The organism is Allocoprococcus comes (genome assembly GCF_013300725.1).
In the GTDB taxonomy this organism is placed as follows: domain Bacteria; phylum Bacillota; class Clostridia; order Lachnospirales; family Lachnospiraceae; genus Allocoprococcus; species Allocoprococcus comes_A.
Genome location: NZ_JAAIMM010000019.1, coordinates 1 through 57671 on the forward strand (window position 1 = coordinate 1; position 57671 = coordinate 57671).

Below are 57671 nucleotides of genomic sequence, written 5' to 3' on the forward strand. Positions count from 1 at the left end.
TTTTATATGTGCATTATAATTTGAAATTTAAAGCGGTAGGTTTTTCAGTGCCCTCTTTGAGAATCTGCTGGGTGATGGTCACCAGTTTGGTGTGAATCTGACCTATGCTGTTCAACCTTCTCCGGATGGACTGGCACAGGCCTTTATCATTGGTGCGGATTTTATCGGTAACGACTCTGTGGCTATGGTTCTGGGCGACAATATCTTTGCAGGTCATGGACTGAAAAAGCGTCTGCAAGCAGCTGTCCAGAATGCAGAAAACGGAAAGGGTGCAACGGTGTTTGGTTACTATGTGGACGATCCGGAGCGTTTCGGTATCGTGGAGTTCGATAAGAACGGTAAGGCCGTTTCTATCGAAGAAAAACCGGAGCATCCGAAGAGCAATTACTGTGTCACGGGTCTGTACTTTTATGATAACCGTGTAGTCGAGTTTGTTAAGAGCCTGAAACCGTCTGCTCGTGGTGAGCTGGAGATTACCGACCTGAATCGCATTTATCTGGAAGATGGTTCTCTGAATGTGGAACTGCTGGGTCAGGGCTTCACTTGGCTGGACACTGGTACACATGAGAGCTTGGCGGATGCCACCAACTTCGTAAAGACTGTGGAACAGCATCAGCATCGTAAGATTGCCTGCCTGGAGGAAATCGCATACCTGAATGGCTGGATCAGCAAAGATGACCTGATGGAAGTCTATGAGGTCATGAAGAAGAACCAGTACGGCCAGTATCTGAAGGATGTTATGGACGGCAAGTATCAGGAGCATCTGTATTAATTCGAGGATAAGTAAAAGTTAGAGGAGATTAAATCATGAATATTATTGTTACCGGCGGTGCTGGTTTTATTGGTAGTAACTTTGTGTTCCATATGCTGAAGAAGTATCCGGATTACCGGATCATCTGTCTGGACAAGCTGACTTACGCAGGCAACTTGTCCACGCTGGCACCTGTTATGGATAACCCGAATTTTCGCTTTGTGAAGGCCGATATCTGCGACCGCGAAGCTGTAGACAAGCTGTTTGAAGAAGAGCATCCGGACATCGTAGTCAACTTTGCGGCAGAATCCCATGTTGACCGTTCCATTGAAGATCCGGGCATCTTCCTCCAGACCAATATCATCGGTACCAGTGTTCTGATGGATGCTTGCCGTAAGTATGGCATCCAGCGTTACCATCAGGTTTCTACTGATGAGGTTTATGGCGACCTGCCGTTGGATCGTCCTGACCTGTTCTTCACCGAGGAAACTCCGATTCACACCAGCTCTCCGTACAGCAGTTCCAAGGCTGCTGCTGACCTGCTGGTTCTGGCTTACCACCGTACCTACGGCCTGCCTGTGACCATTTCCCGTTGTTCCAACAACTATGGTCCGTATCACTTCCCGGAGAAACTGATTCCGCTGATGATAGCAAATGCGCTGGCTGACAAGCCACTACCCGTTTACGGCGAAGGCCTGAATGTCCGTGACTGGCTGTATGTCGAAGACCACTGCAAGGCTATCGACCTGATTATCCATAAGGGTCATGTTGGTGAGGTCTACAATGTCGGTGGCCACAATGAGAAGCAGAACATCGAAATCGTGAAGATTATCTGCAAGGAGTTGGGTAAGCCGGAGAGTTTGATTACCCATGTTGGCGACCGTAAGGGCCATGATATGCGCTACGCCATCGACCCGACCAAGATCCACAATGAGCTGGGCTGGCTGCCAGAAACCAAGTTCGAGGACGGCATCAAGAAGACCATCCAGTGGTATCTCGATAACCGTGAGTGGTGGGAAACCATCATCAGCGGCGAGTATCAGAACTACTACGAGAAGATGTACAGCAATCGCTAACAGGAGGAAAGAACATGAAGTTTTTTGTAACCGGCGTTGGCGGTCAGCTGGGCCATGATGTGATGAATGAACTGCTGAAGCGCGGTCATGAGGGTGTCGGTTCTGATATTCAGGAAACCTATAGCGGTGTGGCAGATGGTTCTGCGGTAACAAAAGCACCGTATGTGGCTCTAGACATTACAGATAAAGACGCTGTTGAGAAAGTAATTACAGAAGTGAATCCGGATGCCGTGATCCACTGCGCGGCATGGACTGCTGTGGATATGGCGGAGGACGACGATAAAGTGGCGAAAGTGCGTGCCATCAATGTTGGCGGCACCCAGAATATTGTGGATGTCTGCAAGAAGCTGGACTGCAAGATGACCTACATCAGCACAGACTATGTGTTTGACGGTCAGGGCACAGAGCCTTGGCAGCCGGACTGCAAGGATTATAAGCCTTTGAATGTGTACGGTCAGACGAAGCTGGAAGGTGAGCTGGCAGTCAGCCAGACGCTGGAGAAATATTTCATTGTCCGCATTGCATGGGTGTTTGGTCTGAACGGTAAGAACTTCATCAAGACTATGCTGAATGTCGGCAAGACCCACGACACTGTCCGTGTGGTCAATGACTAGATTGGCACACCGACCTATACATACGACTTGGCTCGACTGCTCGTCGATATGAATGAAACTGAGAAATACGGCTATTATCATGCCACCAACGAGGGCGGCTATATTAGCTGGTACGATTTTACGAAAGAAATCTACCGTCAGGCTGGCTATAAGACGGAAGTCCTGCCAGTGACCACGGCGGAGTATGGTCTGAGCAAGGCTGCTCGTCCATTTAACAGCCGCCTGGATAAGAGCAAGCTGGTGGAAGCAGGCTTTACTCCGCTTCCGACTTGGCAGGATGCACTGAGCCGTTACCTGAAAGAAATCGAGCAGTAATAGAGGAGATAGAAGAACGATGGGACAGATTAAAGTTGAGAAAAATGTAGGTAGCATCGAGGGCCTTTGTGTTATTGAGCCTGCTGTTCATGGTGATGCCCGTGGCTATTTCATGGAAACCTACAACGAAAAAGATATGAAAGAAGTTGGCATTGATATCCACTTCGTACAGGATAACCAGTCCATGTCCACAAAAGGCGTGCTGCGTGGTCTGCACTTCCAGAAGCAGTATCCGCAGTGTAAGCTGGTGCGCGCTGTGCGCGGTACTGTGTTTGATGTTGCTGTTGATTTGAGAAGCAACTCTGAAACCTATGGTAAGTGGTATGGTGTGACCCTGTCTGCTGAGAACAAGAAGCAGTTCCTCATCCCGGAGGGCTTTGCACATGGCTTCTTGGTTCTGAGTGATGAGGCTGAGTTCTGCTACAAGGTCAATGACTTCTGGCATCCGAATGATGAGGGCGGTATGGCTTGGAATGACCCGGAGATCGGCATCGAGTGGCCAGAGTTGAAGGGTGAATACAAGGGCAGTGCCATTGCAGAGGGCTACACGCTGAAAGATGGTACGGCATTGAACCTGAGTGAAAAGGATCAGAAGTGGCTTGGACTGAAAGATACTTTTAAGTTTTAAGATGTCACGTAGTCATTTTCAATAAAGCGACTGCATCTGAAACAAAAAAGACAGCCACAATTTGAAAAATGTCTTTGATGGTGAGGAAAATAATGTCTGAATATCTGATAAAAATTATAAATCGAGTTATCGGGATTCTTAAAATTCTGTGCTGGAAAATTTTATATGGGAGTCGCTTTCATTTAGGCAAAATGACTTTCTTTTATCCGGGATGTCATTTGATGATTGAAAAAACAGGAAGCATTAATATTGGAGATAATTGTTTTTTTAACCGTAATTGTTCAATGACATCTCTAGGCGAAATTAATATAGGGAATGATTGTATATTTGGGGAAAATGTCAAGATATACGACCATAACCATAAAACTGATTCTATAAATGGACTCTTCAGAAAACAAGGTTATGTTGTAGGAAGAGTTGAAATTGGATCGAATGTCTGGATAGGAAGCGACGTCTTAATTCTTCCAAATGTTAGGATTGGAAATAATGTTGTTATTGCGGCCGGTGCAATAGTTACAAAGAATATTCCGGACAATGTGACTTACATACAAAAAAGAAACAGTGTGGAGGTGCAAAATGGATAAAAATCTCCGGTTTAGTATTGTTGTACCGATTTATAACGTTGAAAAATTTCTTGACCGGTGCATAGCAAGCGTTCTGAGTCAAAGCTATGATAATTATGAATTAATTCTTGTGGATGATGGAGCTACTGATAATAGCGGTAAAATTTGTGACGCTTATGCTTTGAAAAATGACCACATTCGAGTTATACATAAAGCAAATGGTGGGTTAGTTAGTGCTCGAAGAGCTGGTGTAATGGCTGCAAAGGGTGAGTATGTTGGCTATGTAGATGGAGATGATTGGGTTTCAGATAATTGGCTTGCTGAAGTTAATAAGGTGATTACGGAAGCTCATCCAGATATTGTGGAATATAATGCGTTTAAAAGCACAGATGGGAAAAATGTTGAGATGATAACATCGCATTTTAGAGGATTCTTTGGCGAACAAGATGTCAAAGAAAAGATTATTCCATGTATGCTTTGTGACAGAAATCAAAGATTTTACACGTTTGGTGTTTTACCGGCAGTATGGTCTAAAATTATTAAGACCGAAATTCTAAGAGACAATCTTTGCTCTGAAGACAAAATTACTTTTGGTGAAGATGTCGCATGTATATACAATAGCATATTAGAATGCAAGTCTTTTTATGGCATTGATATTCCATTATATTATTATCGGCAAAACAGTCAATCTATGACAAAAGCGTATGATGCGCGACGATTTGAAAGACTGAGAGTCTTATTTGCTTATCTGAATAAGGAACTATTACAGAACAATAAAAAGTTGAAAAGTCAATATGATAGCTATGTTTTGTTCTGTATTTTTTATGCGTCCCTGAATGAAGCTAAGAATAATGTTAGTTTCAAAGAAATGGGCAAGAAATTTGAAGACGGATTAAAAAGACTTGATTTAGAAAACTTCGTCAATGAAACGACTATAAAGATTGGCATACCTTGGAATGTGATGCTTTATCTCATAAAGAAGAAAAAGTATAAAATGCTGATGGTGTTATGCAGGGCGATTGTTAAGGTCAAGTATTCATATAGAGCATAAGGAAATGATTATGAAAAAAATTTGTTTTGTAACACGCCATGCAATTGTAAATTATGGCTCTTTTTTGCAAACGTATGCAACACAAAAACTATTTGAAGACTACGGATATAATGCAGAAGTTCTGGATTATGTTCGAGAAGATGAAGAATATCATAATGTGACAGAACTGCTGTTAAAAAAGTCTAAAAAATGGAACCGGAATATTTTTACTAGACTTATATATAGAATCGTTCAATGGCCAGATCACTATATTTGTGGAAGAGCATTTGAAAAGGAAAGAGCCAAGTATCTGAATTTGAGCGAGCGCATTACAAATCCAGTTGTAGATGCAAACAAAATACCGACAGCTGATATCTATTGTACAGGTAGTGATCAAGTTTGGGGAGAAATTGCTCAAGATGATGTAGATCCTATGTATTTCTTGAGTTTTGCTCCGCATGATGCGAAAAAGATAGCGTTCTCTGCAAGTTTTGGAAAAGAAAATTATCCGAAAGAGAGAATTGATAAGTTCAGAGAATTGTTGTCTGGATATAATTACATAACCGTTCGAGAAGATAGTGCGGTTAATATAGTAAATAAAGCTGGATATGAGGCAATACAGATTCTTGATCCAACAATGATTTTTGGAGGAGATCGATGGAGAAAACAATTGCTGCCGATACATGAAAAAGGGTATGTATTGCTTTATCAACTTAATGCCAATCGTGAAATGGATGAATATGCAAAGCAATTTGCGAATAAAGCGGGGTTAAAATTGCTTAGAGTTTCTGTTGAGGCGCATAACTGTATGCGGGTAGGAAAATTTAAGCTGTGTTTATCACCATTTAAATTTTTATCATATATTGCAAACGCAGAATATATGATTACTGATTCCTTTCACGGTACTGCTTTTGCAATAATGTTTAACAGGCAGTTTGTCGAAGTATTACCGAAAGAAAAAATTACGAGAAATTTGAGTGTTTTGAAGCAGTTTGGATTAGAGGATAGAATATTAAATAGCCTTGGTGACTTTTCATATATTAATCAAAAGATTGACTACAAGATTGTAAATGATATCTTAGAAAAATATCGGAGGCAATCGAATGAACAGTTAAAGAAAATGCTTATCTGATGGAGAAATGTAAGGATGATTGAAGTAAATATAGTGGGTCAATTGGGAAATCAACTTTTTGAGTATGCGTGTGCACGACAGCTGCAGGAAAAATATGGCGGCAAGATTTATCTTAACACATATGAAATGCGACAGAATACGCCCAATTTTCGGTTGGCTTTACTTGATTTTAATTTAAATGAAAATGTGGAGGTTGTTTCAGAAAGACCGTTAAAGGAAGCAAATGCAGATAACTATTCAGTCAAAATTTTAAGAAAATTTTTTCCGGATTTGTACTTTAACATGATGGCGAAAAAAGGTGTTTTTGTTTGGAAATCTGCACGGATTTATAAGCCTTTGCCGTTGTTGAATGAAGAATTGCAGAAACGAATTGTCCTTAATGGTTACTGGCAGAGCGAAAAGTATTTTTCTGACGTGGCAGAAATTCTTCGGACGGAACTCACTCCAAAAGAACCACTGCAACCACAAAATGAAGAACTATATAATAAAATCAGAAATACAAATTCAGTTTGCGTTACTATTCGGCGCGGAGATTTTATGAATGATAAGAACAAAGGTACTTTTTATATATGTGATAATACATATTTTAGAAATGCTCTTACCTATATAAAAAACCGTTTGCCAGATTGCACATTCTTTGGCTTCTCCGATGATATAGATTGGGTAAAAAATAATATGGAATTTCCAGGAGAAGTCTATTATGAGAGTGGAGTGGATCCGGTATGGGAAAAACTGCGTTTGATGTCAGCGTGTAAACATTTTGTACTGTCTAACAGTTCGTTTAGTTGGTGGGCTCAGTATCTGTCAAATGAAAAGAAAAAAATTGTGGTTGCACCGGATATCTGGTATAAGACGGGTAAACATGCTAAAGCAGATTTATATCAAGATAATTGGGAATTAATACACATAGGGTGAGAGTATGGAAGCTATTTTTGCGGGAATTGTTTTATTCAATCCGGAAATTAGTAGGTTGAAGGAAAACATTACACATATTTTAGGTCAAGTAGATCGACTAATATTGGTAGATAATGGATCTAGCAATAAAGAAGAAATTCAGGGTGAAATCCAAAATTTTAACACATCCAAAATACTATATATAGACTTACATGAAAATAAAGGAATTGCAGCGGCACTTAATGTCATTGCGGATTCAACGGAAAGTTGCGGCGTAAAGTGGGTTCTTACATTGGATCAAGATACCGTATGTAAGGATGATATAATTGACAAGTATAGACCATATTTGTCTATGAAAAATGTTGGACAGCTTACATGCCTTTATCAAGACAGAAATTTTTTAGAAGATGAATGTAAAAAAGAAGGCACTGAATTTGGTGAGTTAAAAGAAGTAGCTTGGTGTATTACTTCAGCGGCATTGCTTAATGTAGAAGCGTGGGAAAAAGCTGGGAAATTTGACGAGAGTCTTTTTATAGATCAGGTTGATTATGATATGTGCCTCACGATGAGAGAAAAAGGGTATTATATATATCAAGCTGACTTTGTGGGGTTTGTTCATGAGATAGGACAGGGACACATTGTAAAAGTCGGACCTTGGAAGATAAAAACATGGAATCACTCACCCTTTAGAAGATATTATGGAACGAGAAATGCGATGATTGTTTCAAAAAAGCATAAAGAAATTAGTGAGGTGAGAGCATTTCTTGGAGCAGTGAAGCATGTTATTATCATATTTATTTTTGAAGATCAAAAGTTAGAAAAACTAAGTGCCGGATTGAAAGGACTCAAGGATGGTATGAAGGAGAAAAGGTAAGATGGTTATAAATATTATAGTTCCAGGTATAGGATTATCAGGAGGCATGAGAGTCCTTTTTCAGTACGGTGAGTTGTTTAAAGCTAAAGGACATGATGTCGTCTTTTATACACCTTTAATGGCATATGATGTGCAAAATAGCAACTCGTTGATTTTAAATAAGGCGCATGTTGTAACGAACACAATAAAAAGAATTTATAGCTATAAAATAAAGAAAAAATATAAGAATCTTCAATTTGATGTGAAGGTACTTCCAGTTCCATTTGTTTCCGATCGATACATTAGAAATGCTGATGTTTGTATGGCGAGTGCTTGGCCGACGGCTTTTTCAGTAGCTAGATTGAGCCCCAATAAAGGTAAAAAGGTATATTTGATTCAAGACTATGAAATATGGAATAATGAAGAACTTGGAAGAAAATCATACACACAACCTCTGCGACATATTGTAATATCAACTTGGATAAAAAATAAATTAATAGAGCAACTTGGGGCAGAAGATGCGCCAATTGTTTTTGATGGGTTGGATTTAGAAGTATTTAATAATCCGAAAAAAAAATACGATTTTGGAGATCGAACAATTGAGGTTTTAATGCTGTATCACGATCTTCCCAAAAAGGGTGTAAAAGATGGACTAACAGCATATAAAAATGCGAAAGACAGATATCCTAATGTGAAATTGACAATGTTTGGGTTGGCAGATCGACCGGACATTTCTGATGAGATTGTATACTATAAGGATCCGTCAAGAGAAGAATTAAAAGGATTATATAAAAAGGCGGATATCTTTTTATACACATCGAGAGAAGAAGGATGGGGATTGACTCCGCTTGAAGCAATGGCAAGTAAGTGCGCTGTAGTAGGAACAAATACAGGTTGTATGTTAGATATCGGTTCGGATAGAGAAAATGCTTTGCTTTGTGAACCAGGTGATGTCAGAAAAATGACGGAAAATTTGTGTGAACTATTTGAAAATCATGAAATGATAATTGAGCTCGCTGAAAATGGCTACAAGACTGTTCAACAGTTTTCGTGGAACAATTCTGTAAACCAGCTAGAAAGGGAATTAAGGAATATATGCGATGAAGATAAAGACTGAAACAATAACGTTTTCAATTTGGTGCGTTATACTGTTTAGTAGAATATTAATAAGTCAGGACAGCAGTGTGATTTCAAGCCCTCTGAAAATGTACTATATTTCATCAGTACTTTTGATTGTATTTATATTTTTTCAATGGATACGCAACTCTAAAAAGTTGAGACCAAGCCCAATACTTTTTTGGGGAAGTGCATTCGGCGTGTATGTGATTTTGTTTGGAAAGATTCTTGTAAATAATAGTTTAAAGGGTTTGACAGAGTTTACATTTAATGCACTAGTGATATTTTATGTTCTTGTTTTTATAATGGCTTCTTATATAAAAGACAGTAAGTGTAGAAAGGTTACTTTTGTAAAAACAACATTTTGGACATTCACGATAGGAATGATTTTTAGCGCTGCGTTAAATTGGGATGGGAAACTCGCACTTGGCGAGTTAGTAAGTAATGTTTTTGGTGGATATACAAGAACTAGAGCTGCATTTGGGTTTTACCACCCGAATGCAGCAGCCAATATAGCACTTTGTGTTATTGTTTTATCTAGCTATTTAGTCTGTGAAAATAGGAAAAAGAACATATATTTCATAATAGATGTATTTATGATGTACATTATATTGGCAACAGCATCTAGAACTACGTTGAGTGCACTTATATTGTTCATTGTGTTGCTAATGTATAGTAGGCTTATAAATAAGATAAAAAGCAATAATGGAAAAAGAGGTTTAATAGTTGGACTTATCTTGATTGTAATGTTGCTTTTGCTATTTAGTGGTGAAAACGGAATAGCAGGATTGTTTACATTATCTAATAGATCTTATAACTTTATTTATAATGTCCCAGTGCTGGTGAAAAGCGGGCGGCTTTGGATTGGGTTGGGATTGATAGGTTCAGGAGAATTTTACCAATTACCGCAGTATAATACTTTTTTTGTAGATAACTATTTTCTCTATGTTTTAATGTCAACAGGAATTCTTGGCTTGATTTTTATGTCGTGTTTCATGATATATACTTTGAAAAAACTTATAAATCAATCGAACAATAACTTATTTGAAAGGTTGACATTAATTGTGTTTGGAATAAATATATTTTCATGTTTGGGAGAAACATGCTTTATGTATCCCTCTTTTGCATCCTGTTTTGCTTTTACAGTGTTGTATATAGCCTGTGCCAGTAGCAAAGAGCAAAATGAAATAGAAAAATGTGAGGGGAGTACAGTATGAAAACGGTTTGTAATGAAAATCAATGCACAGGCTGTATGGCTTGCGTGGATATATGTGCGAAGAACGCAATACACATTGTTGATGCTATTGATGCTTTTAATGCAGTTATTGATGAGGATAAATGTATTAATTGCGGTATGTGCGAGAAAGTATGTCAACAGAAAAACTTACCTCAATTACGCTCGCCAATTATTTGGAAGCAAGGTTGGACGTATGATGATAAAATCCGAATGATGTCTGCATCTGGTGGAATTGCGACGGAACTGGCAAGAACGTTTATAGAAAAGGGCGGAAAGGTTTGTAGCTGTCTTTTCCGTGAGGGAGATTTTGTTTTTGATATAGTAGACGATATGAACAGATTGAACTGTTTTGCGGGGTCAAAATATATTAAAAGCAATCCGACAGGCATTTACAAGACTATAAAAAGGGAACTGGCAAAGGAAACTGAAATTCTTTTTATAGGATTACCTTGTCAGGTTGCAGCTTTAAGAAATTATGTTGGAGATCCTCTGGGTGAAAAGCTTACTACCATTGATTTAATTTGTCATGGGACACCATCGCCTAAAATTTTAGATATGTTTTTAAAGCAGTATGGTGAAGATATACATAAGGTGGCGTCTATTGATTTTCGAGTTAAAGGAAACTTTCAAGTATTAGAGCGTTCGCATACCATAGTAACGCGCGGAGTATGTGATAGGTATATGATTTCGTTTTTATCTGCACTATCTTACACAGAAAATTGTTATAGCTGTAAGTATGCGCAAGAAAAACGACCGGGTGATATTACATTAGGTGATTCATGGGGGACAGAACTCTCAGAGGACGAATGGCATAAAGGTGTTTCACTTGTATTATGCCAGACGGAAAAAGGAAAAAGCCTTTTGGAATTTGCTAAAATCAAATTGGTTGATGTAAATGTTGAAAAGGCAAAAGAAAATAATCACCAGTTGGAGCATCCGTCAAAAGCACCGAAATCAAGAGAGAAATTTATCAAGCATATAAAACACGGTATGAAGTTTAATCGTGCGGTTTTGCTTGCGCTTCCGAAGAATTGTGGAAAACAAGTAGTAAAAGAAGTTTTGATTAAGTGCAAGTTATTGGCTCCTGGGGGGGGGGGTAACATATCAAATTAGCGTGAGTGATTAATGCCTAATAAAAGATGTTGGTATAGAAGATAATTCGGATTTGAAAATAAAATGGAAAGGAAGTGTATGAAGAAGAATGACGAAGATGCCATTGATATCGGTTATTGTGCCTGCATATAATGTGTCAAATTCTATTGCGATGACACTTGATCTGTTGCGAAGACAAACTTATGATAACTTGGAGATAATTTGTATTAATGACGGTTCTACTGATTCCACTCCCGATATTATTAATGCATTAAAACAAAAGGACTCAAGAATTGTACTAATAAATAAGAGAAATGGAGGCGTCTCTTCGGCAAGAAATATTGGCTTGAATACTGCGCACGGGGAATACGTGTGTTTTTTTGACCCTGGAGATGAAGCTGATTCTAATTTTGTTATGTATCTATACAAATTGTTATTGAGTGAAAAAGCAGATTTGGCAATTTGTTCATACAATTTCAAAATGGAAAATGGACAAATACTTGACAGAAAGCGGTTCTATGAAATTGTAGATACAAATACGATTTTTAATCAAGAAGAAGCGTTAACAGAGATTATAAAAGCGTATGGTAAATTTTGTGGTCATGTATGGGATAAGTTGTTTGTTAGAAATATAATTGGAAACATTCGCTTTGATGAAAACATCCACAATTGTGAGGATACATTGTTTAATGTGCAATATATCAAGAGATGCCGAAAAGTTATACTTGGGCCAGAAGTGCATTACAATTATATACAAAGTGACTCGAGTGTGACGCATGGTAAATATTCGTACAAGTTTCATTCAGGACTTTGTGCATGGCGTAGAATAATAGAAGAACTTGATAGTTATGTTGAGCGAGAACTATTAAATAAGAACATGAGTGCATTGGTGACGATGTACTCACGAATGGCATGGAAAAGTTTGAATAGAGAAGAACAAAGAAAGTATAAAAAGGATTTTATAAAGTTAATGAATCAGTATCATTCTTTTTCGTCAATAAAGCAACTGATAAAAAGGGTGATATGTAAAATATACTGGATAGCTGTTTGAAAGGACGATTACATGGCGTAGTATATTAATGCTGGTTTATGTGAAAATTGTGGAAGGAGTTGAGAAAGAATGAAAACCCAAAGATCTATTGGTGTCAATGCAGGACTCAACATGATTAGAACGGCATGTCAGGTGATTTTTCCATTGATTACGTTTCCGTATGTATCACGAGTCCTTCATGTTGAAAATATAGGAATTTACAAGTTTTGTCAGTCGGTCATTTCGTATTTTTCATTGCTGGCGGGTTTAGGAATTAGCACTTATGCTATCAGAGAGGGGGCAAGATATCGAGATGATGATGAAAAGATGTCATTGTTTGCTTCGGAGGTCTTTTCAATTAATTTTATTTCGACAGTTCTTTCGTATCTAATTTTAGGAGTATGTATCCTTTTAGTTCCAAGATTTAACCAATATAGTTCAATAATGGTAGCGTTAAGTATAAGTATAATGTTTACGCTGATTGGAAGTGAATGGATATTTCAAATTTATGAGGATTATAAATATATCACAATTCGAGGTATTCTGTTTCAGTTTATTTCGTTAATACTTATGTTTGTATTCGTTAAGAATAGCAGTGATTTGTTTGCTTATGTATGGATCACAGTTATATCATGCAGCGGCGCAAATATACTTAATGCTGTTTCTAGAAGAAAATATTGTAAGATAAAACTTACCATTAATAAAAAAATTCTAACGCATTTGGCCCCAATATTAGTTCTGTTTGCAACATCAGTAGCGACAACAATATATACGAATGCAGATACTACAATGCTTGGCTTCCTTTCAGGAAATAAATCAGTTGGATTGTATTCTGTTTCTACCAAAATTTATACTATTGTAAAACAAATGCTGGCCGCAATTATTATTGTTTCAATTCCGAGGTTATCTGCTTATCTGGGAGAGAAAAAAATAGACTATTTTAATAGAACGGCAAACCAGATTTTGAATGCACTTGTTGTTATTGTTGTTCCGGCAATGGTTGGAATGATTGCATTAAGCAAAAACATAGTTTTTATTGTCGCAGGACAAGAATATGTTGATGCAAATATATCGCTCAAAATTCTTTCTGTTGCATTGTTTTTTAGCATTTTTAGTTGGTTTTATACATCGTGCATTCTAATACCATATAGGTGCGAAAATAAGGTGTTGATGGCAACGATTGTTGCGGCACTTGTTAATATAGGATTGAATTTTATCCTTATTCCAACATTCCAGCAGAATGCTGCAGCATTTACTACTGTTATTGCGGAGTTACTGTCAATGGTTATAACATGGTGGTATGGAAGAAAATATTTTAAGGTCAGTTTTCTAAAAAAAGATATTGCCTCCGTTGCTATAGGCTGTCTAGCAATATGGACTATATGTTCTGTGTCAGAGAAATATATTAGTTCGGTACTGATTTCTACGGTTTTTTCAGTGACTGCTTCGGTTGCTGCTTATATGATTGTACTTTTAATAATGAAGAACCAGGCGGTAAAATTAGTTTTAGAGATACTTCATATCAAAAAATGATTTTGTTTTTTTTTAATTACACGAAAACACGGCCGGTGGAGTGCTAGGTGGATTGATGTACTACGGAATTGTGAAGGCTGAATTGTGAAGGCAAGAAAACGTCTGTAAAAAAAGGTAGAATTGTGATATACTGGGAGCGTAAGCTCCCTGCGCTGCTCGAATAAATCAAAAATCTTTTTGATAAATCACACACCTCTTCGTGGTGAGCAGCAGGCAACGATCTTATGATCGGCTGAGATGTGAAAAATAGAATTGTGGTGCATAAGAGAGCTACGCCAAAAAGGGGGCGTGCATAATATGGAACTTGGTTTGGTTGGAGACCATATTGCTGGTTTAGGTCTTGATGCGGCAAAACAGCATATGGAATCTAAAATAGACGAACATAAATTGAAATGTGCACTTAAAGAATACATTGAAAGTGAAAGAAAATATAACGATCTCTGCACGATGGCGGAAGAATGTGATTTTCAAGGGATTGTGGAGTATATTACTCAAGAATTATTAACTGATGTTGAAAATAGATTTTTCGCCGTGAGTGTAAACGATAGAAGAAAAGCACACGAAGAAATTATTTCAAAGGCAGTGGCATATTCTAAGGCATCCACGACAGAATCAAAAAAGCGTGTAAGTCGTTTAATTGCTATAAGCCTAGAAATTGTTCGGCAGTTTTTTAAGAAAAAAATTGCAGTTTCGGATTACTTACTTGCAGCGGAGATTGTAGATGCAGTTAATGAAAAAATAGTTCCGGCAGTTGAGTCTTCGACATCAGCTATACAGCACACTGTATTGGAAAGTAAAAATGAACTCGCCAATCAATTGGATATGGTGAAGCAGTCAATGGCGAATGGTCTTTTATATTCAGTAGAGAATATGTCGCAGATGGCAGCAACCGGTCAGTATTCGCAAGTTGAAAAAAATTTGAGAAAGTTGCTGGCTGGAATGTCGGTGGAACATCCGCTATATCCAGATTATGGATTTACATTCGACGGAGATATTTTAAAGAGCACGCCTCTTTCAGAGAAGGCACAGCAAAAATATCTTGCACGATTGAATTTTAAAGGAACGATACGTGTAGGCAGTCATTATTTCAATGACGCATCGGTTAATCCGATGGATTATGCTTATAGGCATCAGCTAAAATTGGTAATGTCTATAGATGAAGCGGTAAAACTATTAGGAAATAAACCAGATCCAATTCAGACTGAGGCAGAACAATATGTAGGGAAAGAAATTATAGCGATTCCACCTGAATTTCCAGAAGCCTTCCCTTGCTCAATTAAAGTGGGCGAGAAAACGTATTTTGATTATATCTTGCTTCGGACTGAGGAAATTTTGGATGATGGAACATATGTCATAGGAAACAGAGAACAAACAAATTCTACAATTTACTTTGAGATAAAAGTAAATCCACAAAATCCTCAAAAAGAAGATTTTACAGTTAATATTGCAAATGCTAATAATCACGAATTGCTAAATTATGCAAAATTCATGGATGAATTGGCGCAGGTTAAGGATTTACATATATATGCATTAAAGGTACAAAAGGATTTTATCGCGGGGATTATCAATAGTGTGAACTATGAAACAGGGTTTAATTCAATTGCTGATGAAATTGATTTTTTGAAGAGAATATGTGCAATTGAAGATTATTTCAATGTGAAATTGAATGTATCTGGAAATATTAGCGAGGAAGAATATCGCTGTGTATTCAGAGTTTCAGAATTAATTTTCAATGATGAGGTAGATTCAACATGGAAAGAGGCTTCTTTTACAGGAGTTCTAGGTGAAGAATTTCGTAAGCAGCTTGGAGATTTAGATACTCCTATATCTATGCTATCTTACGTTGGAATTTGTGATGTAAATTTGTTTGGAGCGGAATTTGAATTTAAGTATATGCGTACATATAGGTGTGCAGTAATGCAAGAATTGGATAGAATTAAGCAACTTGTTTCGTGTTTGGCGGACGGAGATCCAATTAGGATTAAATTTGCACCCGGTGAAGATAATAGCGCATTTGATACTTTGCATATTCCAGAAAAAATAGAGCTGGATGCTTAGGTGTTCATATTGCCCTCACCCCAACACAGTGCTGTACTTAAACCACTAAAAAGGAAAGAGGTTATCACGATGCCCAGAACGAAAGGCAGCAAAAACCGCCCCAAAACTAATAACGACTACGCAACCCAAATAACAGAAACGCAAGAAGAAATCACAACCCTCAACAGCGAAATTGCATCCGTCCAGAAAGCGATTGAGGAGCAGAAGAACGCTCTGAAAGAGAAGAAGAATGCTCTCAAGTCCACCCAGAAAGAACTGACAAAGCTGGAAGCAAAGAAAGCGGCAGCTGATCAGAAGGCCGCCGAAGAAGCAAAGAAGGCCGAGGCCGAAGAGGTGTTGAAGAAGTTACTGGCCAGTGGCATGAGCGCAGACGAGATTTTGGAAAAATTGAAATAACACACGACTGTGTATTACATCGGAAAGGAGATCCGTATCATGGAAGAAATCGTAAAGTTCTTAAAAGAGGCTGAAACATATTATTTGGCAACGGTCGAAGGCGACCAGCCGAGAGTGCGTCCGTTTGGCACGGCACATATTTTTGAAGGCAAGCTGTACATCCAGACTGGTAAGAAGAAGGATGTTTCCAAGCAGCTGCACGCCAACCCGAAAGCAGAACTGTGTGCATTCAAGGGCGGCGAGTGGATTCGCGTTGCCGGTGAGCTGGTAGAGGATGACCGTGTTGAGGCAAGACAGTCTATGCTGGATGCTTATCCGGGTCTGAAGAAGATGTATACTGCTGATGATGGTAACACCGAGGTGTTCTACTTCAAGAATGGTGTGGCTACCATTAGTTCCTTCACCCACGAGCCGAAAGTGATTAAGTTTTGATGATACTGCCGTGTGGACTGAACTCCAGGAGTTCACACGGTAATTTTTGAAGGTTGATGTATAGTTTGCAACGGAAATAAAAGAAATGGAGCGTAAGAAAAATGAATTTATCAAAAATACACCACATCGCAATCATCGTATCTGACTACGAAGCCGCAAAGAATTTTTATGTGAACAAGCTGGGCTTCTCTGTCATCAGAGAAAATTACCGCCCAGAGCGTAAAGACTGGAAGCTAGATCTGCGTGTCAATGAGCTTACAGAGTTGGAGATTTTCGCTGAGGAAAATCCACCGAAGCGTGTGAACCGCCCAGAGGCCTGTGGCCTGTGTCACCTTGCGTTCTGCGTTGATAGCGTGGAGCAGACGGTGAAAGAGCTGGGAGAATTAGGTATAGAATGTGAGTCAATCCGTGTGGATGACTATACCGGAAAGAAGATGACTTTCTTCCATGATCCGGACGGACTGCCGCTGGAGCTGCATGAGTAAAAGAGGTGGACAAAATGATATTTCGTAAGGCAGAAAAAGAAGATTTTTACAAAATAAGATCCCTGTACTGGAACTTGATTGATCAGGAGAAGGATGACCCGTCATTTCCACAATGGAAGAAAGGAATCCATCCATCGGATGAAATGATACAGGCCAGTATTGATAAGGGAGACCTGTATGTGCTGGCAGATGGTGATGAAATTGCGGCATGTGTGATAGCAAATGATGAAAAGGTCGATGGCTATGCAGATGCTCTGTGGCAGATTAATTCGGATGAGATAATTGTTCTTCATGTTCTGGCAGTGAATCCGGGGCAGAGAGGAAAAGGGCTGGCGCGGAGATTAGTGGAGAATGTGATTGAACTGGAGAGAAAAGCTGGCAGGAAAGCATTGAGGCTTGATGTAATCGAGAACAATATAACTGCCGAAAAGCTGTATCAGAAACTGGGCTTTCAATATGTTCAGACAAAAACGCTCTATTATGATGTAGTCGGGAAGATGACGTTCAAATTGTATGAGCTGGTGCTGTGAGCGATGGGAGAAAAAAGAGCGTATAAATCTCGGAAGCCAGGTGGCGGTCGAAAGAAGCTAAAGCCGGAGTATGATGCCGGGAAAAATCTGAAAGAGCAGATGGATTCGGTTGTGGCGCTTTATGAGGAGGAATGCTCCCTCCGATCCATTGCAGATGTGCTAACTCTGAATCCCATCAAAGTGAGGAAGCTCCTCATCACGGCTGGTGTGTATGAATCGGATGTGGCGGAGAAGGTACAGGATACCTTTGAGGAGTATCGAGAAACACAGAACTATAAAGAAGCCATCCTCTCAACCGCAAATACTCTTCAACTCTCCAAAGCCTCCGTTACCTCGTACCTGCCATATCAGAAAGGTGTATACTTCCCAAGTACTGCTGATAAAGAAAAAATTAGTGTTGGAGCGGAGCGGCGGCGGAGATACAGAGTAGTGAGAAAACTGAGATCAGAGCCAACAGAGGAGCACCTGTGGGAGACGATCTTGCTTTATTCTGGTGTGCGCTTTGAAACCTATTCCGGCTTACCCTTTACCTATGAAATACGAAAAGGCAGAAGCGGCGAATACACAAGGGAACTGTGGATCGATCGCCGAGAAAAGAGTAAAAGCTTGGCGTGGAGTTCGGTGTTGCTGGCACTGAACAATATAAAAAAGGTAGGAGAAGTGGTAAACCGCCCGAAAGCTCTGGGGGATATCCGAGGAGTGACTTATATTTACGGAATGTTCTATCGGTTCGGACTGATCGACATGCCAGATGAAGTGAAGCAGAAGATGGGCCATCCGAAAGGCCGCAAAAAATAGGTTGCTATGTACAAAAGTGTGCGGTAATATGTGCCGTAACTGAGGATGTGAATCTCAGTTGGGAAGGATGGTAGCATTATAGAAAAATTGAAAGAAGTGCTGGAGGATTGTATTAAGAAAACGGAGCCGGAGTATTATCCGCCAGTGGAGAATCTGCTGGATCTGATCTACGAGCATTACACGGAGAATAATCCAGTAGAGAAAAACACAGTTGCCGGGAAAGTAGCAAAGGAAAAAGAAAAGGAACTGGAAGAGTGGCTGCGTGGCTTGGAAGGTATGGATAGGCTGGTAGATGACTACATCGGCGATAAGATTCCTCTCTGGGAGAAGATCATGGACCGGCAGGGAACGGTGTGCTGTGCATGGGAGAAGACCGCTTTTGAGGAAGGCCTGAAAGTTGGAATTTGACTCATGATGGAAGTATACGGTATGTAACATTTAGTTTGTGATGGAAATAAAATGAACTCCTGGAGTTCAAAAAAGCCCTCGCTTGTTACGGCGAGGGTGTGTGTTCTTATTTTTCAGGCTTTTCATCTTTTTTCTTCTTCGGTGCAATTTTGTGGCCGGAGTAAATTGCCATACCCATGCAGACCAGAGAGCCACAAGCAAAATACTTGTGGGCCTGCATCAGCTTCTTGCAGCCTGTGTAGAAACACCCTGCCATGCAGGCAAGTGCGCCGAGTGACCAATATTTATGTGCTTTCATTTTGTGTGTCCTCCTTATCTTCTTTCCGTATTCTGAGCAGTTTCTCTTTTTCCATTTTACTCGCTAAGCGCACCGCTGGCTTCTCTTTATAGGTTTGTGCCCCGCAGTCAGGGCAACGATCCGGCAGCTTCTCAGCAGAGAAGCAGTAGCGGCAGGCGTCGCAAAAGTAGCAGTTCAAGTCATATTCACCCCAATCTCTAATATATCCTCAAATGCAATAATGGTCGGCAGCTCTTTGCCGGTATCATTTATAAATCCTGTGTAAACTCGTAGCTCTTTGTTTATTGCATCCACAGCATCCAGTACTCCGGCTATATCTTCATAGTAGCCGTCCGTGAAATATTTTATTGTGATCTCTTGTCCCTTCCGAAGCTGGCTGATCTTTTGATTCAGTGCTTGTTTGCCTTCTTCAGACAGTTCAATTCTATTTCCTTTGAGGTGATCTCTGCCCTCGGAAGCAATCTCATCCTCATAGCCTCGTAAGGCGGCAAAAGGAGAGAAGATTTTAGCGCGAGTTGACATCGGCATCCGGGGATGATTATGTGGTGGCTCTGGGCGGGGAGCATGGAGGATTTTGCCATACTTACTTTGGACGGCTCTGCCTTCCGGTGTGTTTTTGTAGTTCATGTTTTCCCTCCTTATGTGGCTTTATGACCGCCTATCTGCTGATTTCTTTCCCTCATCGTTGCACCATCCAGATAGTTGGTTCCCTTCAGAACAGCGTTCTTGCCGAACTTCTTCTTAAGTCCCAGCATTGCATTTTGCAGCTTTTTCTCTTTTTCCAGTCTGGTCGTGTCCGTGAACAGGTCAACTTGGAAGAATCCCTCATCCTTGACCACACGGTTGGCGGCTATTGTGATTCTTCGTACTGTTAGTTCTTTATTTATGATTTGGTCGAACAGCTCAGTTGTGGCAGAGATCAGGATGCTGCCAAGGTTGGTCGGATTATCCAGTTTTGCGCTGCCATGAGCACCCTTCGGAACAGTGCGGCCGTAGTGATCGATGTGTACCGGACCTTTATACTTACCGCTGTCACAGTTTTCCCGGTCATAGCCAACATCCAGTGTCAGGCTATCCGTTACCAGTCCTTTGTCCGTCAGCTGTAATACCAGGCTGTCAGCCATCTCCATGACAATGATTCTGGCTTTGTCGTATGGGTAAGGGCAGGAGAGAACCTGTCCCTCGGAGATGCTGCTGGTGCTGGGTTTGTAGGCTTTGATTTCTTTCATGCCGCAGGGTTCCTGACCCCAAGCATGGTCGATCAGCAGTTCGGCATCAACGCCGAATTCCTTATATAAGATATCCTGATTGACAGTGCTGAAATATGCCAGTTCACCCATTGTATGGATGCCGTGTTTTTCTAATCGTTTGACGGTGCCGGGACCAGTCATCCAGAAGTCTGTGAGCGGCTTGTGATCCCAGAGGAGATAGCGGAAGATCTCTTCATCCAGTTCAGCGATACGGACCCCATCCTTGTCCGGCGCAGTGTGCTTGGCGGTGATGTCCATTGCCAGCTTCGCCAGATACAGATTCGTACCGATCCCGGCAGTGGCTGTGATGCCAGTCGTATAAAGCACTTCCCGGATCATTGTCATGGCAAGGTCGTGTGCAGTCATATTGTAGTGGGATAGGTATGAGGTGGCATCGATGAACACCTCGTCGATACTGTAAACCACAATATCCTCCGGGGCAATGTATTTCAGATAGATGCCATAAATTTGCCGCGACACCTTTTCATAATATGCCATCCGGGGCGGTGCAACAAGGTAAGAGAGTTCAAGTGATGGGTCGGCGGCAAGGGATAAGGAATCATAGGAGGCCGAGGAGAAGGATGGCTTACCGTTCTTATACACAGCCTTTCTTAGTCGTACCGCTTCCCTTAACCGATTCGCATTGACCTCGTTGACCTTCTGCACGACTTCGAACAGTCTGGCGCGACCCGGAATACCATAGGCTTTCAGGGAAGGAGACACAGCAAGACAGATGGTTTTCTCTGTGCGGGAGGAATCCGCCACGACCAGATTTGTGGTAAGCGGGTCGAGGTGTCGAGCGGCGCATTCCGCACTCGCATAATAGCTTTTAAGATCTATCGCAAGATATGTGCGTTGCATCGTGTAATTTCCTCCTTTCCGACTGTGTTCTCATAATATTGCGGTTAATGTCCGGTTCTCTCGACAAACCACCGGCCTAACCGTCCGTTGAAGCGCGGGTCGAGGCGTTCAAAGAACAGGTGCTTTTCCTGCCCCTGTATGAGCACAGTAAAACAGTCACCGGAGTAACCGTTATCGGCAGTCCCGGCGGGACGGAAGTCGCGCACTGTTTCGATTGGGAAGATACGTCCATCCGACCAGGTGATCGATGTCGGCTGCATAAAACCGGTTGGGTCGAATGTAGAATCGACTTTTACATAGACTTTTTCTTTATTCATGATGGGCACCTCTTACAGCAATCCATACTTCTTCTTGAATTCCCGGACTTCCTGGGCTTTTACTTCTTCAAGTAGAGGAATGTCATCATCAGCAGGAAGTTCCAGCGGGCTTACCTTTCCGAGAACCTTACCGACGATTGTGACATGATCATCTTCAGACTTTTCACCGTAGGGGAGTGCCTTATTTAAAGAGTAGAGTTTGTGGTTCAGCATCTGCTTGATGACGGCACCATCTGCAGTAGAGCAGATAACAATATCACCATCTTCAATAGACTGAGTATACTTTACATATACCAGATCGCCATTATGATACTGTGGTTCCATACTTGCACCGGATACACGAATCAACGCATCAGCAGATTCGTTGTATCCGTTTTTCTTTATAAACATATACTCCGGTGGTGTGTCGATAAAAGCACAGCCGGAACCTGCGGCAGCAGGAGTAGACTGCAACTCGGATAGGAAATAATTCTCGTCCAGGTATCTGTCACGGGCATCCTGCTCTTCACCCATGACGGATTCGATCATCCGGTCTACGATGCGCTGGCCGACGGGACTCAGTTTTCGGTACTGTCCGAACACAACTTTTTCATGGGAAGACAGCTGGGAACCGTTTGGCAGAGCAAATAGCTCATAAAGAGGAATTCCGAGCATACTGCAAAGAACCCGGATGGTTTCCACTTCCGGGCGGGCACGGTCATTTTCCCAGTTTGTGATAGTGTTACGCGACACTCCCAGAAGCTCCGCCAACTTTGGCTGGCTCAGTTCGTTTTGCGTTCTGTACTTGCGGATCACTGCACCGAATGCAAATTCAGGCTGTTCGTTTTTATCTGTCTGTGAAAAGTGAACAACAGAGCTGGAAGTAGATGATCGTTTTACAGTAACAACGGCTTTTTTTGATTGTTTAGCCATAGTGTTTCCTCCTTGGTCAGACCGTTCTGCTCAATATCTGACAGCCTTATAATAGCACAACATTATTGTGCGCTCAAGAGGAGCTAAATGGAAAACAGATAAAAATATTGTGCGTTGCTATTGGAATCAGGTTTCAGGTTGTGTATAATTGAGATAAAACGAATGTTCTGAGGGGCGATAGGATTGCACTATGAGATATTGGATACTAATGTAGCGCAGGGGGCCGGAGCAGTTGGAGAATGGAAACTTTACGGAAAAAGGTTTCATGGTATCACTATTTGCAAATGATACTGTGAAAACTTTTTACATAAGAAACCAGACAAGGGAACAATCATCCAGATTAAAATGGACTTTCCAGTCCATTTTCACTAAGAAACAACCCAACTTCTGTCACGCTCTTACACTTTCGATTGATGCAAATGATAATTCCGGAATCAACAGGGATTTTAGGATAAAGTTGTGAGCATCCTGCAAGAGTAAGAGCTTTTTGCGTTTCTTTTAAGGTCATATGCGCACCAATGCAGAAAGCGACTAATTTGTATTTTGTTGGATGTTTTGTACCGTTGCAGATTGGATAGACGTAGTTTCTACTCAGATTAGAATCCTGGATAATAACAGAAGGGGTGATATCCGGGTGCTGAAAAAAGTAATCATCGATATAATCCTTAAGAGAAAGATAGTTCTGTTCATTTTTTTGGTGATTTAAAAAGGTTGTATAGGATTTTTGACCTTTAGAAATTTCGTCTAATTCCTGAAATAAAGCAGTCGTTCTGGTTTCATTTTTCGGGTTCATAGTAAAGCTCCTTATTGTAGATAAAAGTAAAAATAAATGTTATGATTATCATAAAGGATTTTTACAGAAATAACAAGAGGTGAGGGTGGTATGACATTAGAGGAACAATGCAGATTGTCTTATTATAAAAAGATAGCAGATATCAGTACACATAAAAATGTGATTCTGGTGCAGCATGTGGAGAACGGGCATATTTTTGTGATGAAGGAGCAGGAGGTTTACTGCAGGGAAGTCTATGAGTATCTGAAGGATTGTGGGAATCCGCATATTCCTAAAATTATCGAATGTGTGGAAGATAACGGAAAGCTGATAATTGTAGAGGAATATGTGCAAGGAGAGTCTCTGGCAGAGCATTTGGAAGAAAAAGGAGTCTATTCATTGGAGGAGGTCTGCCGTTTGATGCTGACAGTTTGCGATGTATTAGAGCATCTCCATAATCTTCCGCAGCCTGTTATACACAGGGATTTAAAGCCGGAGAATATTTTGATACAGGAAAATGGATATTTGAAAATTATTGATTTTAATACAGCAAAGCAATATGAGGATGGTAAAGATAATGATACTGTTATTATCGGAACCAGGAAATATGCCGCACCAGAGCAGTTTGGGTTTAGTCAGTCAGATGCCAGAACGGATATATATGCAATGGGTGTATTGATGAACTATTTGCTTACAAAAAGATATCCGGACGAGTATTTGTATATAGCTGAAAGTCCCAGAGAAAAAGTGATGTCTGGTATTATACGGAAATGTACAGAGTTTTCACCGGACAGCAGATATCAGACTGCGACAGCACTGAGAGAAGAACTTCAGAAAGTTTTATCATGGACAACCAATCGTTATTTTTATAATGCAGAAAAAACAGGGGTAGAAAAAGTTCCACGAAAGGGACGGTGGATGAAGCCGTTTTTACCGGTTGGTTTCCGGACAGGAACAATCTGGAAAATGGTATCTGCAATATTAGGATATTATTTTATTTTCTGGCTTGGTATATCATTGGAGGTCACGCAAAAGGATGGTAATGCTGTTACAGGATTTGCTTTGTGGAGTAATCGGCTGGCATTTCTTATCTGGGCATTATTGACGGTTGCATTTTACGGAAATTATCTTGGTTTACGGAATAAATTACCTTTTATGGAGCATAAATATCTTCGGTGGATCGGATATTTTTTGTGGCCGATGGTATTTCTGATAGTGGTTATTTTGATCATTATACCAATCAGTAATTAGAGAGGTATTGTGTGCTGACAGCACACCAAAGAAAATGGCATAAGTGATACACTTTCTTTAACAACAGAAAGGGGGTGTTACAGATGCCAAGTTATATTATTAACAGAGAAAAGACGGATGGTCGTTACAATGAAGTGCATACTACAACATGCGGACATAGACCGGCAGCATATAATCAGGTAAGCCTAGGGTGGCATGCTGATGAGATTGATGCGGTAGCTTATGCAAAAAGAAATGGTTATCCGGATGCGGATGGTTGTTATTATTGTTGCGAGAGAGCACACCGCGGATAAGAAAGGAAGTTCGGCAGCAGTTCTGGAAAGGATTGCTGCCGAATTTGTATAGTGAGTATGATATGAAGTCAATACGGACACAAAAATTTTTTTAACCATATATTTAGAAAGTCTGGTTTTCGTTGAATGAGTAGAATAGGACTTGGATTTTCTACCGGAAAGATTAACCCATTTAAAAAATAGCATTTTTTCAGTTGGTGCGGGGAAATCTGATCAAAACATGTGGTACTCCTTTCGATGAAAAAGTTAATCAGTTATTTATTTTATGATAACATGGAGAATTTTGTTTAAAAAGTGAGCACTTGTATAAAATAAATGTATATGATAAACTATAAGCGTAAAAAAATTACGATCAAAATTAAAAGAAAGGGAAAAAATATGTTAAAACGAGTGATTGCTAAGAATTTCAAGTGTTTTAAGAATGAAACTATTTTTGATTATACAAAAACGAATTATAAATTATTAGAGCAAAATACGGAAGGAAAGAACTTGAAAGGAGTGCTTTTTGTAGGAGATAATGCTTCAGGGAAAACAACAGCATTACAACCAATAAAGCTAATGCTGGATTTATTGTTTAAAGATAGAGATATATCATTGGTAATGTATAATTGTCTTTTTTCAACGGAGAAAATAACAAGTTTACAATTTGAATTTGATGTAGACAATCATGAAATTAAATATGAATTTTCTTTTGATAGAAATGTGTTTATAGAAGAGAGATTGACAGTTGATGATCAAATAGTGATAGAACGTGTAAAAAAGAATGTAAGATTACAATTAGAAGAGGAAAAGTCTTTTCACGAAGTAGATGATACTTTACTTTTCTTAAAACGAGTTTATTTTAGTACAAAATTTGCAGGAAACAAAATACTGATTCAGTGGTTTGATGAATTAAAAAAATCAGTGTATATCAATGCATATTCGAGAAGAATTGTATCGTATAACGGAAAAAGCCTTTCTGTAAATAAATATCTTGAGGAGAATGGAACAGATCATATAAATAAGTTTTTTGAAGACAATAATTTTCAATTTGCTATTCAATATGAAAAAGTTGTTGAAAAAGAAGGGCTACGTTTTGAATTAGATGAGAATGAAGGGAAAATGGTATTTTTTGAAAGACAGGGAATAGAAACACCACTCCCTATATTTATGGAGTCTACGGGAAACCAGACACTTATTAATATATTGCCAGCTATTCTTTCTGTTGTAGAAAACGGAGGAATGTTGTTAATTGATGAATTTAGTAGTGGATTGCACAATAAATTAGAGGAATTACTTATTAGATATATTATGAGAAATGGAAAGGGTATGCAGTTATTTTTTGTATCACATTCAACGAACTTATTGTCAAATTCCATTTTGAGACCTGATCAGATTTATGCAGTAGAAATGGAAGGAAAAGAGGGAAGTAAAATAAAACGTTTTTCAGATGAGCAGCCAAGAGCGGCACAAAATCTTGAAAAAATGTATCTGAGCGGAGTGTTTGGGGGAGTACCTGAGTATGGAATTGATAGAAAATAAACGTGTTGGTAAAGTGTTGCTGATTGTTGAAGGAAGTAAGCATGAATTTAGTTTGATGAAAAAAATATTTGTAGATGTGCTTGGATATACGCAAATTGAAAAAAGGCGTGAAAGAGAAGAATATTATGTTCGGGAAGGAGATAAACATAGTATAGTTGCTGTTGTTAATACAAAAACATCTAATATTTCGTCAATTAATAGTGAAGAATATTTGGATCAAATATATGAAGAGTTGATCGAAAAGTATGAGTTTGATATTGATAATACAGCTATTTATTATTTATTTGACCGTGATCGGATGCGAAAAAATATATTAATGAACATGCTAAGACTATTTCAATGAATAAAATATGTAAAGCAAATATTATACATGCAGGGGTGAAAATGCTGAAGTATCTAGAACAAAAGAAAATACCTCTTGATTTAGATGAATTTAACAATACGAATGGTATGGTTTTTGATGAACAGGAAAAAATTTTTCGGGAATCTGATACATTTAGAATATTGTCTATGATTTCCTGTGTGCTTATGGATTTAGGAGTACTAATACAAAGGGAATAATGAATTTGAAAAGGATAAACTGAGATGCTGTTTGTTAAATGATATGTGTGGATGGTTAATTTTTATCTGCTGGGAAGTCCTCCCCGCGCTAATCCTAGCGCAGGAAGCCTCTCAGCATTTTCTCTTTCCAGAACCGGTACTTCTGGTACCGTACTGGCAGATCCATCCAGGTCTTTTTATCTACAACACTTCTCTGATGGGTAAAACATGCAAATCCATCCTTTCCGTGATAGCATCCCATGCCGCTTTCTCCGACACCGCCAAATGGCATCTGGCTGGTAGCAAGATGGATAATGGTATCGTTGATACATCCACCACCAAAATGACATCTGGCAAGGACTTTCTTTTTCACAGCAGAATCTTCAGTGAAAAGATAGAGCGCAAGCGGGTGCGGATGAGCTTCAATCTGCCGGATCGCATCATCCAGGTTCGAATAAGTAAGCACCGGAAGAATCGGTCCAAAGATTTCTTCGCCCATAACCGGATCGTCCCAGGTGACATTTTTCAGGATCGTAGGTGCAATGCGCAGGGCAGATGGATCGGACTCACCGCCACAGACTAGCTTATCGGTGGCAATCAGGTTCTGCAGCCGGTGAAAATGTTTTTCGTTGATGATTTTCCCATAATCCGGATTTTGCAGAGGCTGTTTGCCGAATTGCCGGTGGATTTCTTTTTCCAGTGCCTGAAGCAGCTGGTCGCGAATGGAAGCATCGCAGAGGATATAATCCGGAGCAACGCAGGTCTGTCCGCAGTTGAGATATTTTCCGAATACAATCCGTCTTGCAGCGAGTGGGATTTTCGCGGTGGAATCTACGATACACGGACTTTTTCCGCCAAGCTCCAGAGTGACAGGAGTCAGGTATTCGGCAGCATGACGAAGGACTTCTTTTCCGACCGTTTTTCCGCCGGTGAAAAAGATCTTGTCAAAACGCTGGTTTAAGAGTGCCTGATTTTCTTCTCTGCCTCCGGTGATCATTGTTACATATTCTGGCGGATAACATTCGGTGAGAAGCTGGCTCAGAACCTGACTGGTGCGTGGAGCGTAGGCGCTTGGTTTCAGGATGACTGTATTTCCGGCGGCGAGCGCATCGATCAGTGGCTCTAAAGTGAGCAGTACCGGATAATTCCAGGGACTCATGATCAGCACCGTTCCGTATGGAGATGGCGCCTGAAAGCTTCTGGCGGCGAACTGCGCCAGTGGAGTCGGCACGGTTTTGCAGCGCATCAGCTTTGGTAAATGCTTTTGCATCCAGGTAAGTTCAGAAAGTGTCAGCCCGATTTCGCACATATAGCTTTCCATCCGGCTTTTTCCAAGATCCGCCTTTAGCGCTGTGTACAGATCTTGTTCATGGCGTTTGAGTGCAAGTTTTAGCTGTTCTAATTGTTTTAATCGAAAAGAAAGCGGAAGTGTTGCGCCGGTCGCGTAAAATTCGCGCTGCGCGGTGATCCGTTCTTTGATTGTCTGCTCGTCCATAGTTTTAACCTCCTCATATCTGAATATTTAAGTTTTATTTTTTGCTCAATAAATGATGCTTTTCTCTTTAAATAAGGTTTTCATGTAGAAAGTAATTTTACTATTGGAATGATAAAATTTTATCGGAGGGAAATAGTTGTTGAGACTGATTGAATGCATAGTAAATTCCCTTGATCATAGAAAATAACTTATATTTCCTTTATGATAACGAAATTACAGGAATTCTTCAACGGTGTGAGTGGCGAAAATGAAAAGAATGTGCTAAAATATCTTTGTTTGCAGAAACAGACAGACATTATCTTACCAAGACAGGAGTTTTAATATATATGGGATACGAGCGTTTGGAAAAAAGTTTAATCGATCTGGTGAAGGAAGAACAGGCAAAGCTCGGATATCGGAAAGAGATGATCCGGCTTTATTATCCGCTCAGTTCACTGAATCATTTTATGGAGGCGAATGCAGATGCGGAAGAGATGCAGGAACTCCTTGCAGATTTTCCGAAAGCAGCAGAAGATATTTTCGGGGAAGTCGGAATTACACATGTAAAGGACCGTTTTTGCTTTGCTTTATCGGACAAGGCATCCGAATATGTGCATGCAAATATGAAGCCGAATGAATTTATCAAAGAGCTGGTGGAGCTTGTCGCAAAGCATGGCTGCACGATGGAAGAGATCGAAGCACTGTTCTGTTCACATTCGGACAGGATTGTGACAGAACCGATGGACAATGGAGAATTTGACCGGATGATCCGTTTTGAAGAGGGCGAGGACAAGTATTATTACTGCTTCAAGGATGAAGGATGCCATATCATTTATCACCGTTTCCTTCCGGAAGATTATGCAGATTTTGATTTTTAAGTCGAGTAAGGATTTATACGGATTTTGACTTTTTAAATCAGATGATGATGTTGGGGTCAAAAGATATTTTGCCCCCTTTGATACCAGATTGCTACGTGCTTTGCACTCTCGCAATCCTCAAAAACATTCGTAATCCGCTCATTTTTCTTAAAAAAATGACTACTTACTCATGTTTTTGGCGGGTCAAGAGGTCAAAAAGCCTCTTGCAAGCAAGCTTGCATCGGCTTTCTGACCTTTTGACCTTGGTATCATCAGATAAGACAATAAGAAATCGAGGTAACACCAATGAAAATCGGAATATATGATTCAGGAATCGGCGGACTTTCAGTGCTTCACCGCGCACTGAAAAAAATGCCGGAAGCAGAATTTGTATATTATGCGGATACAAAGCATGTTCCATACGGAGAAAAGACAAGGGAACAGATCAAAGGATATGTAGAAGAGGTTCTGAACTTCCTGATTGCGCAGGATGTCGATGCAATTGTGATCGCCTGCAACACGGCAACCAGCGTGGCAACCAAAGAATTCAGAGGCGAATTTGCCATGCCGATCGTCGGCATGGAACCGGCAGTCAAGCGTGCGCTCAAACTCTATCAGGATATGCAGAAACGGATCCTGGTAACAGCAACTCCGGTTACGATCGCCGGAGAAAAACTGCACAACCTTCTGGAACAAGTAGACACCGAGCATGAAGTCGACCTTGCGCCCCTTCCAAAGCTGGTTCGCTTTGCAGAAGCCGGAAGATTCCAGGATCCGGAAATAGATGAATACCTAAAAAACAGCCTTCAGGACTATACCCTCAACCAGTACGCCGCAGTCGTACTCGGCTGTACCCATTTCAATTACTTCAAACAGTCCTTCCGCAAAATCTTCCCGGGAGAAATCCACTTCGTAGACGGCAACGAAGGCACCCTCCGCCAGCTAAAACGAGTTCTCCCGGAAGAAACCACCCCGGGAGAATCAGGCAAAGTCACTTTCTACTTCTCCGGAGCCCCAGCCGATGAGGACGGAATGCAAAAAATTCAGGCATGCATGGCACAGTTAGATAAAGTATACGAGATCAAGTAAATACTGATATCGAATTATTAAAAAAATACTAAAACCAGCCAAATAGTTCCAATGAAAAATATAAGAACTGGTTGGCTGGTCTTTATATAATCAAACTTCTAAAAATCCAAAAAATATTTTCATAAAACTTTCACCATCAAAGTACATCCCCGCCACAGCACCATGATTCACTTCTGGCATTCAGGAACACTCAAGTGTATTCAATAAATTCGAGCGCCGCCAGAGAAGAATAAAATCCGCCACATTCCTATCTTGTGCAATGGAGATGAGACTCAAGAATCGTGGAAGCCTTTGCTGAACACGATTCTCGCCCTAAGAGGCTCATCGGAATGGTTTGCACAACTTGGAATGTGTCGGATTTTATTCTTCTCTGGCGGTGTCACAACCCATATTTACAACACTTCCTGTATCCCGGAAATATCACTATCTATCATCATCGAGTAATTTGTATAGTACACCACAAACCCCGGCTTGCTTCCATTCGGTTTCTTAACCTGCTTTTTCTCCACATAGTCAACCTCCACCTTTTCAGCCCCGGAATTCTTCGAATAATGTGCCGCAAGTCTTGCCGCCTCTTCAAAAGTACGGTCCGGAAGTTCTTCCCCGTTAGTTTTGACGATGACATGGGAACCCGGTGCCTTTTTCGCATGGAACCACCAGTCCCCGCCATTTGCAAAATGGAAGGTCAGTTCTTCGTTCTGAAGATTATTTTTTCCAACATACATATGGAAACCGTCCGAAGAAATATAGTGGAACGGTTTGCTTGTGATCTTCACCTTTTTGGAAGACTGCTTTCTGCGGATAAATCCACTTTCAATCAGTTCTTCCTTGATCTGGATCAGGTCGTCCTCACTCCGCGCAATATCCAGTGACTTGCTGACAGATTCCAGATAATCAATCTCATCTTTGGTCTCTTTGATCAGCTCGGACAGTGCTTCAAAAGTACGTTTCTGCTTATTGTAGCGGTCAAAATATTTTTTTGCATTTTCCTGTGGCGTTTTCTGTGGATCCAGCGGAATTTTGATCATTTCGTTAGTATAATAATTGAGTGCTTCCAGTTCTTTTGCACCATCCTCCAGATTGTAGCCGTAGGTGTGGATCAGCTCGCCGTATACCTTGTATTTATCACGGTTTTCCGTATCGCGGAGCTGTTTTAACTGCAGGTCATATTTCTTACGGTTTCGTTCAAGTGCCGTCTGTACTACACGGCGGAGATCCGAAGATTTCTGACGGATCCGGGTGATCAGATCACGGGAAGAATAATAAGTTCGGATGACTTCAGAAATCGAGTCAAAGGATTTCACCTGATAGTTGGAAAAGTGGGTGAGTGGAAGAGAGGAGAACTCTTTTGGCTCATTTCCTTCATAATAAATAGCAGGAGAGAATTTTCTTTCTGTCACCTGCTCCATAAAATAGGTAAATTGCCGGTACAGGTGGGAAAGCAGATCGGCAGACATCTCAGATGCCGGAATGGAAGAATCAATCCCTGCGAGATGACAGATCTCTTCGGCGACAACCGGACTGATCCCGGTAAAACTGTTGTAGATCGCTTTGCCGACAGGCATCGGTTTGGAGAGTAATTCCTGTGTGAAATTCTCTTCCGGAATGTCAAGCGGATTCTCCTTTTTCATGGTGTCCGGGATAAAATATTCCCTGCCCGGAAGGACCTCACGCACAGAGCTCATCTGAGCAGAAACATGCTTGATACTGTCGATGATCATTCCCTTTTCATTGCAGAAAATAATATTGCTGTGTTTGCCCATGATCTCAACGATCAGGGATTTGCGGCACAGATCTCCAAGTTCATCCAGGTGCTCGATCTCGAAGCGGATGATCCGCTCCAGGGAAGGCTGGGAAATGCCTACGATGCGGCCATTTGCAATATGTTTTCTCAGAAGCATACAGAAATTCGGCGCAGTCATAGGACTTGGTTTGTTATCTCTGGACAGATAGATCAGCGGCAGGGATGCACTTGCGGAGATGACCAGTCGCACCTGCCCTTTCGCAGGTTTGATCGTGAGAAGCAGTTCGTCATTTTCCGGCTGTGCGATCTTGGCGATTCGTCCGTTCAGGATCGTATCATTTAATTCTTTTACGATATTTGAAATTGTAATTCCATCAAAAGCCATTTTAAAAATTCACCTCATATTTATCCGTGAATATGCCAGGGCACATTCTTTTTTCAATGGGCTCATTATAGCATAGAGAGGCATAGATAGACAAGTGAAAATGCCCCGTCACCCGGTTGACGAGTAAGTGTAAATGAACTATAATAATCGATAGTAAAACGGCCCTTAAAAGGTCAGTAAGAAGAGGGAAAATCAAATGATAAAAAGTATGACAGGCTTTGGACGGTGTGAGATCGCCGAAGCAGACCGCAAATTTACCGTAGAGATGAAAGGGGTTAATCACCGTTACCTGGATGTGAATATCCGTATGCCGAAAAAGCTCAATTTCTTTGAGTCGGCACTCCGCAATCTGCTCAAGCAGTACGTGCAGAGGGGAAAGATTGATATTTTCATCGGGTATGAAGATATGACAGAAAGCCAGATGACTTTAAAATATAACCAGAAGCTGGCAGAAGAATATATGGAAAGTTTTAAACAGATGGAAGAACACTTTGGCCTGGACAATGATATCCGGGTATCCACACTGGCACGTTGTCCGGAAGTGCTTACGATGGAAGAACAGTCCGCAGATGAAGAGGAACTCTGGAACGGACTTGAGAAGGCAATGAAGGGTGCCTGTGAGCAGTTCGTACAGACCAAGACAGCGGAAGGTGAGAACCTGAAAAAGGATATCATCGGCAAACTGGACGGTATGCTGGAGGTTGTCGGAAAAGTGGAAGAACGCTCGCCACAGATCGTTGCCGAGTACCGTGAGAAGCTGGAAACAAAGGTGAAAGAGCTTCTGGAAGATACCCAGATTGATGAGGGAAGGATCGCCGCTGAGGTTGTGATCTTCTCTGACAAGATCTGTACAGATGAAGAAGTGGTAAGACTGAAAAGCCATATCAAGCATATGAAGGAAACTTTGGAACAGACCGAAGGAATCGGCCGTAAGCTTGATTTTATCGCTCAGGAGATGAACCGGGAAGCGAACACGATCTTATCCAAGGCAAATGATCTGGAAGTATCGAATTACGCGATCGATCTGAAGACCGAGATTGAAAAAGTACGTGAACAGATTCAAAATATTGAATAAAGCTTTGAAAAATGTAAAAAGATGTGTTAAAATAACATTTCAATGTCTGAGTATGCAGGAGAACTGATTATGAGAGAAAAAAAGGGAATCCTTATCGTAGTATCCGGATTTTCCGGAGCCGGTAAGGGAACATTGATGAAAAAGCTGATGCAGGACTATGATAATTATGCATTATCAATCTCTGCAACCACGCGTCAGCCTCGTGTCGGGGAAGAAGACGGAAGAGAGTATTTTTTCAAAACCAAAGATGAATTTGAAAAAATGATTGCGCGTGATGAGCTTATAGAGTATGCTAGATATGTAGAAAATTACTATGGAACTCCGAAACAGTATGTTATGGAGCAGTTAGAAGCAGGCAAGGATGTGATCCTTGAGATTGAGATCCAGGGAGCACTGAAGGTGAAAGAAAAGTATCCGGATACCCTGCTGATGTTCGTGACTCCGCCGAGTGCGCAGGTACTGAAAGACAGACTGGTAGGACGGGGAACCGAGACCGCAGAAGTGATCGATTCGAGAATGAAGCGGGCAGTAGAAGAATCACAGGGCGTAGAGAAGTACGATTATCTTGTGATCAATGATGACCTGGAGCGCTGCGCAAAAGAGATGCACAGTATTATTCAGGGTGAGCATGACCGGGTGAGCCGGAATGCTGACTTTATAGATGATATCAGAAAAGAACTGAAGGAACTGTAAGAAAGGAGCAGAATTTATGTTACATCCATCATATACCGATTTGATGAAAGTAGTAAATCAGGACGTGGAAGAAGGCGCAACTAAGATTGTCAACAGCCGTTATTCTATCGTTCTTGCAACAGCAAAGAGAGCGAGACAGATCATTGACGGCGAGATGCCGCTTGTTCCTGTTAAGGACGGCGAAAAGCCGCTTTCTATTGCAATTGATGAGCTGAACAGTGGAAAGATCAAAATTATTGCAGAAGACGCTGATAAATAAAAGAAATTCCAATACCCTGCAGCTTTCTGCGGGGTATTTCTGGGATATGGGTATTTTTATAAAAGAATATGCGCGGATGTAAAAAGCGTGTCTGGCATATTCTTTATCTGAACTAGAAATTATGCTTGAGGAGAAAGTTATTTTATGAATATATTATTCATTTCGTTAGGCTGTGACAAGAACCTTGTGGATTCGGAGGTCATGCTTGGGATTCTTGCAAAGGACGGTCATCAGATGGTGGACGATGAGACAATGGCAGATGTCATTATCATTAACACCTGCTGCTTTATCCATGACGCAAAGGAAGAGAGTATCCAGAATATTCTTGAGATGGCAGAACTGAAGAAGACCGGCAGATTAAAAGCCCTGATCGTAACAGGATGTCTTGCACAGAGATACAAAGAAGAGATCATTCAGGAGATTCCGGAGGTTGATGCGGTTCTCGGAACGACTTCTTATGAAGAGATCGCACACGTGATCGATGGAATTTTAAGTGACAGTCCGATGGAGCGCGGAGATGTACGCATGACCATGAAGGATGTGGATTATCTCCCGGTGACAGACACACACCGTATGGTGACGACCGGCGGACATTTCGCTTATTTGAAGATCGCAGAAGGCTGTGACAAGCACTGTACTTACTGTATTATCCCGAAGGTGCGTGGAGATTTCCGAAGTGTACCGATGGAGCATCTTCTTAAGGAAGCGCAGGAACTGGCAGACGGAGGTGTCAAAGAACTGATCCTGGTAGCACAGGAGACGACTATGTATGGAACCGATCTGTACGGAGAGAAGAGACTTCCGCAGCTTTTAAGAGAGCTCTGTAAGATCAACGGACTTCGCTGGATCCGTATTTTATACTGCTATCCGGAAGAGATCACAGACGAACTGATCCAGGTGATCAAAGAAGAACCGAAGATCTGTCATTATCTGGATCTTCCGATCCAGCATGCAAGTGACGGTATCCTGAAGAGAATGGGAAGACGTACTTCTAAAGAACAGCTGATCGAGACAATCGAAAAGCTGCGCCGTGAGATTCCGGATATTGCACTTCGCACGACATTGATTACCGGATTCCCGGGAGAGACACAGGAACAGCATGAAGAGCTGATGGATTTTGTGGATCAGATGGAATTCGACAGACTTGGCGTATTTACTTACTCACCGGAAGAGGATACTCCGGCGGCATCTATGCCTGATCAGATCCCGGAAGAAGTCAAAGAGGACCGTCAGGCAGAGCTCATGGAACTTCAGCAGGATATCGTATTCGACCAGGCAGAAGACCGGATCGGGGAAGAACTGCTTGTGATGATCGAAGGCAAGGTAGCAGATGAGAATGCCTATGTGGGAAGAACCTACCGGGATGCGCCGAATGTAGACGGACTTATTTTTGTGAACACATCGGAAGAGCTGATGTCGGGAGATTTTGCAAGGGTAAAAGTGACCGGATCGGCAGATTATGATTTGATAGGAGAGTTATTATGAATTTACCAAATAAGTTAACGATTTTACGAGTGATTTTAATTCCGTTTTTTGTAGTGTTTATGTTATTTGATATTACCGGAGCAGCAGACAAATGGATCGCACTTGTGATTTTCTGCGTTGCCAGCCTGACGGATATGCTGGATGGAAAAATTGCAAGAAAATACAATCTGGTAACGAACTTCGGTAAATTTATGGATCCGCTCGCAGATAAGCTGTTGGTATGTACTGCGCTGATCTGCCTGACATCTATGGACAGACTGAATGTCATTGTTGTTCTGGTGATCATTGCCAGAGAATTTATCATCAGCGGATTCCGTCTGGTTGCTTCCGACAATGGAATCGTCATTGCGGCAAGCTACTGGGGCAAATTTAAAACCGTATCACAGATGGCACTGATTATTGTGTTGATCATGGATCTGGGTGGTGTGTGGAATATTGTAGGAACAGTCCTTACATGGGTGGCACTGATCCTGACAGTCGTTTCACTGATCGATTATATCGCAAAGAACAAACAGGTATTAACACAGGGAGGCATGTAAAATGGTTGTAGAGCTGATTTCTGTCGGCACTGAAATTTTACTTGGCAACATTGTGAATACAAACGCAGCATACCTAGCAGAGAAATGTGCTCTGCTAGGTTGTTCTTTATATCACCAGACTGTTGTCGGCGACAATGAAGAGCGTATGGAAGAAGCAATCCGCCAGGCAATAGAGCGCGCTGATATCGTAATTCTGACAGGGGGACTTGGACCTACCAAGGATGATCTGACAAAAGAAGTAACTGCAAAGGTATTTGGCAGAAAACTTTATATGGATGAACATTCCAAGGCACGAATCCGGGACTATTTTGAGAAGATTAAGAGCAAAAAGGTGACAGAAAATAATTGGAAGCAGGCGTTGGTTCCGGAAGGCGCGATCGTGATCGACAATCTGAACGGAACGGCACCTGGACTGATCCTGGAGGATAAAGAGCGCGGCAAAGCAGCGATCCTGATCCCTGGGCCTCCGAATGAGATGAAGCCGATGTTTGAACACGACATTGCACCGTACCTCAATAAAAAGCAGCCGGAGGGAATCTATTCCCATATGGTAAAAGTGTGCGGGATCGGGGAAAGCCGGGCAGAGACCATGGTTGCGGATCTGATGGATGCACAGACCAATCCGACGCTTGCGCCTTATGCAAAGACAGGAGAGGTACATTTCCGTGTGACGGCAAGAGCCTGCTCGGAAGAAGAGGCGGAGAAGCTGATGCAGCCGATAATCGAAGAGATGAAGAAGCGTTTTGGGGATGCCGTATATACGACAGAGGAAGAGGTGACTCTGGAAGAGTCGGTGATCCGTCTTCTGGAAGAGAAGAAGATGACTGTGACAACAGCAGAGTCATGCACCGGCGGGAAGCTTTCAGGAAGACTTCTGAATGTATCAGGAGCGTCAAATGTATATAACGAAGGCTACATCACCTATGCCAATGCATCGAAAGAAAAAATTCTTGGTGTGAAGCATGAGACACTGGAAACCTACGGGGCAGTCAGTGAACAGACTGCAGCAGAGATGGCGCTTGGAGCAGCAAAGGCGGCAGGTGCGGATGCGGCGCTTAGTGTAACCGGAATCGCAGGACCTGGCGGCGGTACAGCGGAAAAACCGGTCGGACTTGTGTATATCGGATGTGCGGTAAATGGAGAGGTAACGGTAAGAGAGTACCGTTTTACCGGCAATCGTGAGAAGAACCGGGACTATGCGGTTGCACGTGCGATCACACTTTTGAGAGAAGAGCTTTTAAAGAGGGCATAAAAAGACGAGGTAAAGACAAATGATCATAAAAAGACTAAACACCAGCCGGGAAGTTGTGGCAGGTCTGCATCTGGTATGGGATGTATTTATCAGAGAAAACGCCGGCTCCTGTACACAGCAGGGAATCGAAGAATTTGCCCGCTTCATCAAGATGGAGAATTTCATGCCGCTTGTGGAAAGAGGAGAGATGATCGTCTTTGGCGTGGTGGAAGGACAGGAGCTGGGCGGTATCGGAGCGGTACAAAGTGACGGGCATATTTCCCTTCTTTTTGTCCGTCCGGATCTGCGAAGAAGAGGGATTGCAAAGGCGCTTGTAAATGAAATGTGCAGATTCTGTACGATGCAGCTTGCCCTGATGCGCATAACCGTCAATGCATCGGTTGTGAGTACGGAGGCTTATCATCATATGGGATTCCGGGATCTGGCACCGGTTCAGGAAAAAGACGGGATCCGGTTTGTCCCGATGGAGCTTATGGTATCACCGGCAAACGTAAGACCTTCACATTATGGAAAGAAGCATACCGGACTCTTTATCGGAATTGCAGTAACGGCGGTTATTTTTCTGATTTTCCTAGGGCTTCTTTTCGGAAAGATCATCATCAATTTCTCAAATGCTGACAGAAACCGGCAGGATTCATCACAGATCTTTGAATATGATCCAAACGGGGACGGAAGCTTCGGGGATCTCTTTGGCGGGGATGAAAGCGGAGAAAATGGTGAAAGTGAAAGCTCTGAAGAGGCGCAGGGAATCGAAGCGATCGAGGGCTATGAAGCGGAGAATCTGCCGTATACGATCACGGAGGAAAATTATACGTATTTTTCCAATGGAAATAAAGGCGAATATCCGATGCAGTTTGATGTCAAATATCCGCAGATCACAGGTGTGGAAGGCGAAAATATTGACAAGATCAATGAAATGCTGAAAGACTGTGCGATGAGTACAGTAAATACTCTGTATCTGGATCCGAGTGATTCCATGAAAGAGAAAATGCTGGAAGAATCGGATCCATTTATGGCAAGCCTTGTGACCTATAGGGTTTCTTATGCAGGAGAAGATTTTATCAGTGTGGCATTCAATGATATTTATTATGCAGGAAATACTTCTTCCCAGTACTGTGACCTTCGTACCCGCAATATCCGTATTTCGGATGCAAAGCAGTTTGAGGTGTCGGATATTGTGGATCTAAGTGATGCATTTATGCAGGACTGGATGAAAAAGATGAAGGGCGAAGCACCATCTGCAGAGGTGTTAAGTAATGTGAAATTAAATGATTTCCGCCAGATTTTAAATGGTGAAATCCTGGAGAACCGGTATTTTGATGCGTTCTTTGTGGACAAAGACGGCATTGAAATTGGAATCACTTATCACTATCCGGGAGACGGAAAAGAATCATCTGCGGAGAGTGGATGGATCACAGCGCCGTTTAATATGAAAGAAATAATTGAATATAAAACGGACAGTGAGTTCTGGAATCTTGTACAAAGTAACAATTGACGAATGTCGAAAATTGTGCGAAAATAAATACATATGGTGTTAAAACAATCACAAACGCCTTATAAAAGAAAAACAGTTGTATTTGAAAGGAGTTTTAACATGATTTATTCACATGAAGTAGAAATGATGTGTCCGGTAGCTCAGGGTGCAAACCACGGACCAGCTCCAATTCCGGAAGAAGCAAAATGGGTAAAGGCTAAAGAAATCAAAGATATTTCCGGTCTTACACATGGTGTCGGCTGGTGTGCTCCACAGCAGGGTGCATGTAAGCTCACTTTGAACGTTAAAGATGGTATTATTCAGGAAGCACTTGTGGAGACAATCGGATGTTCAGGAATGACTCATTCCGCAGCTATGGCTTCAGAAATTCTTCCAGGAAAGACTATTTTGGAAGCACTTAACACAGACCTTGTCTGTGATGCAATCAATACAGCAATGAGAGAACTTTTCTTACAGATCGTATACGGAAGAACTCAGAGTGCATTCTCAGAAGAAGGACTTCCGATCGGTGCAGGACTTGAAGACCTTGGTAAAGGACTTCGTTCACAGGTTGGTACAATGTACGGAACTCTCGCAAAAGGACCACGTTACCTGGAAATGGCAGAAGGTTATGTAACAGGAATCGCTCTTGATGATAAAGATGAGATCATCGGATACCAGTTCGTAAGTCTTGGAAAATTCACAGACTTTGTCAAAGCAGGCGATACTCCGAACGAAGCTTGGGAAAAAGCTAAAGGACAGTACGGACGTGTAGCTGATGCCGCTAAGATCATTGACCCACGTAAAAACTAATTACATAGATAGTTGAACGGGTTATATAGGCAACAATATTTTCAGGAGGACAATTAAATGGCTTTATTTGAATCATATGAGAGAAGAATTGATAAAATCAATGAAGTTTTAAACAGCTATGGCATTGCTTCACTCGAAGAAGCTGAAAAGATCACAAAGGATGCCGGACTGGATGTATACAACCAGATCAAAGGCATTCAGCCAATCTGTTTTGAAAACGCATGCTGGGCTTATATTACAGGTGCAGCAATCGCAATCAAAAAAGGATGTACAAGAGCAGCAGACGCTGCAGCAGCAATCGGAGAAGGTCTTCAGGCTTTCTGTATTCCGGGATCTGTAGCAGATCAGAGAAAAGTAGGTCTGGGACATGGTAACCTTGGAAAGATGCTTCTTGAAGAAACAACAGACTGCTTCTGCTTCCTTGCAGGACATGAATCATTCGCAGCTGCTGAAGGTGCAATCGGTATCGCTGAAAAAGCAAACAAAGTTCGTCAGAAACCTCTTCGTGTTATCCTGAACGGTCTTGGAAAAGATGCTGCAAAGATCATTTCAAGAATTAACGGATTCACATATGTTCAGACAGACTATGACTATTATACAGGAGAACTGAAAGAAGTTCAGAGAATCGCTTACTCTGACGGACTCCGTTCTAAAGTAAACTGCTACGGTGCAAATGATGTACGTGAAGGAGTAGCTATCATGTGGAAAGAAGGCGTTGACGTTTCTATCACAGGTAACTCTACAAACCCGACACGTTTCCAGCATCCGGTTGCAGGTACATACAAGAAAGAATGCGTAGAAGCAGGAAAGAAATACTTCTCAGTTGCTTCAGGTGGTGGTACAGGACGTACACTTCACCCGGACAACATGGCAGCAGGACCGGCTTCTTACGGTATGACAGATACACTCGGACGTATGCACTCTGATGCACAGTTCGCAGGATCTTCATCTGTACCGGCTCACGTAGAAATGATGGGTCTTATCGGTGCAGGTAACAACCCGATGGTCGGAATGACAGTCGCTGTTGCTGTAAGTATCGAGGAAGCTCACAAAGCTGGTAAATTCTAAGAAATTTATTTACAGGGCGTGTGAAAAAACGAAAGTTTTTTCATGCGTCCTTTTGTTTTTGGATGCGACAGTTGTTATATTTTATAAAAAAGTGTATAACTCCCCTTACCCCATAAGAATGCTATTATGAAATCCTATGCGGCAGTTGCAACTTTTTTTCTGTTTGTTATGATATTTATAAAGATTACACTGATCCTCCAGTTCACGCAATGATATATAGCCATGCGTCATGAATCCAAACAAAACTGTTTTCAGCATGCTGACCGGGTCATATCTGAGTCTTCCTGTATAATGATGAGGAATATTTTTCAGATATTTCTCCAGTTCGATTCCTCCCATAAATCTGTCAAAAGTCAGCACCGGATCACAAATGTCCAGATAATCTTGAATTAGCATTGGCAAAACTGCCTGTTTGGGGTTAGAATAGATTATGTTATTAATTTTTTTCACAAGTTAATTATAACAGAAAGAAAGACCTTGAGTTCATTATAAACTCTTGGTCTTTCTTTTTTTCGGGACTTTTTTCACAGCCCCTTTTTTTTTTCTGCAAAAACATGAAGATATTTGTTCCTGTTATAATAAAAATCTTTGTTGTAAAGATTGGAGTCGCAAGTTAATATATGATACATATGGCGGAATGAAGAGATCTATTTTCTGTAAAAAAGTATAATGAGAATATGAGTATCCGTAAAACGAAAGGAGATAGAAGATGAAGATAAAATCAGTTGCAGTTTTAGGTGCAGGGGCGGTAGGCTCCTATGTGATCTGGGGACTTTCACAGAAACCGGAAGTCCGGCTTGGCGTGATTGCCGAGGGAGAAAGAGCGGATCGTCTAAGGAAAAATGGATGTGCGATTAATGGCAGGATTTACCATCCGGAGGTGTGGTCACCAGAAAAAGCACATAATGTGGATCTGCTGGTGGTTGCTTTGAAATACGGTTTACTGGAAGGCACATTGAAGAGTATACAAAAAACAACGGGTGGACATACAGTGGTCATGAGCCTGATGAATGGAGTCGACAGTGAAGAAATAATCGGAAGAACAGAGGGCACGGAGCATGTCTTACCGGCACTGATCAAAGCGCTGGAAGAGAAAAATGATGGTAAATTCAATTATACCGGGAATCAAAAACCAATCATCGAAATAACTGTAAATGAGAATGCTGTGATACACTTTGAACTCTGGCCGGAAATCGCACCGATTGCCTGCGGAAGTGTTATGCAGCTCGCAGAGAAGAAAATATTTGACGGAAGAGCCATTGAACGTCTGGAACCGGGATTTGTCCTCCAGCCACTGTTTTTTGATGGTGTTGATCCACAGATCGATATCATGGTCGAACCGGAATTTAAAACCAATCCTGAAAATGCCAAAATCGTTTTTGAACGGGGGATTGTTGCCATGGCAGGAGATCCAGAGAACAGTTCTGGCAGCCAGTACTATATCACCCTTGCTGCTTCTGAGAGATTGAATGGTAATTTCACTGTAATCGGAAAAGTGATCGATGGCTGGGATGAGATTGAACGACTGGAACATGTAGAAGTAGAAGAAGCCATTGAACCGCAGTCAGGATTTGTCTATCACAGACCGGTAAAAACCGAGATGATCACGAAAGTCAGATGCATAAAATAAATCCTTCAACAACGGAGATGTGTTATACTATAACCAGCATGTATTGAAAAATACAACATAATCCAAGGAGGATTTTTAAGTAATCGATAACATTGATATTAGTGATTAAATGTGTCAAAATGTGCTCATGGAGGTATTGCTATGAACACATCGAATATCACTAATTATAAACCAAAAGATTTTGCTGAATTATTAGGTGTCTCTGTGAAAACATTACAGCGTTGGGACAGGGAAGGAACGCTAAAAGCGAATCGAACTCCAACTGACAGGCGTTATTATACTTACAACCAATATCTTCAATTCAAAGGCATAGATACAGAGAATGATACTCGACAAGTTGTTATTTATGCAAGAGTTTCTACAAGAAATCAAAAGGATAATTTACAGAATCAAGTATCGTTTTTACGTCAATTCTGTAATGCCAGAGGAATGATTGTAGACCAATGTATTGAAGATTATGGCAGTGGTTTAAACTATAACCGCAAAAAGTGGAATCAGCTGTTAGATGAAGTAATGGAACAAAAAATTAAAACCATCATAGTTACACATAAAGACAGATTTATCAGATTTGGATATGACTGGTTTGAAAAATTCTGTATGAAGTTCAATACAACTATAGTGATAGTGAACAATGAAGAACTATCACCGCAAGAAGAACTTGTACAGGATATTGTATCTATACTTCATGTTTTTTCCTGTAGATTGTACGGACTTCGTAAGTATAAAAAACAAATAGAAAGGGATGAAGAGATTGCTAAAGAGCTTCAAGACGGAAATCAACCCAACTGAAGAACAGAAAGCCCGAATCCGCAAGACGATAGGCACTTGCCGATATGTTTATAACTTCTACCTTGGTCACAACAAAGCCCTGCATGATAATGGTGAAAAGTTTATGACTGGTAAGAGCTTTAGTCTATGGCTTAACAACGAATACATTCCAGATAATTCTGACAAAACATGGATCAGGGAAGTGTATTCAAAAGCCGTAAAAAAGTCTATCGAAGATGGATGTGCTGCTTTTACAAGATTTTTTAAACATCAGAGTGATTTTCCTAAATTTAAAAAGAAAGGTAAATCTGATGTGAAAATGTATTTCGTCAGAAATAACCCAAAGGATTGTCAATGCGAAAGGCACAGACTTAAGATCCCAACTCTGGGCTGGGTCCGTATCAAAGAAAAAGGATATATCCCAACAACAAAGGATGGATATATGATCAGAAGTGGTACAGTGTCTGTTAAGGCTGGCAGATTTTATGTTTCTGTTCTTGTAGAGATTCCCGATGTCAATATTAACAATAACTTAAACGATGGAATCGGTATAGACCTTGGGCTAAAAGATTTTGCTATTATTTCAAGTGGAAAGACATACAGGAACATCAACAAATCGGCAGGATTAAAGAAACTTGAAAAACAACTGATCCGGGAACAGAGAAGTCTTTCCCGAAAGTATGAAAATTTAAAGAAAGGAGAGTCCACTCAAAGAGCAAATATACAGAAACAAAAGCTTAAGGTACAAAAACTTCATCATAAAATGGATAATATCCGTACTGATTACATTAACAAGACAATCGCTGAGATAGTGAAAACCAAACCGTCTTACATAACGATTGAAGATTTAAATGTAAAAGGAATGATGAAAAACAGGTGTCTTTCAAAAGCTGTTGCATCTCAGAAGTTTTATGAATTTAGAAAAAGGCTTAAAGCCAAGTGTGATGAAAAAGGCATTGAATTAAGGGTAGCAGATAGATTTTATCCATCTTCAAAGACATGTCACCATTGTGGTTCTATCAGGAAAAATTTAAAGCTTTCAGATAGAATTTACAGATGTGAATGTGGCTATGTTGCAGACAGGGATCTCAATGCGGCACTTAATTTAAAAGATGCTAAAACTTACAAGATTGCATGATTAAAAGCAAATGTAAGTATGTACCGAAGGCTATTTCGGGAATTAACGACTGTGGAGTGTACAAGAACCTGTGAGTAGCGTATTGTCTGCAATCGTCAAAACATACACAATGAAGCAGTAAGAAGTATTCGTGAGGACTTCAATTTCTCGATGTGTTTGAGTATATTTAAACATATTTTGAGTGGCAGGAAACCAAAATGGGGAAAAAACGGATTCGGGACTTTGGGATTGTACCCGGAAGAGTAAAAACAGGAGAAAGGAATGCGATTACGGACGTGCCAGGTGTACGGGTAGGGCATTGTACGGTGAAGACAGAAGAAAATCATACCGGTGTAACCGTGATCGTTCCTGGACCGGACAATGCATTTGCCAAGCACTATACGGCAGCTGCATACATTCATAATGGATTTGGAAAAAGTGCTGGCGTGGTGCAGGTAGAGGAACTGGGGACCCTCGAGACACCCATTGCTCTTACCAATACCTTAAATGTCGGAAAGGTTTTGGATGCAATGGTTGATGTCGTGATCGAACAGAGCCGTAAGGACGGAATTGAGCCACAGAGTATCAATCCGGTTGTTGGCGAGTGCAATGACTGCCGGATCAATCATATCCAGAAACGGGCGATTGGCGAAAAGGAAGTGCGTGAGGCTTTTGCAGCAGCATCAGAAGAATTCGAAGAAGGTGATGTAGGTGCCGGTGCCGGTACGACCTGCTATGGCATGAAGGGGGGAATCGGTTCTGCATCCCGCGTGATCACGATTGGTGAAAAAGAATACACCATTGGTGTTCTGGTTCAGTCAAACTTTGGTGCAACGGAAGATTTTGTACTGAACGGAGAAGCTGTTGGTCCGAAGATTCTGGAATGGAAGCAGGAAAAGAGTGATATGGCTGCATCTGAAGAAGATAAAGGTTCTATTATGAGTATTCTGGCTACAGACCTTCCATTGACAAGTCGTCAGCTCAAACGGATTCTGAAAAGAACCGGTGTTGGTATCGCACGAACCGGCGGTTACACAGGCCATGGCAGCGGGGAGGTTATGATCGGATTTACGACTGCAAACAGAATCCCATCCGGTTATGAGGAGGAACTTGTGCAAATATCAGCAATTCCGGAAAATATAATCGACCGTGCTTTCCTTGCTGCGGCAGAAGCAGAGCAGGAGGCAATCTTGAATTCCATGACCGCCGCAGAGCAGACACGTGGAATTGCAGGTGAACTGTATTACAGTCTTGCAGAATACCTTGAGGATAGAGAAAGATAAAGACTGTACAAAAGAATAAGTGTAATATGTGAACTACTCGGTAATTGAATTACCGAGCTTCCGCCAAAAAACTCCTCGCGGAATTTCATGGTTTCTTTTGATTCCTACATACGCGGGTGACATATTATAGGATGACTGCGACCATCCAACCCCGTAGTGATGAAGGCTAACCCCGGCGTCCCTACCGGTTTTTCTATCAATGTTCTATTTTATGCAGATAACAGGATCCGCAATCCTTCCAGATCAATGTTGATAGCTGCCTGCTCATCCCAATCGATGAGATTTCCACAGACAGGGCAAACATAAGTCCGGTCAGAAAGCTGCAGTTCTTTGTGGACATACCCACACTCACTGCAGGTTTTGCTGGATGGGAACCATTTATCGATCTTGATGATGTAACAGCCGTTCCGTTTCCCTTTATACAGGAGCATGGTCACGAACATTCCCCATCTATTATCACTATAGGACTTTCCAAGATTGAGTGCCTGTTTCAAAGCAGACATCTTTTTTCACAGCCCCTTTGCATATACAAATCAAAGAAGAACCTGCCGGTCCGATTATTTTATATCAAATCTTTCTTTTATCACTAAATCCTATCTCTCACATATACTAATACCACATCTGATCGAATTATTTTTCAAAAGAAATCTTCCTTAAAATCCCCAAAAAGAAAGGTAGGCTATCCAGACAATGGAACAACTCATGGATTATGTAAAACCTGAACTGCTGATCGTAACGGCAGTTTTATACTTTTTCGGAATTGCACTCAAACAGGCAGAATTCATCAAGGACAAATACATCCCAATCACGCTTGGAGTGACAGGTATCGTCATCTGTGGGATCTGGGTGACATCTACCGCACATTTTGCAGGGATACAGGATGTGTTGGCCGCAGTTTTCGCATCCGTAACGCAGGGCATTGTTGTTGCAGGACTGAGTACCTACATCCATCAGATCATCAAGCAGGCAGGAAAAGAAGAGTAGGAGTAGAAGTGGTATGGCATTAAATGGAATTGACATCAGCAACTGGCAAAGTGGGATCAATCTTGCGGTTGTCCCGTGTGATTTTGTGGTGATTAAGGCGACAGAAGGAACCGGTTATGTAAATCCGGATTACGAAAGAGCCTACCGTCAGGCGAAAACAGCAGGGAAATGCCTGGGCATTTATCACTATGCGTCTGGTGGAAATATACAGGCGGAGGCAGAATATTTTCTGAAGAATGCAGGGAACCGTGTGGGGGAGGCAATGCTTGTGCTGGACTGGGAAGGGCGGTCCAATCCGGCATTTGGTGTGAATGACCGGGAATGGGTGAAAGCCTGGTGTAATTATATTTCAACAAAGACCAGCGTCAATCCTGTGGTTTATGTGCAGCAAAGTATGATGAGCCGGTTGCAGAATATCGGAAACTATGGACTGTGGGTAGCGCAGTACGCGAGTATGGAGCCAATCGGATACCAGGAAAATCCATGGAATGAGGGTGCATATGCCTGTGTGATGCGGCAGTACAGTTCTTCGGGAAGATTAAGCGGATGGAATGGCAATCTGGATTTGAATAAATTCTACGGAGACCGGCAGGCGTGGAGCCGGTATGCTGGAAAAGGAAACCAGACAACTCCAGAGAAACCTTCTGAAGAGGAAGAAAACCAGGAAGGAACTACGCTGGATCTGGTTTTTTGGACGATGCGTGGAGAATTTGGAAATGGGGAAGAACGGAAAAGCTGGCTTGGAACCAGATATGGAGAAGTGCAGGGGATGATCGACTATATTTCCGGTGCCAGTACAGAGACACTGGCAAAGGAAGTGCGTGCCGGGAAATATGGCAACGGGGAAGTGCGGAAAACGGTTCTGGGGAAACGGTATGAAGAAGTACAAAGCAGAGTCAATGCCGAAGAAAACAAGTATCATATCGTCAAATCCGGGGATACGCTTTCGAAAATTGCAGCGATATACGGAACATCTTATCAGGAAATTGCAAGGTTGAACAAACTACAAAATCCGAATCTGATTTATGTCGGTCAGAGGCTGCGGATCAAATAACCGGCTAATAGATTTGATATTCAGAATCTGGTCTTTGAATTCAGTAATTTGACAAAAAGAGCTATTGTTTTCAGCTTTTTGGTGTGCTATGATGAAAAAAATGAATACACAGGAGGTTTTGGGATATGGATAATAACTTAAATGACCAGACAACTGAGAATAGTGAAGGGGAGAAAAAGAGTCCATCTTCCTACACAGATCCCAATGCAGGATATACAGAAGCAGATCCGCAGGCAAAGAATGACAATAGCGTGCCAAAAGAGGCAGCGGACGATAATTTAAAGCAGGAAGAAAAAAGTCATCCGGCATATACTTACGGTGAAATGCCAAAGTCAGAAAACGGAAGCGGCTACGGACAGTCAGCACCTGGCGGAAGCGCTTGCCATTCCGGAACTTCGGATGGAACTTATGAAAATAATACTTACAACGGAAATTCGTATTATAACGGAACCAATCAGAGCGGAGCTTATACCAATGGGTATTCTGACAACCAGTACCAGAATAGCAGTTATAATACCGGATTTAACGCGAATGGCTACAACAACAGTTACAATGGACAGAATAATTACCAAAACAACTACCAGATGCCGCAAAAGCAGCTGGATCCGTCGCCGCTTTCGATGGGTGAATGGCTTTTGACATTGATCGTTGGTGTCATTCCGTGTGCGGGACTGATCCTGTACATCATCTGGGCATTCAGTAATAGTGGCAATCTGAACCGGCGCAACTACTGCAGAGCATCCCTGATCCTTCAGGTGATTTCCTATGTGCTTGTGATTTTCTTTGTTATCATCGCAGCGATCGGCGGAGTAAGCTATTATGGTTATTAAATAAGTATCTGGCAGGCTTTTCGGCAGGGCAGCAGTGCTTTGCTGAAAAGCTTTTTCGTTTTTTAAGAAATTCTTTAGAAATCTATTCCGGTTCTCTTTAGCTTTAGGAGATAGACTATAGTCAAGGATGAGAAAAAGAGGAGAAAAGCAGTTATGGAAATGAATCATGTACTGGTCGTTGAAGACGACAAGGAAATCAGAGAAGGTGTGGAAATTTACCTGAAAAGTCAGGGATACGAAGTATTTCAGGCGGCAGACGGGATTGAAGGTCTGGAAGTGATCGAGAAAGAAGAGATCCATCTGGCAATCGTGGATATTATGATGCCACGTATGGATGGGATTCGTATGACGATGAAGCTTCGGGAAAAATATGATTTTCCGGTGATCATGTTGTCAGCAAAATCAGAGGAAGTGGATAAGATCATGGGGCTGAATATCGGGGCAGATGATTATGTGACGAAGCCATTTACACCGATGGAGCTTCTTGCAAGGGTGAATTCACAGCTCAGAAGATACAGGATGTTTGCAGAGAAGTTGAGAGACCGTGAAGAAAATCAGAATATCCATGTGATCGGCGGCCTGGAGCTGAATGAAGATACGGTGGAGGTATCGGTTGACGGAGAGCCGGTGCGCCTGACACCGATTGAGTACAAAATCCTGCTTCTCCTTATGAAAAGTCCTGGAAGAGTTTTTTCGGCAGAGGAAATTTACGAGCGTGTATGGAATGAAAAAGCGATCAATACCGATACGATCATGGTCCATATCCGGAATATCCGTGAAAAAATTGAGAGCTGCCCGAAAGAACCAAAATATTTAAAGGTGGTGTGGGGCGTTGGATACAAAATCGAAAAACAGGCATAAACTTGGGATTGTCCTGATTTTAGGCGTAATCTTACTTGCGACGGTGATCGTGTTAGGAAACTATAATACTTTTTATAAGAATGCAAAAAAGGAGCAGGACAGTCTGACACAGAACTACCGGACGAGTGAGTCCTTTATGAAGACATTTATCCGGGATTGCTATGTATTGTATTCCAAAGAATCCGGAAACGAATATAACGTAAAGTTTCTGGATGATTATTATCCGGAATTTGATGAGAAATTTAACCGGCAGATCGCATATATGAATTATCAGGTGCAGGATGCAAAAGGAGAGGTAATCGATGGATACCGGTCGAATAGAGATTCCTGGGAAAAAGTGAAAGATACCGAGCTTGCAGATTATGCTCTTGGGATTAAGATCTCGTTTGACAAAAACGGTGAAATCAAGATTGATCAGGTGATGGGAACGGAAGTAACCAAACAGGAAGCTGTTCTGAAGATCCTGACCTCAAATCTGCCGGAAAAAATATTTGAATATGAAGATGAGAGTGAGATTGAAAATATTTCGCCAAAAGACAGAACCTATTATTTCATGATGACGGAAACAAAGCTGAATGCATATGTTATGCGGGTATATCCGATTACTTCGATGGTGGGAAACGAGGCGGTTTATACAATCTTGACACTTATATTGTTGGTCGCACTTCTGGCGTGGCTGATTCCGATGAAGGAAGATCTGCATACAGGAGATGAAAAAATTTTCCATGTACCATTTGAAATTGCGATAGCGACTGGTATTACTGGAATTAGCCTGATTTTCAGCTATCTTGGAGAACTGATTACGCACGCGAAAGGAAATGTGTGGCCAATCGATTTTCTGGTCTGGTTTGTTTTCTTTGCAGTCATGTACTGGGTATCCGGCTGTGTACGCCAGATCCGGCTTCTTGGAGTAAAGGAATATGTGAAAAAAAGAGTGCTGCTGATCAGGATCTGGAGAAGATTCGGAAACGGAATCCGAGGCGGTATCCGCTGGTGCAAGAATAAAATCGAAGCATTTTATCATTCTCTGGACCAGTTCAATTTCAAGGAAAAGAATAATAAGATTATTTTGAAAATCGTGCTGTTCAATTTCGCGATCCTGCTGGTGATCTGTTCATTCTGGTATTACGGAATTGCAGGACTGATCGTATATTCTATAATCCTGTTCCTGATCCTGCAAAAATATTTTAATGATCTCCGGAAAAAATATGCATTGCTTCTAGAGGCAACCAATAAAATTGCAGATGGAAATCTGGATGTAGAAATTGAAGGTGATCTTGGTGTGTTCAGTCCGTTCCGTAATGAAATCCAGAAGATCCAGAGCGGATTTAAGAAAGCGGTAAAGGAAGAAGTAAAAAGCCAGCGTATGAAAACAGAACTGATCACAAACGTATCACATGATCTGAAAACACCGCTGACTGCGATCATAACCTATGTGAATCTGTTGAAAGACGAGAAAGATGAGGAAAAGCGAAAGGATTATATTGATATTCTGGAACGTAAATCTATGCGTCTGAAAGTCCTGATCGAAGACCTATTCGAGATCAGCAAAGCAAGCAGCCAGAATGTAACCCTGAATCTGATGAATGTGGATATTGTCAATCTGTTCAAACAGGTGAAATTTGAGCTGGAAGATAGGTTTGAAGAAAAAAATTTGGAGTTCAGGACCACTTTCCCGGAAGAAAAAGTGATCCTTCGTCTGGACAGTCAGAAGACCTGCCGGATCTTTGAGAATCTTCTGAATAACATTGTAAAATATGCACTTCCGGGAACAAGAGTTTATGTGGAAATCGAAAAGACAGAGAAAGATGTATTTATCCGCCTGAAAAATATTTCCGCAACCGAGCTCACCTTCAATCCGGAAGAAATTACAGAACGCTTCGTCCGCGGAGATGAATCCCGCAATACCGAAGGCTCCGGTCTTGGTCTTGCAATCGTAAAAAGCTTCGTAGGTCTCCAGGGTGGAAGCTTCCACATCGAAACCGAAGCAGACCTCTTCAAAGCCGAAATCCGCTGGGCTTTGCCGGGAGAAGAGACAGTGAAGCAGGAAGCATAAGAAAAATAAATGGCACCAGATTCAACTTTTGCACAACTGAATCTGATGCCATTTATTTTTTCTGATTTGTCTCACAACCTACATCATTCAACTTTTTTACTTCGGAAACCCACTGGAGTAATGAATCTCATAATCATCCGTGATAAAGAGTGCCTCCGCCCCCTTGATTCCTTCGATATATTTCAATCCATCATCTAACCCCATCGCAAAGCAGGTCGTACTAAGCGCGTCCGCCTCCGTAGAAGAGCCACAGACAATACTCACCCCAAGCAGATCATTTTCATAAGGATACCCGGTTTTCGGATCTAAGATATGGTGATAAATCTTGTCAGCCACCTTAAAATACCGCTCATAAATCCCGGAAGAAACCACAGATTGATCCTTGATCTTTACACTGGTGATCGCTTCTCCATTCTGTGCAAACGGTTTCTGGATCCCGATATTATAATCCGAGCCATCCGGTTTCCCGCCGAGAGCCAGTACATTTCCGCCCAGATTGATCAGCGCATGGGATACATTCTGCTCTTTCAGATATGCCTTCAGCTGATCAGCAATATATCCCTTTGCAATTCCGCCAAGATCAATAGCCGCCTCCGGATCCAGAAGCTGAACCGTATTCCCGTCAACCTTCACATTCTCATATCCGATATGACTTTTCGCTTCCTGAATCGCCGCATCATCCGGAACGGTCCCCGTATTATTCTTGAAATCCCACAAGTCACTGAGCGGGGCGATTGTAATATCAAACTTTCCTTCTGCCAGGCGGCTGTATTCCACGCCTTTCTGAATGAGATCCACCGTATCATCCGAAAGCGTTACAGGCTCCCCGTCTGCATGGTTCAGTTCATAGATCTCGCTCCCTTCCGAAGTTCTGCTAAACCGCGCATTATAATCCTCGCACTTCGCCACACAAGCATCCAGCACATCTTCCGAATCCTTATCATAAACCGTAATCGTCACCACCGTATCAAACACGGTAACCGTCCGAGACACCGGTTGTGCCGAACTCCCGGAACATCCGCCCAGACAAAAAATCCCAAACAAACTCAAACAAATACCAAATCCCCAACTTCTTATTTTCATCGCAGAACCTCCTACCATTAAAACACTAATTACATAAAAATTTCCCAATACAGTAAAATTTATCAAAACGTAATCCACAGCATTATTTTTTTCATAAACCTTCAACAAACAACATAATGAAAATTTGTGAATCCCAGGTCTGTGCAAAAAGTCAATAACCAGCCGAGGGAGGAAATGGAAGTGTGCAGCTCTCTATTTTGTGCAATGGAGATGAAACTCAAAAATCGTGGAAGCCATTGCTGAACACGATTTTCGCCCTAAGAGGTTCATCGGAATGGTTTGCACAACTTGAGAGCTGCACACTTCCATTTCCTCCCTCGGCGTCTCTATTCCATTTTTTCCCACAGACCGTCCCATTCGCCAATTATCCCCCATTATACGTTCCCCCATGAAAAAAATCAATCGAACACTTGATTGCATTAGATAAAATGATGTGTTAGAATAAACAAAGAAAAAGGAGAACCCTATGAGCTACAAAGAAAATAAGAGCCCTGAGGAGAAAGCATCCGGCTTCAAAAAGAATGATCTGATTCTTGCCTTACTTGTACTTGCTGTGTCAGGCATTTTTTTTGCAGGACATTTATTCACAAGCCAGAAAAACGCAGGCGTTGTAGAAATACAGATTGACGGGAAAGTGGTAGAGACACTGGATCTGAAGAAAGAGCGTGCATTTAAGATCAACGGAGGAACGAACACCGTCCAGATCGAGAACGGAAAAGTGAAAATGGCAGCGGCCAACTGTCCGGATCAGATCTGTGTACACCAGAAAGCAATTTCAAGGAACGGAGAGAGTATTATCTGCCTTCCGAATAAGATCGTTCTGAAAATTGTCGATGGAGAAGAAGCCGAACTGGATGCGGTGACGAATTAAGATATGAAGAAAAATACAGTCAGAACAGCGTGGTTTGGTGTATTTACCGCCCTTGCGCTGATATTTAGTTATGTAGAGACTCTGATCCCGTTTCAGATCGGGATCCCGGGCGTCAAGCTTGGACTGGCGAATCTGATAGTTGTGGTGGCACTGTACAAGATGGGTGCAAAGGACGCCCTGTTGCTTTCGGTGACACGTATCGTGCTGTCCGGATTTATTTTTGCCAGTCTGTTCAGTATTTTATACAGTCTGGCAGGCGGACTTTTAAGCCTTGCAGTGATGGCGGTTTTGAAAAAAAGGGGATCGTTCAGTGTTTTCGGAGTCAGCATGGCAGGTGGTGTCTTTCACAATGTCGGTCAGCTGATCGTAGCGATGCTGGTCGTGGAGACATTCAGCGTCGCCTATTATGTGCCGGTGCTTCTGATCGCAGGAGTGATCACCGGATTTATTATCGGAGTTGTGTCAAATGAGATGCTTAAAAGACTGGGCAGCATTGTATTGTCATAGCATGGGAGGAAGAGATGATTTCATATATAAGAGGGGAGCTTGCAGCTCTCGAAGAAGATAAAGTGATCGTAGATGTAGGCGGTGTAGGATACGGGATTTTTATGTCCGGACAGGCGATGGGACAGCTTCCGCCGGTCGGAAGTGAAGTGAAGATACATACTTATCTGAATGTGAAAGAAGATGCCATGCAGCTGTATGGATTTTTAACCCGCGATGCGCTTTCGGTGTTCAAGCTTCTGATCGGTGTCAGTGGGATCGGACCGAAAGGAGGCCTTGGAATCCTGGCCCAGCTTACACCGGATGAACTTCGATTTGCCGTGATGTCGAAGGACGTCAAGGCAATTTCAGCAGCACCGGGTATTGGCAAGAAGACAGCGGAGAAGCTGATCGTGGAACTGAAGGATAAGCTGAAGATTGAGGACGTACTGGATCACCAGGTGGAGGCGGCAAATGGAGCAGCCGAAGATGCAGTAAATGCGCAGGGGCTTCAGGCAGACGCGGTGCAGGCACTTACAGCACTTGGCTATGGAAGTACAGAAGCGCTGCAGGCAGTACGAAAAGTGGAAATGGATGAGAGCACGACAGTGGAAGATCTGCTAAAGGGCGCACTCAAATATTTGATATAAGAGGACTAGGATGGGAAGAAGAATTATTACCACAGAGAATCTGGAAGAGGATGTAAAAATTGAGAGTCATTTAAGGCCCCAGCTTCTGGAAGATTATATTGGACAGGCGAAGGCAAAAGAGACGCTTAAGATTTATATAGAAGCGGCAAAAAGCAGAGGAGAGGCGCTGGATCATGTGCTGTTTTACGGTCCGCCGGGACTTGGAAAGACAACCCTCGCCGGGATCATTGCGAATGAAATGGGCGTAAATATCAAGATCACGTCAGGACCTGCGATCGAGAAACCAGGTGAGATGGCGGCGATCCTCAACAATCTGCAGGAGGGAGATGTGCTTTTTGTGGATGAGATCCACCGGCTGAACCGGCAGGTGGAAGAAGTGCTTTATCCGGCGATGGAAGATTTTGTGATCGATATTATGATCGGGAAAGGTGCTTCGGCAAGATCGATCCGTTTGGATCTGCCACATTTTACATTGGTAGGGGCAACTACCCGCGCCGGAATGCTGACAGCTCCGCTCCGAGATCGTTTTGGGGTTGTGAGCCGCCTGGAATTTTATACGGAAAAAGAACTGCAGACCATCATCATCCGTTCAGCAGGCGTGCTGGATGTGGAGATTGATGAAAAGGGAGCTCTTGAGATGGCGAGACGTTCCAGAGGAACACCGAGACTTGCCAACCGGCTTTTGAAGAGAGTCCGGGATTTTGCACAGGTCAAATATGATGGGGTGATCACCGAAGAGGTGGCAAGACAGGCACTGGATCTTCTGGATGTGGACAGGCTTGGACTCGACCACGTAGACCGTAATCTCTTGACGACAATGATCGAGAAATTTCAGGGTGGTCCGGTGGGACTGGATACCCTTGCGGCAGCGATCGGGGAAGATTCGGGAACCGTAGAAGATGTCTATGAGCCGTATCTTCTGAAGAATGGATTTTTACAGAGAACTCCAAGAGGAAGGGTTGTGACAGATCTTGCCTATACCCATCTTGGATTTAGCAGGAACAGAGAATAGAAAGGATAGGGACGATGCTGAAGATAAAACAATATGTGAAAGCAGAGAGTCTGGAGCAGGCATATGAGCTGAACCAGAAAAAGACGAACCGGATCATTGGCGGAATGCTCTGGCTGAAAATGAGTACCGCACAGATCCAGACTGCGATTGATCTGTCCGGACTTGGACTGGACCAGATTGAGGAGACGGAGGATGCATGGAAGATAGGCTGTATGGTATCCCTGCGTGATCTGGAGTTACATGAAGGATTAAATGAACTGAGCTGCAATATGGTCAGAGAAAGTGTGAGAAGTATTGTCGGTGTACAGTTCCGGAATCTTGCGACGATCGGCGGAAGTATTTTCGGACGGTTTGGATTTTCGGATGTACTGACCTGTTTCCTCGCACTGGATACAGAAGTAGAACTTTATAAAGGTGGAATCATTTCTCTGGAAGAGTTTGCAAAGATGGAGAGAGACAATGATATCCTTGTCCGTGTGATCGTAAAGAAAACACCGGGAAAGGGAAGCTATCAGTCACACCGCAATACCAAGACAGATTTTCCGGTACTGGCGGTTGCTGCTGACCGTTATGGAGATGAACTGAAGGTGGCAGTTGGGGCAAGACCGATGAAAGCAGTCTGTCTTCACATTCCGGCAGAACAGCTGGATGCATGCACAGATCTGAAAAAATTTGCAAAAGAGCTTGCAACCCAGGTGCCGATGGGAAGCAATATGCGTGGAAGTGCAGCGTATCGTACCCATCTTGCAGAGGTTCTGATCCGCAGAGCGTTAGAGAAAATTACAGACGGAGGTGAAAAGAATGCAGATTAGTCTGACACTGAATGGAAAAAAGATTACAGAAGAGATCGCAGATGATCTGCTTCTGATCGATTTCGTGAGAAATCATGGATGTTACAGCGTAAAGCGTGGCTGTGAGACTTCCAACTGTGGACTTTGTACCGTATTTTTAGATGAGAAGCCGGTACTTTCCTGTTCCGTGCTTGCCGCAAGAGCAGACGGGCACAAGGTAGATACGCTGGAAGGACTGCAGGAGGAAGCAGAAGAATTTGGTTCTTTTATCGCAGGACAGGGGGCGGAGCAGTGTGGATTCTGTAATCCGGGTATGATCATGAATGCAATCGCACTTTTCCGTGAGAATCCGGATCCAAGCGATGACGAGATCCGGGAGTATCTTGCGGGAAATCTCTGCCGTTGTTCGGGATATGAAGGGCAGCTCAGGGGGATCCATGATTTTCTGGAGTACAAAAGAAAAGGAGGAGCCAGATGAAAGCAGTAGGAGTACCATTTGTAAAAAAAGATGCGATGGCGTTGGTGACTGGAAAGCCGGTATATACAAATGATCTGGCGCCGAAGGAATGCCTGATCGTTAAGCTTCTGAGAAGTCCGCATGCCAATGCAATGATCCGGGAGATCAAGACAGATGTGGCAATGCGCGTGCCGGGAATCGAAGCAATTTATACCTGGAAGGATGTACCGCAGCATCGCTTTACAACTGCAGGTCAGACCTGGCCGGAGCCAAGTCCGTATGACCGGCTGATCCTGGATCAGCATGTGCGTTTTGTGGGAGATCCGGTGGCGATCATTGCCGGAGAAAATGAAGCGTGTGTGGAACGTGCGATGAAGATGATCAAGGTCAAATACGAGGTCCTTCCGGCAGTACTGGATCCGGAGGAAGCACTGGATGGTCCGGTTCTGGTGCATCCGGAGGACAGCTGGAAGGCACTGTGCCCGGTAGGAGCGGATAATAAGAGGAATCTCTGTGCGCAGGCAGAAGACGGCAACGGAGATGTGGAA

Annotated in this window: 61 protein-coding genes and 3 pseudogenes (1 of these 64 running past the window's edge); 53 read left to right on the forward strand and 11 right to left on the reverse strand. The window is 42.0% G+C overall.

The genetic code is table 11. The annotated features are described in order from the left end of the window. Positions 1-55: 55 nt before the first annotated feature. The 21 genes and pseudogenes from G4407_RS10780 to G4407_RS10880 form a co-directional block, all read left to right on the forward strand. Positions 56-772 (forward strand): annotated as a pseudogene (locus tag G4407_RS10780) (sugar nucleotidyltransferase); the annotation flags it as partial. A 35-nt stretch (positions 773-807) separates the two neighbouring features. Continuing rightward, positions 808-1827, forward strand: coding sequence for a dTDP-glucose 4,6-dehydratase (rfbB, locus tag G4407_RS10785; RefSeq protein WP_173688874.1), 1020 nt, complete (start codon positions 808-810; stop codon positions 1825-1827). Positions 1828-1841: 14 nt separating this feature from the next. After that, a pseudogene (rfbD, locus tag G4407_RS10790) lies at positions 1842-2756 on the forward strand (dTDP-4-dehydrorhamnose reductase). Between the two features lie 19 nt (positions 2757-2775). Next, positions 2776-3384: a dTDP-4-dehydrorhamnose 3,5-epimerase gene (rfbC, locus tag G4407_RS10795; RefSeq protein ID WP_173688875.1), complete on the forward strand. Its 609-nt coding sequence runs from the start codon at positions 2776-2778 to the stop codon at positions 3382-3384. A gap of 221 nt (positions 3385-3605) precedes the next feature. After that, positions 3606-3968 carry an acyltransferase gene (locus G4407_RS10800; protein ID WP_173688876.1) on the forward strand — a complete coding sequence of 121 codons (363 nt, stop codon included), beginning with the start codon at positions 3606-3608 and terminating at the stop codon, positions 3966-3968. Beyond that, positions 3961-4998, forward strand: coding sequence for a glycosyltransferase family 2 protein (locus G4407_RS10805; protein ID WP_173688877.1), 1038 nt, complete (start codon positions 3961-3963; stop codon positions 4996-4998). The genes G4407_RS10800 and G4407_RS10805 overlap by 8 nt, the downstream gene beginning before the upstream one ends. Positions 4999-5008: 10 nt before the next feature. Beyond that, positions 5009-6109: a polysaccharide pyruvyl transferase family protein gene (locus G4407_RS10810; RefSeq protein WP_173688878.1), complete on the forward strand. Its 1101-nt coding sequence runs from the start codon at positions 5009-5011 to the stop codon at positions 6107-6109. A 15-nt stretch (positions 6110-6124) separates the two neighbouring features. Then, positions 6125-7024, forward strand: a complete 900-nt coding sequence (locus tag G4407_RS10815) for an alpha-1,2-fucosyltransferase (RefSeq protein ID WP_173688879.1) — start codon at positions 6125-6127, stop codon at positions 7022-7024. A gap of 4 nt (positions 7025-7028) precedes the next feature. After that, positions 7029-7877, forward strand: a complete 849-nt coding sequence (locus tag G4407_RS10820; protein ID WP_173688880.1) for a glycosyltransferase family 2 protein — start codon at positions 7029-7031, stop codon at positions 7875-7877. 1 nt (position 7878) lies between these two features. Continuing rightward, entirely contained in the window at positions 7879-8973 is a 1095-nt protein-coding gene (locus tag G4407_RS10825; RefSeq protein ID WP_173688881.1) for a glycosyltransferase family 4 protein, read from the forward strand. Then, complete coding sequence (locus G4407_RS10830) at positions 8957-10189, forward strand: hypothetical protein (RefSeq protein WP_173688882.1); 1233 nt, start codon at positions 8957-8959, stop codon at positions 10187-10189. The genes G4407_RS10825 and G4407_RS10830 overlap by 17 nt, the downstream gene beginning before the upstream one ends. Beyond that, positions 10186-11322, forward strand: a complete 1137-nt coding sequence (locus G4407_RS10835) for a Coenzyme F420 hydrogenase/dehydrogenase, beta subunit C-terminal domain (protein WP_173688883.1) — start codon at positions 10186-10188, stop codon at positions 11320-11322. Before G4407_RS10830 ends, G4407_RS10835 begins: the two co-directional genes overlap by 4 nt. An 88-nt stretch (positions 11323-11410) precedes the next feature. Then, positions 11411-12352: a glycosyltransferase family 2 protein gene (locus G4407_RS10840; protein WP_173688884.1), complete on the forward strand. Its 942-nt coding sequence runs from the start codon at positions 11411-11413 to the stop codon at positions 12350-12352. A 69-nt stretch (positions 12353-12421) separates the two neighbouring features. Continuing rightward, positions 12422-13864, forward strand: coding sequence for a flippase (locus tag G4407_RS10845; protein ID WP_173688885.1), 1443 nt, complete (start codon positions 12422-12424; stop codon positions 13862-13864). 297 nt (positions 13865-14161) lie between these two features. Then, complete coding sequence (locus G4407_RS10850) at positions 14162-15922, forward strand: hypothetical protein (protein WP_173688886.1); 1761 nt, start codon at positions 14162-14164, stop codon at positions 15920-15922. A 69-nt stretch (positions 15923-15991) separates the two neighbouring features. Further along, entirely contained in the window at positions 15992-16318 is a 327-nt protein-coding gene (locus tag G4407_RS10855; RefSeq protein ID WP_173688887.1) for a hypothetical protein, read from the forward strand. A gap of 39 nt (positions 16319-16357) precedes the next feature. Further along, positions 16358-16750: a pyridoxamine 5'-phosphate oxidase family protein gene (locus tag G4407_RS10860; protein ID WP_173688931.1), complete on the forward strand. Its 393-nt coding sequence runs from the start codon at positions 16358-16360 to the stop codon at positions 16748-16750. A gap of 101 nt (positions 16751-16851) precedes the next feature. After that, on the forward strand, positions 16852-17235 hold the full coding sequence (gene gloA2 / locus G4407_RS10865) for an SMU1112c/YaeR family gloxylase I-like metalloprotein (RefSeq protein WP_173688888.1): 384 nt from the start codon (positions 16852-16854) through the stop codon (positions 17233-17235). A 14-nt stretch (positions 17236-17249) separates the two neighbouring features. Further along, the gene (locus G4407_RS10870; RefSeq protein WP_173688889.1) at positions 17250-17765 is read left to right on the forward strand and encodes a GNAT family N-acetyltransferase; all 516 of its coding nucleotides are present in this window, start codon (positions 17250-17252) and stop codon (positions 17763-17765) included. Positions 17766-17768: 3 nt separating this feature from the next. Beyond that, positions 17769-18563, forward strand: coding sequence for a hypothetical protein (locus G4407_RS16580; protein WP_243868838.1), 795 nt, complete (start codon positions 17769-17771; stop codon positions 18561-18563). Positions 18564-18650: 87 nt separating this feature from the next. Further along, positions 18651-18971: a hypothetical protein gene (locus tag G4407_RS10880; protein ID WP_173688890.1), complete on the forward strand. Its 321-nt coding sequence runs from the start codon at positions 18651-18653 to the stop codon at positions 18969-18971. A gap of 106 nt (positions 18972-19077) precedes the next feature. Here G4407_RS10880 and G4407_RS10885 read toward each other — a convergent pair whose 3' ends face one another. The 6 genes from G4407_RS10885 to G4407_RS10910 form a co-directional block, all read right to left on the reverse strand. Continuing rightward, the gene (locus tag G4407_RS10885) at positions 19078-19269 is read right to left on the reverse strand and encodes a DUF6219 family protein (protein ID WP_173688891.1); all 192 of its coding nucleotides are present in this window, start codon (positions 19267-19269) and stop codon (positions 19078-19080) included. 174 nt (positions 19270-19443) lie between these two features. Then, the gene (locus G4407_RS10890; RefSeq protein WP_173688892.1) at positions 19444-19896 is read right to left on the reverse strand and encodes a YolD-like family protein; all 453 of its coding nucleotides are present in this window, start codon (positions 19894-19896) and stop codon (positions 19444-19446) included. 11 nt (positions 19897-19907) lie between these two features. Then, positions 19908-21380, reverse strand: coding sequence for a Y-family DNA polymerase (locus G4407_RS10895; protein ID WP_173688893.1), 1473 nt, complete (start codon positions 21378-21380; stop codon positions 19908-19910). 44 nt (positions 21381-21424) lie between these two features. Next, the gene (locus tag G4407_RS10900; protein ID WP_173688894.1) at positions 21425-21697 is read right to left on the reverse strand and encodes a hypothetical protein; all 273 of its coding nucleotides are present in this window, start codon (positions 21695-21697) and stop codon (positions 21425-21427) included. Between the two features lie 12 nt (positions 21698-21709). Further along, positions 21710-22609 (reverse strand): XRE family transcriptional regulator, encoded by a 900-nt coding sequence (locus tag G4407_RS10905; RefSeq protein WP_173688895.1) that lies wholly within the window; start codon positions 22607-22609, stop codon positions 21710-21712. A 340-nt stretch (positions 22610-22949) separates the two neighbouring features. Continuing rightward, positions 22950-23402, reverse strand: coding sequence for a hypothetical protein (locus G4407_RS10910; protein ID WP_173688896.1), 453 nt, complete (start codon positions 23400-23402; stop codon positions 22950-22952). Between the two features lie 90 nt (positions 23403-23492). On the opposite strand from G4407_RS10910, the gene G4407_RS10915 reads away from it, so the two are divergent. From G4407_RS10915 to G4407_RS10935, 5 genes are all read left to right on the forward strand, one after another. Next, positions 23493-24632: a serine/threonine protein kinase gene (locus G4407_RS10915; RefSeq protein ID WP_173688897.1), complete on the forward strand. Its 1140-nt coding sequence runs from the start codon at positions 23493-23495 to the stop codon at positions 24630-24632. An 83-nt stretch (positions 24633-24715) separates the two neighbouring features. Then, positions 24716-24925 carry a hypothetical protein gene (locus G4407_RS10920; protein WP_173688898.1) on the forward strand — a complete coding sequence of 70 codons (210 nt, stop codon included), beginning with the start codon at positions 24716-24718 and terminating at the stop codon, positions 24923-24925. A gap of 378 nt (positions 24926-25303) precedes the next feature. Next, on the forward strand, positions 25304-26446 hold the full coding sequence (locus G4407_RS10925; RefSeq protein WP_173688899.1) for an AAA family ATPase: 1143 nt from the start codon (positions 25304-25306) through the stop codon (positions 26444-26446). Next, complete coding sequence (locus G4407_RS10930) at positions 26427-26789, forward strand: hypothetical protein (protein ID WP_173688900.1); 363 nt, start codon at positions 26427-26429, stop codon at positions 26787-26789. The genes G4407_RS10925 and G4407_RS10930 overlap by 20 nt, the downstream gene beginning before the upstream one ends. Positions 26790-26830: 41 nt before the next feature. Next, on the forward strand, positions 26831-27007 hold the full coding sequence (locus tag G4407_RS10935) for a hypothetical protein (RefSeq protein ID WP_173688901.1): 177 nt from the start codon (positions 26831-26833) through the stop codon (positions 27005-27007). Between the two features lie 94 nt (positions 27008-27101). On the opposite strand, the gene G4407_RS10940 is transcribed toward G4407_RS10935, so the two are convergent. Next, complete coding sequence (locus G4407_RS10940; RefSeq protein ID WP_173688902.1) at positions 27102-28481, reverse strand: aldehyde dehydrogenase; 1380 nt, start codon at positions 28479-28481, stop codon at positions 27102-27104. 326 nt (positions 28482-28807) lie between these two features. On the opposite strand from G4407_RS10940, the gene G4407_RS10945 reads away from it, so the two are divergent. Both G4407_RS10945 and murI read left to right on the forward strand, forming a co-directional pair. Then, positions 28808-29338, forward strand: a complete 531-nt coding sequence (locus G4407_RS10945; RefSeq protein ID WP_173688903.1) for a DUF3877 family protein — start codon at positions 28808-28810, stop codon at positions 29336-29338. Positions 29339-29623: 285 nt separating this feature from the next. Further along, positions 29624-30406 carry a glutamate racemase gene (gene murI, locus G4407_RS10950; protein ID WP_173688904.1) on the forward strand — a complete coding sequence of 261 codons (783 nt, stop codon included), beginning with the start codon at positions 29624-29626 and terminating at the stop codon, positions 30404-30406. Positions 30407-30798: 392 nt separating this feature from the next. Here murI and G4407_RS10955 read toward each other — a convergent pair whose 3' ends face one another. Continuing rightward, positions 30799-32535, reverse strand: coding sequence for an Rqc2 family fibronectin-binding protein (locus tag G4407_RS10955; protein WP_173688905.1), 1737 nt, complete (start codon positions 32533-32535; stop codon positions 30799-30801). A 196-nt stretch (positions 32536-32731) separates the two neighbouring features. On the opposite strand from G4407_RS10955, the gene G4407_RS10960 reads away from it, so the two are divergent. From G4407_RS10960 to G4407_RS11000, 9 genes are all read left to right on the forward strand, one after another. Then, positions 32732-33610 carry a YicC/YloC family endoribonuclease gene (locus G4407_RS10960; protein ID WP_173688906.1) on the forward strand — a complete coding sequence of 293 codons (879 nt, stop codon included), beginning with the start codon at positions 32732-32734 and terminating at the stop codon, positions 33608-33610. Between the two features lie 69 nt (positions 33611-33679). Next, entirely contained in the window at positions 33680-34303 is a 624-nt protein-coding gene (gene gmk, locus G4407_RS10965) for a guanylate kinase (protein ID WP_117556048.1), read from the forward strand. 16 nt (positions 34304-34319) lie between these two features. Continuing rightward, positions 34320-34562 (forward strand): DNA-directed RNA polymerase subunit omega, encoded by a 243-nt coding sequence (gene rpoZ, locus G4407_RS10970; protein WP_022220478.1) that lies wholly within the window; start codon positions 34320-34322, stop codon positions 34560-34562. Between the two features lie 144 nt (positions 34563-34706). Next, a complete protein-coding gene (gene rimO, locus G4407_RS10975; RefSeq protein ID WP_173688908.1) occupies positions 34707-36047 on the forward strand; it encodes a 30S ribosomal protein S12 methylthiotransferase RimO in 1341 nt (446 codons plus the stop codon). Further along, positions 36044-36586: a CDP-diacylglycerol--glycerol-3-phosphate 3-phosphatidyltransferase gene (gene pgsA, locus G4407_RS10980; protein ID WP_173688909.1), complete on the forward strand. Its 543-nt coding sequence runs from the start codon at positions 36044-36046 to the stop codon at positions 36584-36586. The genes rimO and pgsA overlap by 4 nt, the downstream gene beginning before the upstream one ends. Before the next feature lies 1 nt (position 36587). Then, the gene (locus G4407_RS10985) at positions 36588-37838 is read left to right on the forward strand and encodes a competence/damage-inducible protein A (protein ID WP_173688910.1); all 1251 of its coding nucleotides are present in this window, start codon (positions 36588-36590) and stop codon (positions 37836-37838) included. A 19-nt stretch (positions 37839-37857) separates the two neighbouring features. Beyond that, a complete protein-coding gene (locus G4407_RS10990; protein WP_173688911.1) occupies positions 37858-39333 on the forward strand; it encodes a GNAT family N-acetyltransferase in 1476 nt (491 codons plus the stop codon). A 99-nt stretch (positions 39334-39432) separates the two neighbouring features. Beyond that, positions 39433-40125, forward strand: coding sequence for an iron-sulfur cluster assembly scaffold protein (locus tag G4407_RS10995; RefSeq protein WP_173688912.1), 693 nt, complete (start codon positions 39433-39435; stop codon positions 40123-40125). Between the two features lie 57 nt (positions 40126-40182). Next, a complete protein-coding gene (locus tag G4407_RS11000) occupies positions 40183-41193 on the forward strand; it encodes a GGGtGRT protein (RefSeq protein WP_008375150.1) in 1011 nt (336 codons plus the stop codon). A 180-nt stretch (positions 41194-41373) separates the two neighbouring features. Here the strand turns inward: G4407_RS11000 and G4407_RS11005 are convergent. Beyond that, positions 41374-41589 (reverse strand): annotated as a pseudogene (locus G4407_RS11005) (transposase); the annotation flags it as partial. Between the two features lie 313 nt (positions 41590-41902). Here G4407_RS11005 and G4407_RS16585 point away from each other — a divergent pair. The 4 genes from G4407_RS16585 to G4407_RS11025 all read left to right on the forward strand — a co-directional run bounded on the left by G4407_RS16585 (position 41903) and on the right by G4407_RS11025 (position 45991). Beyond that, the gene (locus G4407_RS16585; protein ID WP_243868839.1) at positions 41903-42823 is read left to right on the forward strand and encodes a peptidylprolyl isomerase; all 921 of its coding nucleotides are present in this window, start codon (positions 41903-41905) and stop codon (positions 42821-42823) included. Positions 42824-42979: 156 nt separating this feature from the next. Beyond that, positions 42980-43612, forward strand: a complete 633-nt coding sequence (locus G4407_RS11015; RefSeq protein WP_173688933.1) for an IS607 family transposase — start codon at positions 42980-42982, stop codon at positions 43610-43612. Next, positions 43566-44729: an RNA-guided endonuclease InsQ/TnpB family protein gene (locus G4407_RS11020; protein WP_173688913.1), complete on the forward strand. Its 1164-nt coding sequence runs from the start codon at positions 43566-43568 to the stop codon at positions 44727-44729. The genes G4407_RS11015 and G4407_RS11020 overlap by 47 nt, the downstream gene beginning before the upstream one ends. A 197-nt stretch (positions 44730-44926) precedes the next feature. Beyond that, a complete protein-coding gene (locus G4407_RS11025) occupies positions 44927-45991 on the forward strand; it encodes a P1 family peptidase (protein WP_173688914.1) in 1065 nt (354 codons plus the stop codon). A 209-nt stretch (positions 45992-46200) separates the two neighbouring features. Here the strand turns inward: G4407_RS11025 and G4407_RS11030 are convergent, their stop codons facing one another. After that, positions 46201-46494 carry a zinc ribbon domain-containing protein gene (locus G4407_RS11030; protein ID WP_173688915.1) on the reverse strand — a complete coding sequence of 98 codons (294 nt, stop codon included), beginning with the start codon at positions 46492-46494 and terminating at the stop codon, positions 46201-46203. Positions 46495-46681: 187 nt separating this feature from the next. On the opposite strand from G4407_RS11030, the gene G4407_RS11035 reads away from it, so the two are divergent. From G4407_RS11035 to G4407_RS11055, 5 genes are all read left to right on the forward strand, one after another. Continuing rightward, positions 46682-46975: a phage holin family protein gene (locus tag G4407_RS11035; protein ID WP_173688916.1), complete on the forward strand. Its 294-nt coding sequence runs from the start codon at positions 46682-46684 to the stop codon at positions 46973-46975. A 13-nt stretch (positions 46976-46988) separates the two neighbouring features. After that, positions 46989-48029 (forward strand): GH25 family lysozyme, encoded by a 1041-nt coding sequence (locus G4407_RS11040; protein WP_173688917.1) that lies wholly within the window; start codon positions 46989-46991, stop codon positions 48027-48029. Between the two features lie 125 nt (positions 48030-48154). After that, positions 48155-48859, forward strand: a complete 705-nt coding sequence (locus G4407_RS16590) for a hypothetical protein (RefSeq protein WP_243259274.1) — start codon at positions 48155-48157, stop codon at positions 48857-48859. Between the two features lie 153 nt (positions 48860-49012). Next, a complete protein-coding gene (locus tag G4407_RS11050; RefSeq protein WP_055155580.1) occupies positions 49013-49720 on the forward strand; it encodes a response regulator transcription factor in 708 nt (235 codons plus the stop codon). Then, positions 49692-51776 (forward strand): sensor histidine kinase, encoded by a 2085-nt coding sequence (locus G4407_RS11055; protein ID WP_173688918.1) that lies wholly within the window; start codon positions 49692-49694, stop codon positions 51774-51776. The genes G4407_RS11050 and G4407_RS11055 overlap by 29 nt, the downstream gene beginning before the upstream one ends. Before the next feature lie 96 nt (positions 51777-51872). Here the strand turns inward: G4407_RS11055 and G4407_RS11060 are convergent, their stop codons facing one another. Next, positions 51873-52859 (reverse strand): FAD:protein FMN transferase, encoded by a 987-nt coding sequence (locus G4407_RS11060; protein WP_173688919.1) that lies wholly within the window; start codon positions 52857-52859, stop codon positions 51873-51875. A 466-nt stretch (positions 52860-53325) separates the two neighbouring features. Here G4407_RS11060 and G4407_RS11065 point away from each other — a divergent pair, with 466 nt between their 5' ends. The 7 genes in view from G4407_RS11065 to G4407_RS11095 are tightly spaced (at most 14 nt apart) and all read left to right on the forward strand, a layout consistent with a single transcriptional unit that may run on beyond the window. Beyond that, a complete protein-coding gene (locus G4407_RS11065) occupies positions 53326-53730 on the forward strand; it encodes a NusG domain II-containing protein (RefSeq protein WP_173688920.1) in 405 nt (134 codons plus the stop codon). A gap of 3 nt (positions 53731-53733) precedes the next feature. After that, a complete protein-coding gene (locus G4407_RS11070; protein ID WP_173688921.1) occupies positions 53734-54237 on the forward strand; it encodes a Gx transporter family protein in 504 nt (167 codons plus the stop codon). A gap of 14 nt (positions 54238-54251) precedes the next feature. Continuing rightward, a complete protein-coding gene (gene ruvA / locus G4407_RS11075) occupies positions 54252-54863 on the forward strand; it encodes a Holliday junction branch migration protein RuvA (RefSeq protein WP_173688922.1) in 612 nt (203 codons plus the stop codon). Between the two features lie 10 nt (positions 54864-54873). Continuing rightward, positions 54874-55875: a Holliday junction branch migration DNA helicase RuvB gene (gene ruvB, locus G4407_RS11080; RefSeq protein ID WP_173688923.1), complete on the forward strand. Its 1002-nt coding sequence runs from the start codon at positions 54874-54876 to the stop codon at positions 55873-55875. 14 nt (positions 55876-55889) lie between these two features. Continuing rightward, the gene (locus G4407_RS11085; RefSeq protein WP_173688924.1) at positions 55890-56687 is read left to right on the forward strand and encodes an FAD binding domain-containing protein; all 798 of its coding nucleotides are present in this window, start codon (positions 55890-55892) and stop codon (positions 56685-56687) included. After that, entirely contained in the window at positions 56677-57144 is a 468-nt protein-coding gene (locus tag G4407_RS11090) for a (2Fe-2S)-binding protein (protein WP_173688925.1), read from the forward strand. The genes G4407_RS11085 and G4407_RS11090 overlap by 11 nt, the downstream gene beginning before the upstream one ends. Then, positions 57141-57671 carry the start of a xanthine dehydrogenase family protein molybdopterin-binding subunit gene (locus G4407_RS11095; protein ID WP_173688926.1) on the forward strand. The gene runs 1752 nt beyond the window's last position, so 531 of the gene's 2283 nt are visible here — the first part of the coding sequence; its start codon is at positions 57141-57143; its stop codon lies beyond the right edge, outside the window. Before G4407_RS11090 ends, G4407_RS11095 begins: the two co-directional genes overlap by 4 nt.

Bases quoted from the DNA above. Each gene is read 5' to 3' on its own strand.
- rfbB (WP_173688874.1), top strand. From the start codon at position 808: ATGAATATTATTGTTACCGGCGGTGCTGGTTTTATTGGTAGTAACTTT.
- rfbC (WP_173688875.1), top strand. From the start codon at position 2,776: ATGGGACAGATTAAAGTTGAGAAAAATGTAGGTAGCATCGAGGGCCTT.
- G4407_RS10800 (WP_173688876.1), top strand. From the start codon at position 3,606: ATGATTGAAAAAACAGGAAGCATTAATATTGGAGATAATTGTTTTTTT.
- G4407_RS10805 (WP_173688877.1), top strand. From the start codon at position 3,961: ATGGATAAAAATCTCCGGTTTAGTATTGTTGTACCGATTTATAACGTT.
- G4407_RS10810 (WP_173688878.1), top strand. From the start codon at position 5,009: ATGAAAAAAATTTGTTTTGTAACACGCCATGCAATTGTAAATTATGGC.
- G4407_RS10815 (WP_173688879.1), top strand. From the start codon at position 6,125: ATGATTGAAGTAAATATAGTGGGTCAATTGGGAAATCAACTTTTTGAG.
- G4407_RS10820 (WP_173688880.1), top strand. From the start codon at position 7,029: ATGGAAGCTATTTTTGCGGGAATTGTTTTATTCAATCCGGAAATTAGT.
- G4407_RS10825 (WP_173688881.1), top strand. From the start codon at position 7,879: ATGGTTATAAATATTATAGTTCCAGGTATAGGATTATCAGGAGGCATG.
- G4407_RS10830 (WP_173688882.1), top strand. From the start codon at position 8,957: ATGAAGATAAAGACTGAAACAATAACGTTTTCAATTTGGTGCGTTATA.
- G4407_RS10835 (WP_173688883.1), top strand. From the start codon at position 10,186: ATGAAAACGGTTTGTAATGAAAATCAATGCACAGGCTGTATGGCTTGC.
- G4407_RS10840 (WP_173688884.1), top strand. From the start codon at position 11,411: ATGACGAAGATGCCATTGATATCGGTTATTGTGCCTGCATATAATGTG.
- G4407_RS10845 (WP_173688885.1), top strand. From the start codon at position 12,422: ATGAAAACCCAAAGATCTATTGGTGTCAATGCAGGACTCAACATGATT.
- G4407_RS10850 (WP_173688886.1), top strand. From the start codon at position 14,162: ATGGAACTTGGTTTGGTTGGAGACCATATTGCTGGTTTAGGTCTTGAT.
- G4407_RS10855 (WP_173688887.1), top strand. From the start codon at position 15,992: ATGCCCAGAACGAAAGGCAGCAAAAACCGCCCCAAAACTAATAACGAC.
- G4407_RS10860 (WP_173688931.1), top strand. From the start codon at position 16,358: ATGGAAGAAATCGTAAAGTTCTTAAAAGAGGCTGAAACATATTATTTG.
- gloA2 (WP_173688888.1), top strand. From the start codon at position 16,852: ATGAATTTATCAAAAATACACCACATCGCAATCATCGTATCTGACTAC.
- G4407_RS10870 (WP_173688889.1), top strand. From the start codon at position 17,250: ATGATATTTCGTAAGGCAGAAAAAGAAGATTTTTACAAAATAAGATCC.
- G4407_RS16580 (WP_243868838.1), top strand. From the start codon at position 17,769: ATGGGAGAAAAAAGAGCGTATAAATCTCGGAAGCCAGGTGGCGGTCGA.
- G4407_RS10885 (WP_173688891.1), bottom strand. From the start codon at position 19,269: ATGAAAGCACATAAATATTGGTCACTCGGCGCACTTGCCTGCATGGCA.
- G4407_RS10890 (WP_173688892.1), bottom strand. From the start codon at position 19,896: ATGAACTACAAAAACACACCGGAAGGCAGAGCCGTCCAAAGTAAGTAT.
- G4407_RS10895 (WP_173688893.1), bottom strand. From the start codon at position 21,380: ATGCAACGCACATATCTTGCGATAGATCTTAAAAGCTATTATGCGAGT.
- G4407_RS10900 (WP_173688894.1), bottom strand. From the start codon at position 21,697: ATGAATAAAGAAAAAGTCTATGTAAAAGTCGATTCTACATTCGACCCA.
- G4407_RS10905 (WP_173688895.1), bottom strand. From the start codon at position 22,609: ATGGCTAAACAATCAAAAAAAGCCGTTGTTACTGTAAAACGATCATCT.
- G4407_RS10910 (WP_173688896.1), bottom strand. From the start codon at position 23,402: ATGAACCCGAAAAATGAAACCAGAACGACTGCTTTATTTCAGGAATTA.
- G4407_RS10915 (WP_173688897.1), top strand. From the start codon at position 23,493: ATGACATTAGAGGAACAATGCAGATTGTCTTATTATAAAAAGATAGCA.
- G4407_RS10920 (WP_173688898.1), top strand. From the start codon at position 24,716: ATGCCAAGTTATATTATTAACAGAGAAAAGACGGATGGTCGTTACAAT.
- G4407_RS10925 (WP_173688899.1), top strand. From the start codon at position 25,304: ATGTTAAAACGAGTGATTGCTAAGAATTTCAAGTGTTTTAAGAATGAA.
- G4407_RS10930 (WP_173688900.1), top strand. From the start codon at position 26,427: ATGGAATTGATAGAAAATAAACGTGTTGGTAAAGTGTTGCTGATTGTT.
- G4407_RS10935 (WP_173688901.1), top strand. From the start codon at position 26,831: ATGCTGAAGTATCTAGAACAAAAGAAAATACCTCTTGATTTAGATGAA.
- G4407_RS10940 (WP_173688902.1), bottom strand. From the start codon at position 28,481: ATGGACGAGCAGACAATCAAAGAACGGATCACCGCGCAGCGCGAATTT.
- G4407_RS10945 (WP_173688903.1), top strand. From the start codon at position 28,808: ATGGGATACGAGCGTTTGGAAAAAAGTTTAATCGATCTGGTGAAGGAA.
- murI (WP_173688904.1), top strand. From the start codon at position 29,624: ATGAAAATCGGAATATATGATTCAGGAATCGGCGGACTTTCAGTGCTT.
- G4407_RS10955 (WP_173688905.1), bottom strand. From the start codon at position 32,535: ATGGCTTTTGATGGAATTACAATTTCAAATATCGTAAAAGAATTAAAT.
- G4407_RS10960 (WP_173688906.1), top strand. From the start codon at position 32,732: ATGATAAAAAGTATGACAGGCTTTGGACGGTGTGAGATCGCCGAAGCA.
- gmk (WP_117556048.1), top strand. From the start codon at position 33,680: ATGAGAGAAAAAAAGGGAATCCTTATCGTAGTATCCGGATTTTCCGGA.
- rpoZ (WP_022220478.1), top strand. From the start codon at position 34,320: ATGTTACATCCATCATATACCGATTTGATGAAAGTAGTAAATCAGGAC.
- rimO (WP_173688908.1), top strand. From the start codon at position 34,707: ATGAATATATTATTCATTTCGTTAGGCTGTGACAAGAACCTTGTGGAT.
- pgsA (WP_173688909.1), top strand. From the start codon at position 36,044: ATGAATTTACCAAATAAGTTAACGATTTTACGAGTGATTTTAATTCCG.
- G4407_RS10985 (WP_173688910.1), top strand. From the start codon at position 36,588: ATGGTTGTAGAGCTGATTTCTGTCGGCACTGAAATTTTACTTGGCAAC.
- G4407_RS10990 (WP_173688911.1), top strand. From the start codon at position 37,858: ATGATCATAAAAAGACTAAACACCAGCCGGGAAGTTGTGGCAGGTCTG.
- G4407_RS10995 (WP_173688912.1), top strand. From the start codon at position 39,433: ATGATTTATTCACATGAAGTAGAAATGATGTGTCCGGTAGCTCAGGGT.
- G4407_RS11000 (WP_008375150.1), top strand. From the start codon at position 40,183: ATGGCTTTATTTGAATCATATGAGAGAAGAATTGATAAAATCAATGAA.
- G4407_RS16585 (WP_243868839.1), top strand. From the start codon at position 41,903: ATGAAGATAAAATCAGTTGCAGTTTTAGGTGCAGGGGCGGTAGGCTCC.
- G4407_RS11020 (WP_173688913.1), top strand. From the start codon at position 43,566: ATGAAGAGATTGCTAAAGAGCTTCAAGACGGAAATCAACCCAACTGAA.
- G4407_RS11025 (WP_173688914.1), top strand. From the start codon at position 44,927: ATGGGGAAAAAACGGATTCGGGACTTTGGGATTGTACCCGGAAGAGTA.
- G4407_RS11030 (WP_173688915.1), bottom strand. From the start codon at position 46,494: ATGTCTGCTTTGAAACAGGCACTCAATCTTGGAAAGTCCTATAGTGAT.
- G4407_RS11035 (WP_173688916.1), top strand. From the start codon at position 46,682: ATGGAACAACTCATGGATTATGTAAAACCTGAACTGCTGATCGTAACG.
- G4407_RS11040 (WP_173688917.1), top strand. From the start codon at position 46,989: ATGGCATTAAATGGAATTGACATCAGCAACTGGCAAAGTGGGATCAAT.
- G4407_RS16590 (WP_243259274.1), top strand. From the start codon at position 48,155: ATGGATAATAACTTAAATGACCAGACAACTGAGAATAGTGAAGGGGAG.
- G4407_RS11050 (WP_055155580.1), top strand. From the start codon at position 49,013: ATGGAAATGAATCATGTACTGGTCGTTGAAGACGACAAGGAAATCAGA.
- G4407_RS11060 (WP_173688919.1), bottom strand. From the start codon at position 52,859: ATGAAAATAAGAAGTTGGGGATTTGGTATTTGTTTGAGTTTGTTTGGG.
- G4407_RS11065 (WP_173688920.1), top strand. From the start codon at position 53,326: ATGAGCTACAAAGAAAATAAGAGCCCTGAGGAGAAAGCATCCGGCTTC.
- G4407_RS11070 (WP_173688921.1), top strand. From the start codon at position 53,734: ATGAAGAAAAATACAGTCAGAACAGCGTGGTTTGGTGTATTTACCGCC.
- ruvA (WP_173688922.1), top strand. From the start codon at position 54,252: ATGATTTCATATATAAGAGGGGAGCTTGCAGCTCTCGAAGAAGATAAA.
- ruvB (WP_173688923.1), top strand. From the start codon at position 54,874: ATGGGAAGAAGAATTATTACCACAGAGAATCTGGAAGAGGATGTAAAA.
- G4407_RS11085 (WP_173688924.1), top strand. From the start codon at position 55,890: ATGCTGAAGATAAAACAATATGTGAAAGCAGAGAGTCTGGAGCAGGCA.
- G4407_RS11090 (WP_173688925.1), top strand. From the start codon at position 56,677: ATGCAGATTAGTCTGACACTGAATGGAAAAAAGATTACAGAAGAGATC.